General features: G+C 70.5%; 49 protein-coding genes and 1 pseudogene (1 of these 50 running past the window's edge). 17 read left to right on the top strand and 33 right to left on the bottom strand.

The window, feature by feature from the left end:
• Positions 1-18: the 5' portion of an aldo/keto reductase gene (locus OKJ99_RS28160; RefSeq protein ID WP_326020524.1), read on the bottom strand. The gene continues 963 nt to the left of window position 1, outside the view; 18 of the gene's 981 nt are visible here — the first part of the coding sequence; its start codon is at positions 16-18; its stop codon lies beyond the left edge, outside the window.
• A gap of 220 nt (positions 19-238) precedes the next feature.
• On the opposite strand from OKJ99_RS28160, the gene OKJ99_RS28155 reads away from it, so the two are divergent.
• From OKJ99_RS28155 to OKJ99_RS28140, 4 genes and pseudogenes are all read left to right on the top strand, one after another.
• Positions 239-1,489, top strand: coding sequence for a four-carbon acid sugar kinase family protein (locus OKJ99_RS28155; RefSeq protein ID WP_326020522.1), 1,251 nt, complete (start codon positions 239-241; stop codon positions 1,487-1,489).
• Between the two features lie 99 nt (positions 1,490-1,588).
• Positions 1,589-2,608, top strand: coding sequence for a 4-hydroxythreonine-4-phosphate dehydrogenase PdxA (pdxA, locus tag OKJ99_RS28150; protein WP_326020520.1), 1,020 nt, complete (start codon positions 1,589-1,591; stop codon positions 2,606-2,608).
• 103 nt (positions 2,609-2,711) lie between these two features.
• Positions 2,712-3,518 carry a DeoR/GlpR family DNA-binding transcription regulator gene (locus tag OKJ99_RS28145; protein WP_326020518.1) on the top strand — a complete coding sequence of 269 codons (807 nt, stop codon included), beginning with the start codon at positions 2,712-2,714 and terminating at the stop codon, positions 3,516-3,518.
• A gap of 227 nt (positions 3,519-3,745) precedes the next feature.
• Positions 3,746-4,855 (top strand): annotated as a pseudogene (locus OKJ99_RS28140) (pectate lyase family protein); the annotation flags it as partial.
• A 91-nt stretch (positions 4,856-4,946) separates the two neighbouring features.
• Here OKJ99_RS28140 and OKJ99_RS28135 read toward each other — a convergent pair.
• From OKJ99_RS28135 to OKJ99_RS28125, 3 genes are all read right to left on the bottom strand, one after another.
• Positions 4,947-5,432, bottom strand: a complete 486-nt coding sequence (locus OKJ99_RS28135) for a lamin tail domain-containing protein (protein WP_326020516.1) — start codon at positions 5,430-5,432, stop codon at positions 4,947-4,949.
• Between the two features lie 104 nt (positions 5,433-5,536).
• A complete protein-coding gene (locus tag OKJ99_RS28130) occupies positions 5,537-7,126 on the bottom strand; it encodes an AbgT family transporter (protein WP_326020515.1) in 1,590 nt (529 codons plus the stop codon).
• Positions 7,123-8,364, bottom strand: coding sequence for a metal-dependent hydrolase family protein (locus tag OKJ99_RS28125; RefSeq protein ID WP_326020513.1), 1,242 nt, complete (start codon positions 8,362-8,364; stop codon positions 7,123-7,125). The genes OKJ99_RS28130 and OKJ99_RS28125 overlap by 4 nt, the downstream gene beginning before the upstream one ends.
• A gap of 90 nt (positions 8,365-8,454) precedes the next feature.
• Between OKJ99_RS28125 and OKJ99_RS28120 the strand changes: the two genes are divergently transcribed.
• Positions 8,455-9,519, top strand: coding sequence for an Lrp/AsnC family transcriptional regulator (locus tag OKJ99_RS28120; RefSeq protein ID WP_326020511.1), 1,065 nt, complete (start codon positions 8,455-8,457; stop codon positions 9,517-9,519).
• Between the two features lie 201 nt (positions 9,520-9,720).
• Here the strand turns inward: OKJ99_RS28120 and OKJ99_RS28115 are convergent, their stop codons facing one another.
• The 20 genes from OKJ99_RS28115 to OKJ99_RS28020 form a co-directional block, all read right to left on the bottom strand.
• Positions 9,721-11,193: an MFS transporter gene (locus tag OKJ99_RS28115; protein WP_326020509.1), complete on the bottom strand. Its 1,473-nt coding sequence runs from the start codon at positions 11,191-11,193 to the stop codon at positions 9,721-9,723.
• A 198-nt stretch (positions 11,194-11,391) separates the two neighbouring features.
• Entirely contained in the window at positions 11,392-12,705 is a 1,314-nt protein-coding gene (locus OKJ99_RS28110) for an amidohydrolase/deacetylase family metallohydrolase (RefSeq protein ID WP_326020508.1), read from the bottom strand.
• Positions 12,706-12,788: 83 nt separating this feature from the next.
• The gene (locus tag OKJ99_RS28105) at positions 12,789-13,280 is read right to left on the bottom strand and encodes a RidA family protein (RefSeq protein ID WP_326020507.1); all 492 of its coding nucleotides are present in this window, start codon (positions 13,278-13,280) and stop codon (positions 12,789-12,791) included.
• 40 nt (positions 13,281-13,320) lie between these two features.
• Entirely contained in the window at positions 13,321-14,931 is a 1,611-nt protein-coding gene (locus OKJ99_RS28100) for an aminotransferase class V-fold PLP-dependent enzyme (RefSeq protein ID WP_326020505.1), read from the bottom strand.
• 66 nt (positions 14,932-14,997) lie between these two features.
• Positions 14,998-16,011: a LysR family transcriptional regulator gene (locus tag OKJ99_RS28095; protein ID WP_326020503.1), complete on the bottom strand. Its 1,014-nt coding sequence runs from the start codon at positions 16,009-16,011 to the stop codon at positions 14,998-15,000.
• A gap of 119 nt (positions 16,012-16,130) precedes the next feature.
• Positions 16,131-16,421: a hypothetical protein gene (locus tag OKJ99_RS28090; RefSeq protein WP_326020501.1), complete on the bottom strand. Its 291-nt coding sequence runs from the start codon at positions 16,419-16,421 to the stop codon at positions 16,131-16,133.
• Between the two features lie 37 nt (positions 16,422-16,458).
• Entirely contained in the window at positions 16,459-17,262 is an 804-nt protein-coding gene (locus OKJ99_RS28085; RefSeq protein WP_326020499.1) for an ABC transporter ATP-binding protein, read from the bottom strand.
• Between the two features lie 19 nt (positions 17,263-17,281).
• Entirely contained in the window at positions 17,282-18,103 is an 822-nt protein-coding gene (locus OKJ99_RS28080) for an ABC transporter permease (protein WP_326020497.1), read from the bottom strand.
• Positions 18,103-18,960 (bottom strand): ABC transporter permease, encoded by an 858-nt coding sequence (locus OKJ99_RS28075; RefSeq protein WP_326020495.1) that lies wholly within the window; start codon positions 18,958-18,960, stop codon positions 18,103-18,105. Before OKJ99_RS28075 ends, OKJ99_RS28080 begins: the two co-directional genes overlap by 1 nt.
• A complete protein-coding gene (locus OKJ99_RS28070; protein WP_326020494.1) occupies positions 18,957-20,018 on the bottom strand; it encodes an ABC transporter substrate-binding protein in 1,062 nt (353 codons plus the stop codon). Before OKJ99_RS28070 ends, OKJ99_RS28075 begins: the two co-directional genes overlap by 4 nt.
• A gap of 96 nt (positions 20,019-20,114) precedes the next feature.
• Positions 20,115-21,089 carry a sugar kinase gene (locus tag OKJ99_RS28065; RefSeq protein WP_326020492.1) on the bottom strand — a complete coding sequence of 325 codons (975 nt, stop codon included), beginning with the start codon at positions 21,087-21,089 and terminating at the stop codon, positions 20,115-20,117.
• A gap of 6 nt (positions 21,090-21,095) precedes the next feature.
• Complete coding sequence (locus OKJ99_RS28060; RefSeq protein ID WP_326020491.1) at positions 21,096-21,749, bottom strand: RraA family protein; 654 nt, start codon at positions 21,747-21,749, stop codon at positions 21,096-21,098.
• A 69-nt stretch (positions 21,750-21,818) separates the two neighbouring features.
• Positions 21,819-22,802 (bottom strand): LysR family transcriptional regulator, encoded by a 984-nt coding sequence (locus OKJ99_RS28055; protein ID WP_326020490.1) that lies wholly within the window; start codon positions 22,800-22,802, stop codon positions 21,819-21,821.
• Positions 22,803-22,898: 96 nt separating this feature from the next.
• Positions 22,899-23,402 carry a 2,4'-dihydroxyacetophenone dioxygenase family protein gene (locus OKJ99_RS28050; RefSeq protein ID WP_326020489.1) on the bottom strand — a complete coding sequence of 168 codons (504 nt, stop codon included), beginning with the start codon at positions 23,400-23,402 and terminating at the stop codon, positions 22,899-22,901.
• A 44-nt stretch (positions 23,403-23,446) separates the two neighbouring features.
• Complete coding sequence (locus OKJ99_RS28045) at positions 23,447-24,175, bottom strand: SDR family NAD(P)-dependent oxidoreductase (protein WP_326020488.1); 729 nt, start codon at positions 24,173-24,175, stop codon at positions 23,447-23,449.
• Between the two features lie 168 nt (positions 24,176-24,343).
• Complete coding sequence (dgoD, locus tag OKJ99_RS28040) at positions 24,344-25,492, bottom strand: galactonate dehydratase (protein ID WP_326020486.1); 1,149 nt, start codon at positions 25,490-25,492, stop codon at positions 24,344-24,346.
• A 12-nt stretch (positions 25,493-25,504) separates the two neighbouring features.
• The gene (locus tag OKJ99_RS28035; protein ID WP_407700780.1) at positions 25,505-26,395 is read right to left on the bottom strand and encodes a carbohydrate ABC transporter permease; all 891 of its coding nucleotides are present in this window, start codon (positions 26,393-26,395) and stop codon (positions 25,505-25,507) included.
• Positions 26,392-27,378 (bottom strand): carbohydrate ABC transporter permease, encoded by a 987-nt coding sequence (locus OKJ99_RS28030; RefSeq protein ID WP_326020484.1) that lies wholly within the window; start codon positions 27,376-27,378, stop codon positions 26,392-26,394. Before OKJ99_RS28030 ends, OKJ99_RS28035 begins: the two co-directional genes overlap by 4 nt.
• Positions 27,375-28,706 carry an ABC transporter substrate-binding protein gene (locus OKJ99_RS28025; RefSeq protein WP_326020482.1) on the bottom strand — a complete coding sequence of 444 codons (1,332 nt, stop codon included), beginning with the start codon at positions 28,704-28,706 and terminating at the stop codon, positions 27,375-27,377. Before OKJ99_RS28025 ends, OKJ99_RS28030 begins: the two co-directional genes overlap by 4 nt.
• A gap of 75 nt (positions 28,707-28,781) precedes the next feature.
• On the bottom strand, positions 28,782-30,773 hold the full coding sequence (locus OKJ99_RS28020; RefSeq protein WP_326020481.1) for a beta-galactosidase: 1,992 nt from the start codon (positions 30,771-30,773) through the stop codon (positions 28,782-28,784).
• A gap of 170 nt (positions 30,774-30,943) precedes the next feature.
• Here OKJ99_RS28020 and OKJ99_RS28015 point away from each other — a divergent pair, with 170 nt between their 5' ends.
• Both OKJ99_RS28015 and OKJ99_RS28010 read left to right on the top strand, forming a co-directional pair.
• On the top strand, positions 30,944-31,720 hold the full coding sequence (locus OKJ99_RS28015) for an SDR family NAD(P)-dependent oxidoreductase (protein WP_326020479.1): 777 nt from the start codon (positions 30,944-30,946) through the stop codon (positions 31,718-31,720).
• An 82-nt stretch (positions 31,721-31,802) separates the two neighbouring features.
• Positions 31,803-32,531, top strand: coding sequence for a FadR/GntR family transcriptional regulator (locus OKJ99_RS28010; RefSeq protein ID WP_326020477.1), 729 nt, complete (start codon positions 31,803-31,805; stop codon positions 32,529-32,531).
• Between the two features lie 120 nt (positions 32,532-32,651).
• Here OKJ99_RS28010 and kdgD read toward each other — a convergent pair whose 3' ends face one another.
• Together kdgD and OKJ99_RS28000 are read right to left on the bottom strand one after the other, a co-directional pair.
• On the bottom strand, positions 32,652-33,569 hold the full coding sequence (gene kdgD, locus OKJ99_RS28005) for a 5-dehydro-4-deoxyglucarate dehydratase (RefSeq protein ID WP_326020475.1): 918 nt from the start codon (positions 33,567-33,569) through the stop codon (positions 32,652-32,654).
• A 233-nt stretch (positions 33,570-33,802) separates the two neighbouring features.
• Complete coding sequence (locus OKJ99_RS28000) at positions 33,803-34,972, bottom strand: L-talarate/galactarate dehydratase (protein WP_326020473.1); 1,170 nt, start codon at positions 34,970-34,972, stop codon at positions 33,803-33,805.
• A 118-nt stretch (positions 34,973-35,090) separates the two neighbouring features.
• Between OKJ99_RS28000 and OKJ99_RS27995 the strand changes: the two genes are divergently transcribed.
• Both OKJ99_RS27995 and OKJ99_RS27990 read left to right on the top strand, forming a co-directional pair.
• Positions 35,091-35,966 (top strand): LysR substrate-binding domain-containing protein, encoded by an 876-nt coding sequence (locus tag OKJ99_RS27995; RefSeq protein ID WP_326020472.1) that lies wholly within the window; start codon positions 35,091-35,093, stop codon positions 35,964-35,966.
• A 151-nt stretch (positions 35,967-36,117) separates the two neighbouring features.
• Complete coding sequence (locus OKJ99_RS27990; RefSeq protein WP_326020470.1) at positions 36,118-36,540, top strand: PPOX class F420-dependent oxidoreductase; 423 nt, start codon at positions 36,118-36,120, stop codon at positions 36,538-36,540.
• 18 nt (positions 36,541-36,558) lie between these two features.
• On the opposite strand, the gene OKJ99_RS27985 is transcribed toward OKJ99_RS27990, so the two are convergent.
• Complete coding sequence (locus OKJ99_RS27985; RefSeq protein ID WP_326020468.1) at positions 36,559-37,614, bottom strand: lipoate--protein ligase family protein; 1,056 nt, start codon at positions 37,612-37,614, stop codon at positions 36,559-36,561.
• Positions 37,615-37,743: 129 nt separating this feature from the next.
• Here OKJ99_RS27985 and OKJ99_RS27980 point away from each other — a divergent pair, with 129 nt between their 5' ends.
• Both OKJ99_RS27980 and OKJ99_RS27975 read left to right on the top strand, forming a co-directional pair.
• Entirely contained in the window at positions 37,744-38,550 is an 807-nt protein-coding gene (locus tag OKJ99_RS27980; RefSeq protein WP_326020466.1) for an SDR family NAD(P)-dependent oxidoreductase, read from the top strand.
• 119 nt (positions 38,551-38,669) lie between these two features.
• Positions 38,670-41,804 carry a glycoside hydrolase family 2 TIM barrel-domain containing protein gene (locus OKJ99_RS27975; RefSeq protein ID WP_326020465.1) on the top strand — a complete coding sequence of 1,045 codons (3,135 nt, stop codon included), beginning with the start codon at positions 38,670-38,672 and terminating at the stop codon, positions 41,802-41,804.
• Between the two features lie 50 nt (positions 41,805-41,854).
• Here OKJ99_RS27975 and OKJ99_RS27970 read toward each other — a convergent pair whose 3' ends face one another.
• The 5 genes from OKJ99_RS27970 to OKJ99_RS27950 are packed head-to-tail and all read right to left on the bottom strand — an operon-like array spanning position 41,855 to position 48,114.
• A complete protein-coding gene (locus tag OKJ99_RS27970) occupies positions 41,855-43,864 on the bottom strand; it encodes a beta-galactosidase (protein ID WP_326020464.1) in 2,010 nt (669 codons plus the stop codon).
• Complete coding sequence (locus OKJ99_RS27965) at positions 43,861-44,568, bottom strand: hypothetical protein (RefSeq protein WP_326020463.1); 708 nt, start codon at positions 44,566-44,568, stop codon at positions 43,861-43,863. Before OKJ99_RS27965 ends, OKJ99_RS27970 begins: the two co-directional genes overlap by 4 nt.
• Positions 44,565-46,220: an ABC transporter substrate-binding protein gene (locus tag OKJ99_RS27960; protein WP_326020462.1), complete on the bottom strand. Its 1,656-nt coding sequence runs from the start codon at positions 46,218-46,220 to the stop codon at positions 44,565-44,567. Before OKJ99_RS27960 ends, OKJ99_RS27965 begins: the two co-directional genes overlap by 4 nt.
• Positions 46,221-46,255: 35 nt before the next feature.
• Positions 46,256-47,137, bottom strand: coding sequence for a carbohydrate ABC transporter permease (locus OKJ99_RS27955; protein ID WP_326020460.1), 882 nt, complete (start codon positions 47,135-47,137; stop codon positions 46,256-46,258).
• On the bottom strand, positions 47,131-48,114 hold the full coding sequence (locus OKJ99_RS27950) for an ABC transporter permease (RefSeq protein WP_407700779.1): 984 nt from the start codon (positions 48,112-48,114) through the stop codon (positions 47,131-47,133). The genes OKJ99_RS27955 and OKJ99_RS27950 overlap by 7 nt, the downstream gene beginning before the upstream one ends.
• Positions 48,115-48,399: 285 nt before the next feature.
• Between OKJ99_RS27950 and OKJ99_RS27945 the strand changes: the two genes are divergently transcribed.
• The 6 genes from OKJ99_RS27945 to OKJ99_RS27920 all read left to right on the top strand — a co-directional run bounded on the left by OKJ99_RS27945 (position 48,400) and on the right by OKJ99_RS27920 (position 56,062).
• On the top strand, positions 48,400-49,398 hold the full coding sequence (locus OKJ99_RS27945; RefSeq protein ID WP_326020456.1) for a LacI family DNA-binding transcriptional regulator: 999 nt from the start codon (positions 48,400-48,402) through the stop codon (positions 49,396-49,398).
• 127 nt (positions 49,399-49,525) lie between these two features.
• The gene (locus tag OKJ99_RS27940; RefSeq protein ID WP_326020454.1) at positions 49,526-50,827 is read left to right on the top strand and encodes an extracellular solute-binding protein; all 1,302 of its coding nucleotides are present in this window, start codon (positions 49,526-49,528) and stop codon (positions 50,825-50,827) included.
• Positions 50,828-51,823 carry a carbohydrate ABC transporter permease gene (locus tag OKJ99_RS27935; RefSeq protein WP_326020452.1) on the top strand — a complete coding sequence of 332 codons (996 nt, stop codon included), beginning with the start codon at positions 50,828-50,830 and terminating at the stop codon, positions 51,821-51,823.
• The gene (locus OKJ99_RS27930) at positions 51,820-52,659 is read left to right on the top strand and encodes a carbohydrate ABC transporter permease (RefSeq protein WP_326020450.1); all 840 of its coding nucleotides are present in this window, start codon (positions 51,820-51,822) and stop codon (positions 52,657-52,659) included. Before OKJ99_RS27935 ends, OKJ99_RS27930 begins: the two co-directional genes overlap by 4 nt.
• 55 nt (positions 52,660-52,714) lie before the next feature.
• Entirely contained in the window at positions 52,715-54,952 is a 2,238-nt protein-coding gene (locus tag OKJ99_RS27925; RefSeq protein ID WP_326020448.1) for a glycoside hydrolase family 3 N-terminal domain-containing protein, read from the top strand.
• 45 nt (positions 54,953-54,997) lie between these two features.
• Positions 54,998-56,062, top strand: a complete 1,065-nt coding sequence (locus OKJ99_RS27920; protein WP_326020446.1) for an endo-1,4-beta-xylanase — start codon at positions 54,998-55,000, stop codon at positions 56,060-56,062.
• Between the two features lie 4 nt (positions 56,063-56,066).
• Here the strand turns inward: OKJ99_RS27920 and OKJ99_RS27915 are convergent.
• A partial coding sequence (locus tag OKJ99_RS27915; RefSeq protein ID WP_326020444.1) for a DEAD/DEAH box helicase occupies positions 56,067-57,671 on the bottom strand: 1,605 nt, incomplete at its 5' end.

Here is a 57,671-nt window from a genome sequence, read left to right as displayed (position 1 = left end):
TTGGATGCCGGGGGTCACGGTGGGGTCCTTCCGGGGACGTGCCGCGCGGAGGGCGGGCGGCGTCGGGGTGGGCACGGGGGAGAGGCGGCGGGCCGACCGGCCACAGAGGGGCGTCGGACAGGGGAACGCTCGCATGGCTGCGCGTTGTGCGCAAGAGGTCTCGCGCAGATCGCGCAACCTGTGTCATGATCCGAGCGGGGCCACCCAACGTCGGGCGTTCCCAAGGAGGTTCGATCCTGTGACTTCGTCGCACCCGCTTCCCGCCGTGTTCGCCCTCGCGGACGACCTGTCCGGTGCGGCCGAGGCCGCCCGTGCGCTCGGCGGCCCGGTGCGCCTGTCCCTCGCCGCGCCGACCGGCGGTGCCGCGGCACCCGCGCACGACCTCGTCGTGGACCTGAACACGCGGCATCTGCCGCCTGCCGATGCGGCAGATGCCGTGCGTTCGGCCCTGGGCTCCGCCGGTTCCGGCCACTCCGATGGCTCCGGTGCCAGTGGCGCGTACGGACTGCTCTACAAGAAGATCGACTCGCAGCTGCGCGGCAACGTCGCCGTCGAGGCCCTCGCGTACGCCGAGGGCGCGGAAGCGCTCGTCATCGCCCCCGCGCTGCCCGCCGCCCGGCGCACCGTGACGGGTGGTGTCGTGCACGTGGACGGGGTGCCGCTGCACGAAACGAACGGCTGGCGCGCGGAACGCGCAGCGCCGCCGCGATCGGTGGCGGAGGCGTTCCCGGGGCTACTGGTGAGGACGATCCCCTTGGCGGTCGTCCGCTCCGAACTCCCGTGCCTGGAAGCCGAATTGAAGAGCGTGGCGGCGTCCGGCGCCCACCCCGCCCCTGACGCCGATACCGACGCCGATCTCGACGCCATCGTGGCGGCCACCCTGCGCCTGGGCCCCGGCTTCCGGCTGCTCGGCAGCGGCGGCCTCGCGGGAGCGCTCGGCCGGGCGCTCGCGCGGCCCACCGTGCCCGCGCCCGTACCGCCACCCGCGCGCGATGCGGCGGCCCCGCTGCTCGTGGTGGCGGGGACGGCGGAGCCGGGGGTGGCACGGCAGATCGCGCACCTCACGGCGCTGGGCATGTGTCATCTCCCCCTCGATCCGGTCGAGTTGATGGCGGGCGCGGTGGAGGCGCGGGCGGACGCCGCTTCGGCGGACACCGTCCTGTCCATCGACGGCTCGGCGGGGCTGCACCCCGGCGGCGGGCGCGCACTCAGCGCGGCCCTCGCCGCACTCGCCACCACCTGGCCGGGCCGCCCCGACCTCGTCCTCACCGGCGGCGAGACAGCACGCGCCACCCTGGACGCCCTGGACATACGGGAGTTGGACCCGGTCGACGAGATCCACCACGGCGCCGTCCACTCCCGCACCCCCGACGGCCGCAGCGTCGTGACCCGCCCCGGCAGCTACGGCGCCGAGGACTCGCTCCTGCGCATCGCGACGGCCCTGAGACCGCACCTGGCGACGCCCGCCCCCGCCCGGCCGATGAGCTGATCCCGCCCGAGTCCCGAGTCCCGAGTCCCGAGTCCCGGGCCCCCGCCCCCGTACCCCTTTCCAGCTTCCAGGATTTTCAGGATCTTCTAGGAGTCACCCATGAGCCCCGATCTGCCCCAACTCCCGCTCATCGCCGTCACGATGGGGGACGGCGCGGGCGTAGGACCCGAGGTCGTCGTCGCCGCGCTGCTCGACGAGGCGGTCCTCGGCCGCTGCCGCCCGGTCGTCATCGGCGACGCGGCGCGGCTGCGCGAGGCGGCCCGCATCCTGGACCTGGAGTGCGAGGTGGCCGCGGTCGACCACCCACGGGACGCGGTCTTCACGCCCGGCCGCGTGAACGTCGTCGACCTCGCGCTGCTCCCCGCCGACCTGCCCTGGGGCGAACTCTCCGAGATCGCGGGCAACGCGGCGTACGAATACGTGAAGCGGGCCGCCGAACTCGCCATGGCGGGCGACGTCCAGGGCATCTGCACGGCCCCGCTCAACAAGGGCGCCCTGCACGCCGCCGGACACATCTACCCGGGACACACCGAACTCCTGGCCCACCTCACCGGCACCGAAGAGGTGTCGATGATGCTGTCCACGGAGAAGGTCAAGGTCATCCATGTGACGACACACATCGGCCTCATCGACGCGGTCAACCGCATCGAGCCGGGCCTCGTCGAGCGCACCGTGCGCCGCGGCCACGAGGCGATGGTCCGCGCCGGCACCCCGCACCCCGTCATCGGTGTCTGCGGCATCAACCCGCACGCGGGCGAGAACGGCCTGTTCGGCTACGGCGAGGAGGCCGAGAAGATCGAACCGGCCCTGGAGAAGCTGAAGGCCGCGGGCGTGGACGCGCGGGGGCCGCTCCCGGCCGACACCGCCTTCTTCCTCGCCTCGCGCGGCGATTACGACCTCATCGTCGCGATGTACCACGACCAGGGCCACGGCCCCGTCAAGGTCCTCGGCATCGAGGCGGGCGTGAACCTGACCGTGGGCCTGCCCGTGATCCGCACGTCCGTCGACCACGGCACCGCGTTCGACATCGCGGGAACCGGGAAGGCGGAGGCCGGTAGCATGGTCGAGGCCCTTCGCCAGGCGGCCGAGATGGCCACGGCGCCCGCCCCGGCGGTCTGATCCCGCCCGCCCCAGCGGCTTGAACCGCCTACCGTCCCGGCGGCCCGAACCGCCGTTCCCCGCACCGCCGTTGACCGCCGCCGCACCGTAGAGGACCGACCAGATGCCGTCACCGAGCTCCCAGCCGCCCGTCTCCCAGGCGCAGGGCTCCCGCGCCCGCCGGGACCGCATCGTCGACCTGGCCACCACCACGGGACTCGCGAGCGTCGAGGAACTCTCCCGGCTCTTCGAGGTCACTCCGTCCACCATCCGCCGCGACCTCGCCCGCCTCACCGCGGAGGGCCGGCTCGCCCGCACGTACGGCGGCGCGATGGCGCTGTCCGCACACCCCGAGGCGTCGCTGCGGCAGCGTACGGGGGAGGCGTACGACGAGAAGCGCGCCATCGCGCAGTGGGCGGCGCGCGCGGTGGAGCCGGGCGAGACACTGCTCCTCGACGCCGGTACGACGGTCGGCGCGCTCGCCCATGAGCTGCGCGCCATCAAGGAGTTGACCATCGCGACGACGGGCCTGACCGCGCTGCACGCGCTCGCCGACGCGGAGGGTGTGCACGTCGAGTGCCTGGGTGGCACGCTGCGTCCGCTCAGTCAGGGCTTCGTGGGTCCGCTCACCGAGGCCGCCCTGGAACGCATGTCGTTCGACCGGGTCTTCCTCGGCGCCGACGGTGTCACGGTCGAGAAGGGCATCTGCGAGGCGGACCTGCGTCAGACCCGCCTCAAGGAACTCATGGCCCGCCGGGCCGACCACGTCTACGTCCTCGCCCACGGCGGCAAGCTGGGCCGCGCCCCGTTCCACGCGTGGGCGACGCTGAAGGAGGGCTGGACCCTGGTGACCGACGCGTCGGCGCCGGCGGAGCAGGTCAGGGCGTTCGAGGCGCGCGGGGTGCGGGTGGAGGTCGCGGGAAGCGGGTGACCGCACCGGCGGCCAAGTGCCGCCGGTCCGCGGGGAGTTGGGTCACAAGGGGCGCGTGAGGCCTTGCCATCGAATCCCGCGGCGCCCTATTGTCCCGCGCAGAAAGCGCTTTCCCCGTCTCTCTCCGCCGGGCACCACACCGGCTGCACCGGCATGCCCAGAGCACCTGAGTCAGTGCGCTGCATTGCACTGCACTGCACCGCACTCACCGGAAGGGAACCACGACGATGAAGTTACCCAGACCCGTCGCGCTCCGCCTCACCGCCGCGATCGGCGCGCTCGCCCTCGCGGGAGCCGCCGCGACGACGCTGTCGACCACCGAGGCGTCGGCCGCCGTGACCGGCACCGCCACCGGCTACGCCACGCAGAACGGCGGCACCACCGGAGGCGCGGGCGGAGCGACCGTACGGGCCACCACCGGCACCCAGATCCACGCGGCCCTGTGCAACCGCGCGAGCGACAGCACCCCGATCACCATCGAGGTCGAGGGCACGATCAACCACGGAAACACCAGCAAGGTGTCGGGCGACAGCTGCAACACGGCCGCCGGTGTCATCGAGCTCAAGCAGATCAGCAACGTCACACTCGTGGGTGTCGGCAACGGCGCGGTATTCGACCAACTCGGCATCCACATCCGCGAGTCCAGCAACATCATCATCCAGAACGTGACGGTCCGGAACGTCAAGAAGTCCGGCTCGCCCACCTCCAACGGCGGCGACGCCATCGGCATGGAGAGCGACGTCCGCAACGTCTGGGTGGACCACGCGAGCCTGCTCGCCTCGGGCGGCGAGTCGGAGGGCTACGACGGCCTCTTCGACATGAAGGACAACACCCAGTACGTCACCCTCTCGTACAGCACGCTGCGCAACTCGGGCCGAGGCGGCCTCATCGGCTCCAGCGAGACGGAGCTCTCCAACAGCTTCATCACGTTCCACCACAACCTGTACGAGAACATCGACTCCCGCGCACCCCTGCTGCGCGGCGGCACGGCGCACATGTACAACAACTACTACGTGAGCCTCAACGAGTCGGGCATCAACTCCCGCGCCTGGGCGAAGGCCAAGGTCGACAACAACTACTTCAAGAACTCGAAGGACGTCCTCGGCACCTTCTACACGACGGCCGCCGGGTACTGGCAGGTCAGCGGAAACACCTTCGACAACGTGACGTGGTCGGACGCCGAGAGCGACTACAAGCCGGCCGGGCCGAACCCGGTGTCGAACACCACGGTCTCGATCCCGTACACGTACAAGCTCGACACCGCGTCCTGCGTGCCGGGCGTCGTGGGTGAGACGGCGGGTGCCAACAAGGGCATGAAGGTGTCGGACGGCAGCTGCTGAGTTCGAGGCGTACGCGCAGTGCACGGACGGCGCCCCGCCCACCGGTCTCCATGCCGGTGGGCGGGGCGCCGGGGCCCGATGGCGACGGTCAGCCGTGGAACGCGATGTAGCCGTTGCCGTCCCGATCGTTCGCCGACTTGGTGTACTTGTGGACGTCGGAGCGGGCGCCGGACGGCTTGTACAGGTAGATCGTGTCCCCGGTGTTGTTCCATATGAAATTGCAGTTGTCGCGGTAGACGACGTTGTGCGCGTCGGAGTCGCTGCCGTTGCCGCCGCGCAGCTTGACGTAGTCGCCGGGCTGGAGGGAGTGGCTCGCGGTGAACCTGAAGCGGTTCCCCGTGGCGTCCTTCACGACGTACCCCTTGAGGTTGACCGTCGCGGTGCGCGAGTAGTTCTTGATGGTCAGGTACTCGTCCTTGGTGTTGCCGCCCGAGCAGCGGTTGGAGTCCCGGCCGGGAGCGTCGTACTGAACGCCCCTGATCTTCAGGGCCGAGGAGTACTCGGTGGCCTGTGCGGGAGTCACGGTCGCGGCGAGTGCGGCGACGGCTGCGGGCAGGGCGAAGCGGTAGCGCATGAGGTTCCCCCCTCAATTGTTCTGGTGGAGCCCCGCGAGCATATGACATGTGAATGCGTAGTGACATGCATGTGTGCAAAATGTGTACAGGTTGGGGTGTGTCGTCAGGGTGTACTGATCGAAGCCCCGGGCCCCAGGGGTATGTCGAAGCCGTAGAAGATGCCGAGCACCGCCAGCCATGCCACGAGGAACGGCACCACGAAGACCGACAACCGCGAGAGCAGGGAGCCGAGTTGGGCCTCCGGCTCGTAGCGCTTGAGGACCGTCAGGAGCAGGAAGACGTAGGGATTCAGCGGCGTGATCATCTGGGTGGCCGAGTCGCCGATGCGGAACGCCGCCTGGGTGACCGCCGGTTCCATGTGGAGCAGCATGAAGGCCGGTACGAAGACCGGGGCCACCAGGGACCACAGCGCCGAGCCCGACGTGATGAACAGGTTCAGGACGCAGACCAGCAGGACGAAGGCCACCAGGCCCAAGTAGCCCGTCAGGCCCACCGATTCGAGCAGCGCCGCGCCCTTCACCGCGAGCAGCGTGCCGAGGTTCGTCCAGTCGAAGACGCCGATGACCTGTGCGATGACCAGGATGAGCACGATGTACGCGGACATGCCCGTGATCGCGTCGGCCATCATGCGCGGCACGTCCTCGAAGCGCGTGACCGCCTTGACCGTACGGCCGTAGACCGCGCCGGCCAGGAGGAACGCCACGAACAGGAGCGGGACGATGCCGTCCAGGACGGGGGAGGGGACCAGCGCCCCGCCCTCGCCGCGCAGCGGGGAGCCGGGCAGCAGCCAGCAGGTGATGACCACGGCGGCGTAGGCGAGGACCGCGAGTCCCGCGCGGAGCATGCCCCGGCGCTGGAGGGCGGTGACCTCCGTGGTGACTTCACCGGTGGTGGCTTCTCCCGTGGTGGCTTCGCCGGCCGCCTGGGCGCCGTCCGCGGTCGGCCACGGCAGTCGCGGCTCCAGGACCCGCGAGATGAGGAAGCCGCCGATGAGGGCGAGGACGACGCTCGCCGACGCCGTGTAGAAGTAGTTGATCAGGATGTGCGTCGGGGCGTCCGCGCCCTGCGGGAGGACCTGCGCTGCCTGGTGGGTGATGCCCGTGTAGAGGGCGTCGAGGGCGCCGATCGTGAAGCCCGCCGCGTACCCCGCGCACACGCAGGCGAAGCCGCCGATCAGGCCCGCGACCGGATTGCGGCCCGCGTTCTTGAACACCAGCGCGGCCAGCGGCGGGATCACCAGGATCGCCACGTCGCTCATCAGGTGGGCCTGCGCCGCCACGAAGGCGACCAGGTACGGCAGGAGCCACCGAGGGGCACGCGAGATCGAGGCGCGCACCACCGTCTCCAGGAGGCCGGTGCGCTCGGCCACGCCCACCGCCGCCATCATCAGCAGCACCGTGCCGAGCGACGGGAAGCCCGTGAAGTTGGGGATGAAGTTCTCCAGGAGCCAGACCACGCCGTCCCCGGTGAACACCCCCTGCACCGCGACCGTCTTGTCCTCGCCGGGGATCTTCACCGTCGCGCCGGCCGCCGCGAGTGCGGTGGACGCGGCGCCGACGATGACGAACAGACCGAGGAAGAGGAGGACCGGGTGGGGGAGTTTGTTGCCCACCCGCTCGATGCCGGACATGGCCTTGTCGATGAACCCCCGTCTGGTGGGGGCCTGTTCGGGGGCCGGTGCCTGTGTCGTCATGTCCCAAGACCGTTCTTGCGGAGTGTGCCGCCCTGCGCGACGAGCACGACGTTCGCCGGGTCGGCGAGCAGCGCGATGTCGGCGAGCGGGTCGCCCTCGCACAGCACCAGGTCGGCCCGCTTGCCCGGCTCCAGTGTGCCGATCTCGGTGTCCAGGCCGAGGAGTTCGGCGGCGGAGCGGGTGCCCGTGGTGATCGCCTGAAGCGGTGTCATGCCGAGGGCCACGAGGTGGGTGAGCTCGCGCAGGTTGCGGCCGTGCGGGACCATCGCCGCGTCCGTGCCCATGGCGATCTTCACGCCCTCGGCGATCGCCGCGGAGATGTTCTCCTTGGTGATGCCGGACCAGCGGATCTTCTTCTCGTAGTGGTACGGCTCCATGGTGGCCTTGTCGATGCCGTCGAAGACCGTGGAGAGCGTCGGGACGACGAACGTGCCCCGCTCGCCCGCGAGTTCACGGGCCTGCGCCGACATGCCGTAGCCGTGCTCGACGCTGGTGACACCGCCGCGGATCGCGTTGAGGATGCCCGCGGTGCCCTGCGCGTGCGCGGCGACCGGGCGGCCGCCGTGCCGGGCCAGCTCCTCGACGACCGTACGGATCTCGTCCTCGGTCAGGCCCTCGTCGTCGGGGTGGTCGTAGGGGCTCGACATGCCGCCCGTGGCACACACCTTGATGACATCGGCGCCCGAGCGCAGCAGCTTGCGCACCGCGAGCCGCACCTCGTCCGGGGTGTCGGCGATCTCGCCCATCCCGGAGCTCGGGTCGAAGCCGCACTCGGTGGCGAAGTCGGCGTGGCCGCCGGTGTGGCTGAGGATGCGGACCGCCGTGTGGATGCGCGGTCCTGTGGTCAGGCCCTGCTCGACGGCCGTGCGGTAGCCCGCCGGCAGCCCGCCCAGGTCGCGCACGGTGGTGACACCCGCGTCCAGGGTCGCGCGCAGCCGCTCGGCGGTGCGGAAGGTCTCGACCGTGGTGTCCTGCTCGTAGCGGCGCACCATCTGGCGCGCGGACTCGACACCGAGGTGGACGTGGGTGTCGATGAAGCCGGGGAGGAGTGTGCGGCCTCCGGCGTCGATGGTGCGTACGCCGGGTTGGGCGTCCGGCGCCGTCGCCGCCGGTCCCGCGTGGGTGATGAGGCCCTCGGCGTCGACGACGAGTGTGGCGTTCTCGACGGGCGCGGCGCCGGTGCCGTCGATCAGGCGGGCGTTGGTGATACGGAGCGAGGAAGGCTGTTGGGAACTCATGAGCGAACACTGTCGGATTCGGCGATGACGAACACGTAAAATCGCAGGAACCTGACCTAGCCCAACGATCTGTGCAGGATTTCGGCCACCGTGAACACGCAGCATTCAGAACCTTCTGTGGTCGACCGCGCCCGGATCGACGAGCTCGATCTCGCGCTCGTGCACGCCCTCCAGGTCAACACCCGCGCCCCCTGGACGCTCATCGGCGAGGCCCTCGACATCGACCCCGTCACCGCCGCCCGGCGCTGGGAGCGGCTCGCGCGCAGCGGTGCCGCCTGGGTCGACGGGTATCTCGCGCTCGACCGCGACGAGGGATCGGTGTACGCGCAGGTCGAGATAGACACCGGCGGGCATCTGCCAGAGGAGGCGCTGACCTCGCTCGCCGCGGACTCCCGGATGCTCAGCCTCAAGCAGACGTCCGGCGGGCGCGATCTGCTGGCCATCGTGGGCGCCTCGTCGTTCGACGACCTCGCCCGGTACACCGGGGAGCGGATCTCCCGGCTGCCCGGTGTGCGCGGCACCCGGATCCATGTCATCACGGCGGTGCCCTTCGAGGGCGCGCAGTGGCGGCTGCGGAGCCTCACGCCGAGCCAGCGCGCGGTGCTGCGGCCCGAGTCCCCCAGGAACACAGCCGTCGAGAGCCCCGTCCCCGACGAGCCGATACGTCCCATCGACCGGCGCATCGCGCACGCGCTCGGCACGGACGGGCGGATGCCGTTGTCCGGCCTGGCCCGTGCCACCGGGGCGAGCACCGCCACGGTCCGGCGCAGGCTGCGGGTGCTGACCGCGGGCGGGCGGCTCTCGCTGCGGTGCACGCTGGCCCGGCCGCTGACGGAATTCCCCGTGTCGGCCGTCTACTTCGGGTCCGTGCCCGCCGAGAACCTGGACCCCGCCGTGCAGGCCCTGCGCACACTTCCCGGCCTACGGATGTGCAGCATCACCGCGGGCACCCACAACCTCATCCTGGACATCTGGCTGCGCACGCTCGCCGAGGTGCACACCACGGAGGCCCTCCTCAACCGGCGCCTCGCCGACCTCGGCCTGCGCATCACGGAACGCGCGGTGGTGCTGCGCACGCTGAAGCACGCCGGCCGACTGCTCGACCGGCGCGGCCACAGCGTGGGCGCGGTACCCCTCAGATCGACGGGCGACTGATCAGGTCGACGGGTGACTGATCAGGTCGACCGGAGACTGAGAGCCGGTGTCTGACCCCCCGTCTGCGCCCCGACGCCCGGCACGCACCCTCGCCGCACGGCGCCACAGGACAGGTAGCTCCGCTACATGACCTGTGGCGCCGCACGCCGAGGCCACGCACCGACCGCCGCTGCGCCCGCCCTTCGGGCGGACGACGGGGGGTCAGACACCGGCTCTGAGCTCCCGCTCCTCCGCGTCCGCGTCGAAGCCCACCGGCTCCCAGCGCTTCACGAGCAGCGCGATCAGGCCGAGGACGGGCGCGCCGAGGATCACCCAGTACACCCCCGTGCCGAGGCCGGTGCTGAGGATCGGGAAGAAGAACAGCGTGAGCGTCGAACCGAGGCGCAGTACCGCCTGGTTGAAGCCGATGCTGACGCCGCGCATCGACGTGGGGAAGCCCAGCGAGGCGTAGCTCATGATGTGTGCGCCGGGGCCGAAGCCCTGGGCGAACATGAACGCCCCGAGCATCAGGATGCCCGCCGTCACGAAGGCCGTGCCCGACGGCTGACCGATGAGCGCCAGCACGGTGATCGCCACCAGCTGGATCGCGAAGCCGAGCGACATCATCGGCCAGGCGCCCTTCGTCGACGCCCAGCGGATGCCGAGCAGTCCGCCGGTCAGGGCGAAGACGAGGTTCAGGGTGAAGGACGACGCGATGGTGGTCAGCGGGCCCTGCGTCATGAGCGTGGCGATGATGATCGGCAGCCCGAACGCGACGGCGTTGTAGCCGAAGGTCTCCGCGACGCCGACCACCACGGACTGGATGGTGCGGGTGCGGTACGGGCCCTTGAACAGGCGCGCGTAGGACGCGAGTCCGGGGCGCCGCGGGCGCTCCGTCTTCCCCTCGACGTCATCGGGGACGTAGGCCTCGACACCGTACGACTGCCGCAGGATGCCGGCCGCGCCCTCCAGGTCGCCCTGGTCGGCGGCCCAGGTCGGGGACTCGTTCATATAGCGGCGGCGCAGCAGCAGGACCACGAGCGCGGGGATCGCGCCGAAGCCGACGGTGAAGCGCCACAGCCAGCCCAGGTGGGCGTCGGGCAGCAGGAAGTACAGCGCCATGATGACCAGGTAGCAGCCGCTGGTCGCCGCGTACCAGGCGGGCGACCAGGCGGCCGTGCGCGAGCCCTTGCTGCCCTTGCCGCGCAGCCGGGAGAACTCGGCGAGGAACGCGATGGCGACCGGGATGTCCATGCCGACGCCGATGCCCATCACGAAACGGGCGCCGATCAGCGTCCACGCGTCCTGGGCCACGGCACACACCAACGCGGTGACGACGAAGAACAGCATGTTGGCCATGAAGACCCGGTAGCGGCCTATTCGGTCCACGAGCCAGCCGCCGACGAGCGCGCCGATCAGCGAGCCGACACTGATCGAGGCGGTGACGACGCCGGCCATCGTGGGGCTGAGGCCGAACTGCTTCGTGATGTCCGGCAGCCCGTACGCGAGCGAGCTGAGGTCGTACGCGTCCAGGAAGATGCCGCCGAGCGCGATGATCACGATCATCCGGGCGTGCTTGCCGCTCGCCGTGCCGGAGTTGACGAGATCGGAGACGTCGGCCGCGGACCGGATCGGCACGGGGCCGGACGCCGCCTCCGCCGGCGTGGGTGAGGGCAGGGAGGAAGTGGTGCTCACGGGGGCCTTCCGGGGTGCTGGTGTGCTGGCGCTGGTTGCTGCGGGTGGTGTGCTGCGGGTGGTGTGTTCCGCAGAATCGTATGCAGCCACCGGAAGGGGTTCGTCCATTTGTCCGCATGCTGGTCACAGCGGTGAACAGGGCCCCGGCCGACGACCGGGACCCTGTGCATCACATGTGTCCGTACATGTGTCCGCCGCTCAGTGCTCGTGTTCCCCGGTGTCCGGCTTGGCGCCCGGTGTCCACTTCTTCGCGGACTTCCCGTTCAGGTCCCACACCACCTTGCCGTCGCGGACGGTCAGCTGAGTGGTGAGCTTGCGGCTGCCGTCGATCCGGTAGCCGAAGCTGTCGACGTAGCCGAACTTCCCCTTGTCGAGGGAGAACATCGCCAGGTCGGCCGGGGCGCCGACCGAGAGATTGCCCAGGTCGGCGCGGCCGACGGCCTTCGCGGGCTTCCAGGTGGAGGCCTCGACCACGTCCTTCAGCGGCATGCCGAGCGTGAGGAACTTGCCCATGATGTTCGGCATGTCCTTCATGCCGGCGTTCATGCTGGTGATGTGCAGGTCGGTGGAGATGGTGTCGGGCGCGAAGCCCTCCTTCATCGCCTCGACCGCCACGTCCCAGCTGAAGCTGCCGCCGCCGTGCCCGACGTCGAACAGCACACCGCGCTCCCGGCCCTTGTGCAGGCCCGAATTGAGCTTGCCACTGTCGAGCAGCTCGTTGCGCAGGCCCGAGTACACATGCGAGTAGATGTCACCGGGGCGCAGCTTCTCGCCGAGGAGCTGCTCGATCGGCCGCTCGGGGTGGTTGGCGCCGAAGTCGACCATGACGGGGAGGTCCGCCTTGTCGCCCGCCTCGACCGCGTTGTCGACGGCGGCCCAGTCCTTGCCCTCGTAGTGCGCGGTCTTGATGCCGACGACGGTGTCCGGGTGCTCGGCGGCCTTCTCGGCCGCGGGCCCCGGCTTCATGTCGCTGACGTCCTGCTCGACCTTGGCGCCGCCCATGCCCTTGCCGACGATGTTCAGGAAGGCGAGGACCCGGGTCTGGGACCGGTCGATGATGTTCTTCTTGAACAGCTCGAAGTTGGCCGCTCCCGAGGAGCCCGCGTCCACCGCGGTGGTGACACCGGAGCGGAACGTGAAGCCGTCGGGCGACACCCCGTTCTTGCCGTTCGCGTAGTCGTCCTCGGGGCCGGGGAACAGGTGGGCGTGCAGGTCGATCAGGCCGGGTGTGAGGTACGCACCGGCCGCGTCGACGGTCTGCTTCGCGGCGGAGGAGTCGATGTCCTTCGCCACCTTCGCGATCTTCCCGCCGTTGACCGCGACGTCGCGGACCGCGTCCACGTGGTTCTTCGGGTCGATGACATGGCCGCGCTCGATCACCAGGTCGTAGGCCTCGGCCTGCGATGTCGCGGCCGCTGTCGAAGGCGCCAGAGCGCTCGCCGTCGCCGCGCCGAGCACCAGCGTCAGGGCCGCCGGGACCGCCAGCCAGTGGGCCCGCTGTCTTATGTGCATGAGGACTCCCTCGTCGTTCGGTCCGGTGGGACGACTCGGACCGGTGATCGGTCCGGTGGGATGACTCGGACCGGTGGGATGACTCAGATGACGGCGATGCAGTCGATCTCGACCAGCGAGTCGCCCGGGATGCCGGCCGCCGCCGCGATCGTCGTGCGCACGCCCGGTTCCGGGCCCCAGCGGCCGAGGAAGACCTCGTTCATCCCGTCGTAGTCGTCGAGGGTGTTCAGATAGACGTTGATCTTGAGGACCTTCTTCATCGAGGAGCCCACGGACTCCAGATAGCGCTCCACCTCGTTCAGCACGTGGTCGGTGTGGGCGCGGATGTCACCCTCGAAGTGGGCGCCGATACCGGAGATGAAGACCATCGAGCCGTACGTGACGATGGGGCTGAACAGGGGGTTCTCCGGCGGCTCCGCGCCGTCCGGGTAGTGCACCTCCTTGCGCGGCTTGTCCGGCTTGCCGTGCTGGGTGTCGGCCGCCGAGGCGGTGCCCGCGCCCGCCACGGCCGGTACGGCGGCGATGGCCGCCACTGCGGGGGCCCTACGGATGAAGTCACGTCGGTTCGAGGTCACGCGTCCTCCGATGAAGGTGAGAATGGTGAGGGGATGGGGCTCAGGACGTGCGGGTCGCCTTCCAGCTGCCCTTGAGGTACTCGCCCAGATCGACGCGGCCGCTCATCTCGTCGCCGGAGAGCTTCCCCGTGAAGGCGTACGAGAGGGAGTCGCCGTGCTCCTCCCCGTACGAGCTGCGCACCGTCACCTCGTCGGCGCTGACGGATCCCGTGGCGGCGCGCGAGACGAAGTCGCCGCGGTGGGTGCCGGTGAGCTTCGCGCCGTCCTGCTTCAGCGTCAGCCCGTGCTCGCTGGAGGAACCGGCCGCGTAGGTGATCTCCAGGGACCAGGTGCCGCTCGCGTCGACGGAGGGCGGCTTCGGCTTCGCGGGGGCCGGGGGCGGGTTCTTGAGCCGCCTGACGATGTGGTCGGCGATGGTCTTCTCGTCGCCGGGCTCCAGCATGTACGGGGTGACGGCCAGGCCCGACTGCCCCGGATTCTTTCCGCTCGCCGGGTTGATGGCGATGCGCGGCTCGCCCTCCCACAGGGCGTCCACGATCGTCTGGCCGACGACGCCGCGCTTCTCGGCGTCCCAGTACAGGTTGAGCGTGGGTGTGCGGTTGGACAGGCCCTCCGGCTGGACGAGTTCGGAGGTGACACCCGGCACCGCGGCGGAGACCCGCTTGGCGATGGTCTTCAGCCACGAGGTCCACTTCGCGTACTCGGCCTTGTGGTCGCGGCGCACCCACATCTCGACGGCCGCGAGCATGCCCATGGCCTCTTCCTTGCCGACCTTGAAGCCGCGGGCGTAGCCGTGGTGCGGCGCGCTGTGCACCCAGGCCGCGCGCACCAGGTCCTCGCGGCCGAGCAGCATGCCCGCCGACTGCGGTCCGCGCAGCGCCTTGCCGCCGCTGTACGCGACGAGGTCGGCTCCGCGCTCCAGATGGACGTTGGGGATGGTGAGGACCTCCGCTGCGGCGTCGACCAGGACCGGCACGTCCTCGGCGTGGGCGAGCTCGGCGATGGTCTTCAGGTCCAGCTCGCTCTCGTCGACGCGGGGCATCGCGAAGACGTAGACGAGCGCGGTCTGCGGGCCGAGCGCCGCCTTCATCTCCTCGCGTGTGTCGACCTCGACGACCTTCAGGCCGACGGCGCTGATCGCGGCCTCGTACACGTTCCGGGAGTGCTTGGGGATGACCGCCTCGGTCTTGGTGAAGCCGCGCAGGTCCGGGATCTGGATGTGCAGGTCCGGGTTGCCGCCCGCCGTGCAGGCCGCGGACGCGTGCGTCAGGGCCGCCGAACAGCCGGAGCTGACCATGCCGAACCCGGCTCCGGTCAGCTCGCCGAGCCGTCTGCCCACGCCGTCGGCCAGCTCGTCCAGCTGCACGTACTGCCGGGAGGCCGCGTCGATGGCCTCACGCACCTCCGGCAGGATCAGCGAACCGCTCAGGACGGTGTAGGTGCCCCGGCCGTTGATGAGGGGGCGGACGCCGATCCGCTCGTAGCCACCCTTCTTCGCGGCGGCGGCGGCGTTGGCGGTGGCATCGGCGGTGCCGGTGGACCTGCCGGCGGCCATCGCCTCCCCGGGGAGCAGCGCGCCGAGCGTGAGCGCCCCGCCGGCCGCTGCGCTCCGGCCGAGCATGGTGCGACGTGTGACTGGGTCAGTACGCATCCGAACCCTCAACTTCCGCCTCGTTGACCGGTGTTGAACACACGCTAGGAACGCCGTCGTCCGGCGTTAAGCGCGTCGTGCTGATGCGGGTATTCGCAAGTTGGATGAACCGGTGGATGAACCGGTGGACGAACCCTGCGGGGTGTCTCCCGTCAGGTCCCGGGTGCCAGGTGGCGCCTCCGATGCCTCGATCTCGCGCAGCAGGGTGCGCGCGGGCGGGGTCAGGGTCCGGGTGGTGGACCAGTGCACCGCGACCCGGCGTCCGCAGGGCACGTCGAGCCTGCGCGCGACGACGCCCGAGGTGTCTGCGGTGGCGACGGCGAGGAGGTTGGTGACACCGATGCCGAGGCCGCTGCGGACCAGCGAGATGAGGGTCTGCGGCTGGTTGGTGGCCTGGACGGCGTTGGGTTCGAGGCCGCGTTCGCTGAAGGCCCGGTACGTCTCGAAGCCCATCGCCTCGGACGAGCCGAGCCGGCCGATGGTGATCAGGGGGTGTGCGGCCACCGCGGCGAGCGGCAGTGGCTCCGGCAGCTCCGCCAGCAGGTGGTCGGGCCGGTGGACCGCGATCAGGCCCTCCCACCACAGCGGCCGCGACTCCACCGAAGGGCCCGGCGGAGGTGCCATCGGGCGCAGGCAGATGTCCACCTCGCCGCTCGCGAGCGCCGCGTCGAGCTCCAGGGTGGAGCGCTCGACCAGGACCACTTTGATGGCGGGACGGGTACGCGCCATGCGTTCGAGGAGCTGTGGCACGAACGCCACGCTGGCGCTCGGGTAGCTGCCCAGCGTCACCACGCCCCGCGCGGCGCCGCGGTACCCGGCCATCGCGGCCTCGGCCCCGGCGAGCCGGCGCAGGATGGCCCGCGCGTGCTCGGCGAGGACGGCGCCCGCGTCGGTGGGTGTCACCGGGCGCCGGTCGCGGTCGAACAGCGGCACCCCCGCCTCCCGTTCGAGGGCGGCGACATGCATGCTCACGCGCGGCTGGGAGCGGTGGGTCAGCTCGGCCGCCGCACTGAAGCTGCCGGTGTCCACGACGCCGAGGAAGGAGACGAGCCATTCGAGACGCAGATCGGAACGGAGCATGCCTCTCGTCTACCGTCGCCCGCGCACCGCGGACCAGAAGGGACCGGCTTTCAGAGGAGGGCCGATACGGTTTCCGAATACCGTGCCGAACCGTGAACCCGGCTGTCCGGCACGCGTGTTCAGCGCGGCGCCCCCGGTGGCGCCTCGATGTGCTCGATCCAGTACTCGCGGGTCAGCGCGTCGACCCCGGCCGGCGCCACCCCGCGCAGATGCACCACATGGCCGTCCGTGCCGGCGATGCGCCCGTGCTTCTGCAGTTGCAGGATGTGGTAGCGCTCGGGCTTGAAGCCGAGCTCGACGTCGACCGCGAACCGCCCCCGGGGATCGTGGAGTTCACCGACTCCGGGGGCGACCTTTCCGCCTGCCTGCACGGTCAGCCACACCTGGTAGACGAGTACGAGGAGCACCACCACCGCGATCTTGCGCAGCGTAGGACTCTTCGCGGTTCTACGAAGAAGCGACGACCTCGGCGGCACCGTCCTCATCCCCTTCCCCTGCCAGCAGTGCGTTGACCCGCTCCACGGTGGCCCGGAACTCCGGCAGTGCCACGGCGGTGTCCCAGCGCCGTGGCCGGGGCAGCGGCACGTCGACGATCTCCCTGACCCGGCTGGGGCGCCGCGAGAGCACGACGACGCGGTCGGAGAGGAACACCGCCTCGTCGACGTCGTGGGTGACGAAGAAGACCGTGGGGCGGCGGCTCTCGAAGATGCCGGTGAGGTCCTCTTGCAGCTTGCGTCGGGTCTGCGCGTCGATGGACGCGAACGGCTCGTCCATGAGCATCACCGCCGGTTCGTTGGCGAGCACGCGGGCCACGCCGAGCCGCTGCTGCATGCCGCCGGACAGCTCGTGCGGGTAGCGGTGCTCGAAGCCGCCGAGGCCGACCAGGTCGAGGAACTCCCGTGCGCGGGCGGCCCGTTCGGGCTTCGGGACGCCCCGCATGCGCGGGCCGAAGGCGACGTTGCCGAGCACCGTCTTCCACGGGAAGAGGGCATGGCTCTGGAACACCACGCCCCGGTCGGGGCCAGGGCCGTGCACGGGCGCGCCGTCCACGGAGACCGTGCCGCCGCTCGCCTCGACGAACCCGGCGACGATGTTCAGGACGGTGGTCTTGCCGCAGCCGCTCGGCCCGAGGACCGACACGAACTCGCCCTTCCGGACGCCGAAGGAGACCTCGTCGATGGCCGTGACCTCCTCGCCGCTGTAGTCGTCCGCGTACGCCTTGCGCAGTGCCTTGATCTCCAGAGCGGTCATGAGTCGATCTCCCACCAGCTCATCCGTCGGCCTCCAACCTGCGTACCATTCCCCAGCGTTCGACGGTCGCCCGCTCGAACGGGGCCAGAATCAGCGCGTCGAGCGCGTACCAGAGCGAGCCGAGGACGACCATGCCGAGGAAGACCTGGCTGATGTCGCCGACCCGGCGCGCGTCGAACATCATGTAGCCGATCCCGCTGGTGCCGACGATGATCTCGGCGGCCACCAGGGCCCGCCAGCCGTAGCCGAGCCCGGTGCGGATGCCGCCCGCCACCGACGGGAGCGAGCCCGGCACGATCACCTCGACGAACACCCGCCACCGCCCGGCGCCCAGGCTGCGCGCCGCCCGCACCAGCTCGCGCGGCACCTGCTCGACGCCCGCGACGACGCTGAGCATCAGCGGGAAGACGATGGTGTAGACGATCACGAAGGTGACGGCGGTCAGGCTGAAGCCGAACCAGACGATGACGATCGGCAGCCACGCGATGTCCGCGATCGCCTGGAAGAACAGCAGGATCGGCCAGCAGAACCGGCGCAGCCGGCCGATCATCGCGACCGCGAAGCCCAGCGGCAGGCCGATGAGCAGCCCGAACCCGACGCCGTACGCGAGACGGGTCAGGGAGTCGGAGAGATAGCCCGGCAGGATCCCCTTCTCCAGGAGGCCGCCGAGCGTCGTGAGCACGGCGGTGGGCCCCGCGAAGAAGGACCGGGGGAACACCTCGAACGCGGCGAGCAGCCACCACAGGACGACGACCGGTACGAACGGGCCGAGCGTGCGGACGGTGCCGCTGCGCAGCAGGCGTCGCCACACGGGCATGGGTGCCGTGGACAGTGCGGCCATCAGCGGTTCACCCCCGTCATGCCCCAGCGCTCCACCGTGCGCCGCTCAAGGGGCGCGAGCAGCAGCCGGTCCATCAGCAGCCACAGCACCCCGATGATCACCATCGAGGCGATGATGACGTCGGTGCGGAAGTACTTCTGCGCCTGGAACAGCGCGTAGCCGAGGCCCGCGCTGCCCGCGATGATCTCGGCGGCCACGAGCCCGCGCCAGCCGTAACCGAGGCCCACGCGCAGCCCGGTGACGATGCTCGGCAGGGCGCCCGGCAGCAGGATCTCCCAGAACATCCGCATCCGGCCCGTCCCCAACGAGCGTGCGGCGCGCAGCAGTTGAAGGGGGATCTGGCGCACGCCCAGCATCGCGTTGTACGTCAGCGCGAAGAACATCGCGTTCCACACGATGAAGATCACCGCACGGTCGCCGTAGCCGAACCACAGCGTCGCCACCGGGATCCACGCGATGCCCGCGAGCGCCACCGAGAACCGCAGCAGCGGCGCGAAGAACGCGGACAGCGCGCGGCTCGACCCGAGGGCGATGCCGAAGGGGAGCGCGGTCACCAGCGCCAGCACGATCCCGAGGCCCATCCGCCGCAGGCTCGCGCCCAGATGCCGGGCCAGGTCACCGCTCGCCGTCATGTCACCGAGCGCCCTGAACACGTCGCTCACCTGCGGGAACACCCGCATCGGTGTGCCCGTGACGGACACCGCCACCGCCCACGCGAGAACGAGCGCGGCGAGCGGTCCGAGGAACCAGAGCGCGCGGCCGAGGCGGGAACCGCGTCGCTTGCGGGGCTTTCGGGCGTGGCGCGGAACGACGGCCGCCGGGCGCGGGGGAGCCGCCTTCGTCGTCGGCGGGGTCACGACGGGCAGGCCTTCGTGGCGCTCGCCCGGTCGAAGCGGTAACCGCCCTCGACGGCCGCCGACTTGGGCACGTCGGGCAGGTCACGGAAGAGCTTCGGGTTCGCCGCCATCACCTTGAGGATCGGCTTCGGGTCGAAGTACTTGTCGACGTCGAAGCCGGCCTTGACGGCGCCCTGCTTGGCGAGCAGCCGGGCCTGGGTGTCGAGGGCGAGGTAGTTGCAGGCGGAGAAGCGCGGGTCGAGCTGCTTCACGTTGTGCTTCATCGCCTCCACGGCCACCGACTTCTTCGTGCCCGGCAGCCACCTGGTCGCGGAGTCCGCCGCGTCCTCGGGGTTCTCGCGCATCCACTGATCGGTACGCGCCCGCGCCGTCAGGAAGCGCTCGACGACCTCCGGGTGCTTCTTCGCGTACGAGGGTGTGGTGACGATGTAGCCGATGAACGGGATGTGGCCGCCGCCCCGCAGCACCTCCTTGGCGCCGTCGACCTGGTCGACGATCGTGATGGGGAACGGGTCCCAGACGATGGCGGCGTCGATGCCGCCGGTCTTGAGGGCGACCGCCATGTCCGGCGGCTCGGTGTTCACGATCTTGACGTCGCTGGTCTTCAGACCGGCCTCGCGCAACAGGCCGAGCAGATACAGGTGGTTGATGGAGCCCTCGGAGACGCCGATCTTCTTGCCGCGCAGCGTCGTGAGGTCCTTGCCGTCCACGCCGGACTTGGCGGCCGCGACCACGGCCATCGTCTCGTCGATGCTCTTCTGGCTGGACGAGCCGGTGTAGTTGCCGACCAGGGAGAGGTCGATGCCCTTCTGCGCGGCGGCGATCGCGGGCGTGCCGACCTGGATGAAGTCGACCTCGCCCGCTTGCAGCGCGTTGAGCGCGTCGACGCCGGTCGGGTACGGCTGGGCCAGCTTCACGTTGAGGTCCTGCTCGTCGAAGTACCCGGCCTCCACCCCCGACGGCAGGCCTATCTGGTCGACGGCGGACACATATCCCGCTCTGACGCGGGTCGGCGCCGCCGCGCCCGCGCCGGACGCACCCTCTACGGCATCGTCCACGGTGGAACCGTCGGAACACCCCGCGAGCAGCAGGATTCCCGAGCATGCCGCCACGGCGACACGGCGTTTGGCGCGAACCATTGGCTTCTCAACTCCTCATCGGACCGGTGTACTTGCTGACGGTGGTGGCCGGTCGGCGCCGTGGCCGTGGCGCGCGGCGTCGACGTCCTCGCGGCGCGGGATCGGGGTGACGGCGCCGGGCCCCGTCGTGGTCAGCGCCGCCGCGACCGCCGCGTACCGGGCGGCCTCCGGCGGAGTGGCCCCGGCCAGGAGGTGTGCCGCGAAGGCGCCGTCGAAGGTGTCACCGGCGCCGGTGGTGTCGACCGGGTCGACCGGGTGCGGCGGGATGCGGGTGACCGTCCCGTCGTGCGCGAGGAGCGCCCCCCGGTCACCCATCTTCAGGACGACGATCGAGGGGCCGCGCCGCACGAACTCCGCGAGGACGTCGTCCGGGGCGTGCAGCCCGGTGAGCAGCCGCCCCTCGGCGAGGTTGGGCAGCGCGATGTCGCACAGCTCGATGCTGCGCAGCACCACCGCGCGGGCCCGTTCGGCGGGCCACAGCGCGGGCCGGATGTTGGGGTCGTAGCTGACCAACGTGCCGTTGTCCCGGGCCAGTCGCATCGCGTGGAAGGCGGCGTCGCAGGCGGACGTGGAGATCGCCTGGGTGATGCCGCTCAGATGCAGGAGACGGGCCCGCGCGATGGCTTCCGCCGGCATGTCGGCCGGTGCGAGCCGGCTGGCGGGGGACCGCGCCCGGTAGTACGTGAAGGAACTCTCGGTCGGCGTACGGGCGATGAAGTAGATCCCGGTCCGCCCGTCCGGTTCGCGGATCACGTGGTCGGTCGCGACGCCCTCCCGCTCCCACAGCCGCAGGAACGCGGCGCCGAAGTCATCGTCGCCGATGCGGGTGATGTACCCGGTGTCGGCGCCGGAACGGCGGGCGGCCACACAGAAGTTGGAGGTGTCACCGCCGTGCCCGACGGTGAAGGAGGCGCCCGCGCCGACCGGCCCCGGGGCGTCCGTGGACGTGTTGAACTCAAGCAGCGGCTCTCCGGCCGCGAGGATGTCCACGCCGCCTCAGATCCGGTGGTACTTCTCGAGCCCGCCCCGTAGCGAGCCCGATTCCAGGATCAGGGCGGTCTGTTCGCGCTCCCGCCGCTCGATCTCCTGCGCCGCTTCCAGTACTTGGGGTACGCGGTCGGCGGGCACGCACACCACGCCGTCGCTGTCCGCGACGATCAGGTCGCCCGGGCACACCCGCGTACCGCCCATCTCCACCGGCTCGTTGAGACTGACCGTGCGGTAGCGGCCGACGGTGGTGGCCGGCACGCCGCCGTGCGCGTAGACGGGGAACTGCGGGTAGTCGCGGCGGATCTCCTCGATGTCGCGCACGCCCGCGTCGAGGACCGCGCCCGCGACGCCGTTGGCGACGGCGCCCGCGCTCATCAGGCCGCCCCACACCGCGACGTCGGCGCCGCCCGCCGCGATGCAGACGACGCTGCCCGGCGGCGACTCGTCGATGGCCCGCAGCGCGTGCTCCGGCGGGGCGGGCTCGGGGGAGGGGACCTCCAGGACGGTGACGGCCGGGCCGACGAGCTTGCCGGGCAGGACCTGGCGGATGGTGCCGGAGAGGTAGCCGCGCGCTCCGAACTGCTCGACCGCGTCGGCGACCGACGCCGTGGCGATCGGGCGGAACGCCTCGATGGTCTCGGAAGAGAAGGAGTTGGCCATGCGGGATGTGCTCCTGTCCATGTCGGCGAATTCGACTGGGGGCAACCGTAGGAGCGCACTGATGGGCCGTCAGCGTTCGCTCGCGAATGCGGCTATTCGACTAGCGGATGGCGCGCGCCCGGCCGAGGCGGTCCACGGCCAGGTGGGCCCCGGCAGCCGGTCGAGACACTCCCGCACCGCCGCGACCGCGGGCGACTCCTCGCCGGTCCGCCACCAGGTGGCGACGGCCCGCTCGCAGCCGGCGTCCCGGATCGGGACCAGGGCGACGCCCTCGGTGTCGGCGGTCGTCATGGCCAGCGCGTTGGTGACACCGACACCGAGCCCGTGCCGGACCAGGGAGATCAACGTCTGCGGCTGGTTGGTGCGTTCGCTGATCACCGGCCGCAGGCCGAGGTTGGCGAAGGCGAGGTTGGTCTCGTACTGGCGGCTGTGCCCGTCGTCGCTCTCCCCGATGCTGATCACTGGCTGGGTCACCGTCTGCGCGAGCGCCACCTCGGCCGCGCCGGCCAGCGGGTGGTCGGCGCGGAAGACCGCGACGAGCGGCTCGCGCCACAGCACGCGGTTGGCCACCCGGTCCGAGCTGACCAGCGGGTGCAGCGGTCTGACGGCCAGATCGACGCCCCCGTCGACGAGTTGCTCGCCCAGCTCAAGGCTCGGGCCCTCGTGCAGGACGAGCCGCACCCGCGGATACGCGGCGCGCAGGGCCCGCACCGCCCGTGGGTACAGATAGGCGGCGACGCTCGGGTAGCAGCCCAGCCGGACCGTCCCGCACACCGCCCCCTCGGCGCTCTGAGCCATCAGGTCGAGCCGCCGCAGGATCTCCTCCGCGTGCGGAAGCAGCCCCCGCCCCTCCGGGGTGAGCGTCGCGGGCTGCACGGAACGGTCCACGAGCCGCCGCCCCACGAGGCGTTCCAGCGCGGCGACGTGGCTGCTCACCCGCGGCTGGGAGCGGTAGAGCGTCTTGGCGGCGGCCGAGAAGCTGCCGTGCCGGGCGACCGCCACGAAGCTGGCGATCCAGTCGATGCGGTAGTGGTGCACGCTTCCGAGGTCCATGACGTCTCCAGTCACCGAGATCGACCGGAACGCTACCCTCGGTGAACCGTCAAAAGAATGGTGCGTGATCACCCCATCCGCCGTCCTTCCTGGACATCAGCGGATGAACTGCTCCACGTACTCCGCGCCGAGCCCCACCTTCGCGTAGTGCTCGCGGCACATCTCGATCTTCGTGAAGGTGTCCTCGTAGCCGGTCTGGACGCCGTCCTCGTCGACGTAGGCCATCGCGCCGGTGATGTTGAAGAAGGTGATCATCTCGGTGCAGTCCTCGGGCACGGCGAGCGTGTGGATCTCGCCGGGCGGCTCGTAGACGAAGTGGCCCGCCTCGGCGACCCATTCGTGCTCGTAGTAGTGCCACTTGCCCTTGATGACATAGCCGAAGACGACCCCCGGGTGCCGGTGCCTCGACACGATGCCGGCGGCGGTCACCTTCAGCAGGTTGCACCACTGCCCGGTCACGGTGTTGAACATCAGCGGCCGGAACCACACGTTCGGCGCCTGCGGCACCCACACCCGTTCGTCCTCGGGCAGCGCCGCCACGGCGATCTCCGGTGGCACGACGGAGGAGACGGGAATGACCGGGCCTCGGCTCTGTGACATGGCGTTACGTTCCTTTCCTGGTAAGGGAGTTGGCGGGCGGCGGGTCACGCGGCGAGATAACCGCCGTCCACCGCGAGCACGGCCCCCGTGATGAACCCGGCGTCAGGTCCCGCGAGGAACGCGACGGCCCCCGCGATCTCCGCGGGCGTGCCCCAACGTCCCATCGGGGTGCGGTCGATGATGCGGCGGCTGTTCTCCGGGTCCTCCTGCAGCGACTGGGTGAGCGGGGTGCGGATCCAGCCGGGCGCCACCGCGTTGACCCGGATTCCCTGGTCCGCCCAGGCCACGGCGAGGGACTTCGTCAGCTGCATCACCCCGCCCTTGCTGGAGCTGTACGCGGGCACCTTGGGGCCGCCGAAGTAGCTCAGCATGGAGGCGACGTTGACGATGCAGCCGCCGGTGTCGGCGAGCGCCTTGCGGGCCGCGACGCAACTGCGCATCGTGCCGGTGAGATTGACGCTGACGACGTCGGCGAAGACATCCGGTTCGTACTCCCGGCCGCGGGCGATCACCCCGGCCGCGTTGACCAGCACGTCGAGCCCGCCGAGCCCGTCAAGGAACGCGCCCAGCGCGTCCGCCCGTGTGACGTCGAGCTCCACGGCCCGTACGCCGGTGGGGAGTTCACCGGCGCACCGGTCCGCGTCGAGGCCCGCGGCGACGACCTCGTCCCCGTCGGCGGCGAAGCGCCGAGCGATCGCGGCACCGATGCCGCTGGTCCCACCCGTGACCACCACGGTCCGCCCGCCGGGCCCCGCCGCCTCGTCCTGGTGCACGTGTGCCCCCTTCTGTGTCCGGCTCGGAAGCGATCGCGAACGCGATCGTTCCGAGTCGACCACAGGGGGTGTTCAGGCGTCAGTTCTCATACGCGTGCGGAATGAGGGCCATTCGGATGCGAGGCCTCACCGGCGCGGAAGTGTCACCATTCCGAGGCCGCGCAGGTGTCACCATTCCGCGAACGACCCGTCCCCGTGCCGCCACACCGGGTTGTGCCAGCTCGCCGCCGAGCCGTCCGCCGCGCGGACCGCCTTCTCGTCGATCCGCACACCGAGCCCCGGCAGGGTGGGGCGGGCGAAGTGGCCCGCGTGGAAGCGGAAGACCTCGGGGTCCGCCACGTAGTCGAGGAGTTCGGAGCCGTTGTTGTAGTGGATGCCGATGGACTGTTCCTGGATGAGGAAGTTCGGGGTGCAGAAGGCCAGTTGGAGGCTCGCAGCCAGAGCGATCGGGCCGAGCGGGCAGTGCGGGGCGACCAGCGCGTCGAAGGTCTCGGCGAGCGAGGCGATGCGCCGCGACTCCGAGATGCCGCCCGCGTGCGAGAGGTCCGGCTGCACGACCGCCACCCCCGATCGCAGGGCCGGGAGCACCTCCGTACGGGAGTAGAGCCGCTCACCCGTCGCGACCGGCGTCGTCGTCGACTCCACCACCCGGCCGATGCGGTGCGTGTACTCGGGCAGGACCGGCTCCTCGACGAACATCGGACCGTACGGTTCGAGCGCCGCCGCCGCGCGGACCGCGCCCGCCACCGTGAACCGGCCGTGGAAGTCGACCGCGAAGTCCCCCTCGGGGCCCAGGACTTCGCGGGCCACCGAGGCGCGGGCCGCTATGCCGTCGAGTTCGGCGACGGTCGGCAGTCGGTTCGTGCGGCCCGCACCGTTCATCTTGACCGCCGTGAAGCCGGCCGCCGCCTGCTCGGCGATCTGGTCGCGCAGCTCGGCCGGTTCGTCGCCGCCCACCCAGCAGTAGGCGCGCACCCGCTCGCGTACGGGTCCGCCCAGGAGCTGGTGCACGGGTGCGTCGTACGCCTGGCCCGCGATGTCCCACAGCGCCTGGTCGAGGCCCGCGACGGCGCTGGAGAGGACCGGGCCGCCCCGGTAGAACGAGCCCTTGGTCATCAACTGCCAGTGGTCCTCGACGCGCAGTGGGTCCGCGCCGATCAGGAACTGGTCGGCGAGTTCGTGGACGGCCGTGCGGACGGTGTCGGCGCGGCCCTCCACCACCGGCTCGCCCCAGCCGACGAGACCGTCGTCCGTCTCGATCCGGCACATCAGCCAGCGGGGCGGGACGGCGAAGGTCTCGAATCGGGTGATCTTCAAGCCTTGTGCTCCTTACTCCTTGACGCTTCCCTCGGTCAGACCGGTGCGCCAGAAGCGCTGGAGGACGAGCATCGCGACGGCGAGCGGGATGACGGAGACGAAGGCGCCGCCGATGGTGTACTGCGTCAGCTCCGGGACCCGGTCGGCGGTCGTCTGCCAGGTGACCAGGCCGAGCGTGATCGGGTATTTGCGGTCGTCGGAAAGCATCACCAACGGCAAGAAGTAGTTGTTCCAGATGTGCACGAACTGGAAGAGGAAGACGGTCACGAGGGCCGGCGTCATGATGCGCAGGACCAGCGTCGCGAAGATGCGCTCCTCGCCGGCGCCGTCCACCCGCGCGGCCTCAAGGACGGAGTCGGGGACCGACGCCTCGGCGTAGATGCGGCAGAGGTAGACGCCGAAGGGGCTGACGATGCTGGGGATCAGAACTGCCCAGTACGTGTCCGTCAGATGCAGCTTGGTGAAGAGGAGGTACAGGGGGAGCGCGAGGGCCGTCGACGGGAGCAGCACGCCCGCCAGGACGAACTTGAACACCGCCTCGCGGCCCCGGAAACGGTACTTGGCGAGCGCGAAGCCGGCCGCCGCCGAGAACAGCGTGGCGAGTACCGCGCCCACCCCGGCGTACAGCAGGGAGTTCAGCGTCCACTGGAGGTAGATGTGGTGGTCGTACGAGAACACGTTGCCGAGGTTGTGCAACAGCTGTGGGTTGTCGAACCAGAAGCCGAACGAGCCGTAGAGGCTGTCATTGTTCTTCGTCGCGGCGACGATCAACCAGTACACCGGAACCAGGAAGTAGATCGCGGCGATGGTGAGGACCGCGACGAGCAGGATGCGGCCCGGTGTGATGCGGCGCGGGGGGTCGGCCGGTGTGACAGCGGGTTTCCTGGGGTCGGCGACGCTCACCGTTCGCTCCTTTGCTTGCGGGTGACGAGGCTGAGGAAGCCGAAGGACAGGACCATCGCGACCACCGCGAGGATCACCGATTTGGCCGCCGCTACATAGATGTTGGCGTTGAGGAAGGCGTCGAAGTACGCGCTGAGATTGGGTGTGTAGTCGGTGGTGACCGCCGGGGCGATCTTCCTCAGGACCAGCGGCTCGCCGAACAGCTGCATCGTGCCGATGATCGAGAACACGCAGGTGAGGATGAGGGCCGGGCGCACCAGCGGGATCTTGATGCGCAGGGCGATCTGCCAGGGGCCCGCGCCGTCGATCCTGGCCGCCTCGTACAACTCGCCGGGAATCGACTTGAGTTGGGCGACGATGATCAGCATGTTGTAGCCGGCGAACTCCCAGATCGCGATGTTCACGATGGACCACAGCACGTTGTCGTAGCCGAGGAAGTCCGGCTGGAAGCCGAGGTCGCCGAGGAGCTCGGTGATCGGGCTGATGCCGGGGACGTAGAGGAAGCCCCACAGGATCGTCGCGATCACGCCGGGGATCCCGTACGGGAGGAAGTACGTGGCCCGCATCAGGCCCGCCCAGCGGTCGGAGATCTGGTCGAGCAGCAGCGCGAGGCCGAGCGCGAGCAGCAGCATCACCGGGACCTGCACGATCCCGAAGAGCAGCACCCGGCCGAATCCCTCGATGAAGACGTCCTGTTGGAGTGCGAAGGCGTAGTTGTCGAGGCCGCCGAAGACGACCTTCGGCGCGCCGAGCCCGAGCGGGCCCGAGCGTTCGACTGTCAGCAGGCTCTGGTAGATCGCGTAGAACACCGGGATGATCATCGCGAACAGATAGACCGCGAGGAACGGGCCGAGGAACAGCCACGCCTTGCGGTCGGGTCGGGCGCGGCGGGTGCGCCGGCGGCCGGTGGCCTTCGGGGCCGCGTCCGGTCGCGCGGAGTCGCCGGCACCGGGCCGCGCGGACTTCACGGATGATGTCGTCATCGTGCGCTCCTCGCCTTCAGACCCTTGGCCTTGAGGTCGTCGACGAACTTGTCCTCGGCGTCCCTGAGTGCGTCCGCGAACGTGCCGCTTCCCCCGAGGGTCAGGCCGATGTTGTCCTGGATGTGGGCGAAGGACGGTGTGGTGGTCGGCGCGTACCGCCAGGAGGTGTCGACGTTGCGGTCGGAGAGCTGGAAGACCTCGTTGTAGCGCTGGCCACCGAAGAACGGGTCCGGTTTGCCGAGCGGCGTTTCGGCCAGGTCGATCTTGGCCGCGGGCCAGCCGTACCCGGCCGCGACGAGCAGCTTCAGGCTGTCTGGATCGGTGTTCAGCCAGTGTGCGAACTTCAGTGCCTCGACGGGGTGTTGGCTGCCCTGAAGGATGGCGGTGGAGGAGCCGCCCCAGTTGGCGGAGGCGTGGGCGCCCGCCTCCCACTGCGGCAGTTCGGCCACGGCCCATTTGCCTTTGGTGCGCGGGGCGTTGCCGCGGATCAGCGCGTCGTACCACTGGGCGGCCGGCCAGGTCGCCAGCTGCCCGCTCTGCAGCCCCTTGAAGAAGGCGCTCTGCGAGTCCTGCGTGGGAAGGGCGAGGCCGTCGCGGACCAGGCCGTCCCAGTAGTCGGCGACCTCGAGCGACTCCGGGGACGTCAGGTCGACGATCCAGGTGTCGCCCTCCGTGCGCACCCAGTGGGCGCCACGCTGCCAGGCGAAGGAGGCGAACCACTGGGCGTTGGCCGGCGGAAAGGCCGTCATGTACGAGCCGTGCTTCTTGACCTGCTTGGCGGCGCGCCGGTACTCGTCCCAGGTCCGCGGGACGTCGATGTCCCACTTCTTCAGGAGGTCCTTGCGGTAGAAGAGGCCCATGGGGCCCGAGGCCTGCGGGATCGCGTACGTCTTGCCCGCGAAGACGCCCTGCTTCCACTGCCAGTCGACGTACCTGTCCTTGAGCTTGTCTGCCCCGAAGTCACTCAGGTTCGTCAGGCCGCCGTCGAGCATGAACTCGGGGAGCGCGTAGTACTCGACCTGGGCCAGGTCGGCCGGATTGCCGGCCTTCAGGGACGAGTGCATCTTCTGGTAGCCGCCCGTGGTGCCGCCGGGCAGCAACTGCACCACGACCTGGATGTCCGGGTTGCGTTTGTTCCACAGCGCCACCGCCTTTTGCAGCGGCACCCACGTCCAGAATCTGAGAGTGACCTTCTGGCCCGGCTTGCGGCCGTGGTCCTTCGACATACGCGAGGAGCCGGCGGATTCGCCGCAAGCCGCTAGGGCGGGGAGCGCGGCTGTGGCGGTGGCCCATGTGAGGACCTTTCGCCGGGTGGGTGTTTGGGGCATCTGACCTCCTTGTCAGAGTGCGCGGTGCGGTCTCACGGCGTTGCGGTCTCGGGGCGCTGCCCCGGACCCCGCTGCTCAATCGCCGCAGGGGCTTGGAACAAGTACAGCGACGCCGTAGGCCGGCAGTGTGATGTGGGTGGTGGGGGCCGAGTCCGCTGTGAGGCGGTTGCGCATCGGTGTCGGGAGGGAGACCTGCGTCTCGGTCTCGTCGTGGTTGAGGAGGAACAGGAAATGGCCGCCCTCGCCCTCGCGCACGGTGGCCTGCACCTGCGCGGGCAGGTTCGGGAGGACGGGGGCCACGCCGGCCTCCGTGCGCGCACGATCCAACAGGGCCCGGAGGGCTGTTGGTTCGAGGCGGGTGCCCAGGTACCAGGCGGTGCCTTCGCCGTACGTGTGGCGGGTGACGGCGGGGCGGCCCGCGAGTTCGCCGTCCTCGAAGACGGCGACCGCTTCGGCGCCCTCCAGGTCGACGGCCTCGGACCACAGGTCGGCGCGTCCGGTCAACTCGCCGCCAATGGTGAGGTGTTGGCCCTCGTCGAGTGGCCAGAACTCCTCCGTACGGATGCCGAGCAGGCGCCGCAAGTGGGCCGGGTAGCCGCCGAGTTCGACGCGGTCGCACGCGTCGACGATGCCGGAGAAGAAGGACACGACGAGGTGTCCGCCGCCCTCGACGTAGTCCGCGAGCCGCTCGGCGTTCTCCTGGCTGAGCAGGTACAGGTTCGGCACGACGACGAGCTTGTACGAGGAGAGGTCGCGGTCCGGCGGGACGACGTCGCACGGCACGCCCGCGTCGAGCAGGGCGCGGTGGTGCGCGAGGTTGATCTCGGCCTGGTTCAGCGCCGTGGAGGGATGCGAGTCCAGCTCAAGGGCCCACCAGCTGTTCCAGTCGGTGAGGAGCGCGGCGTCGGCGGTCGAGCGGGTCCCTGCGATCTCCGGAACCGATGCCAACTCCCTTCCCAGGTCGGAGACTTCGCGGAAGATGCGGGTGTCGGTTCCGGCGTGCGGCACCATCGCCGAGTGGTACTTCTCGGCGCCGCCGCGCGACTGGCGCCACTGGAAGTAGAGGACCGCGTCGGCTCCCTGCGCGACGGCCTGCCAGCTCCACAGGCGCATCCGGCCGGGCTGCTTCGGGCTGTTGCGCGGGCGCCAGTTGACCGCGCTGGGCGCCTGCTCCAGGAGCAGCCACGGCTGGCCGCCGCGCGCCGAGCGCATCAGGTCGAAGTTGTACGCGGCGGTGCGGTGCGGAGCGTCCTCGTACGGGTCCTGGTAGTAATCCAGCGCCATCACATCCATGTGCTCGGACCAGGCGAAGGCGTCGACCGGCTTGTGGTTCGGCATCAGGTTCGTGGTGATCGGCACGTCCGGCGTGACGCGGCGCAGGACGGCCTGCTCGGCGAGGTAGCACTGGCGCAGCGCGTCGTCGCTGAAGCGCCAGTAGTCCAGCTGCTGGGCCGGGTTGGCGAAGGTGGGGGCGAGGCGCGGTGGCAGGACCTCGTCGAAGTCGTCGTAGCCCTGCGACCAGAAGGCGGTCGACCAGGCCTCGTTGAGCGCGTCCACGGAACGGTAGCGCTCGCGCAGCCAGCGGCGGAAGTCGGCGGCGGACACGTCGCAGTGGCACTGGCGGGTGTGGCAGCCGTACTCGTTGCCGATGTGCCAGGTGTCCAGGGCCGGGTGGCCGGCGTAGCGGGTCGCGAGCCGCTCGACGAGGCGGGTGGCGTGCTCCCGGTAGACCGGGCTGGAGGGGCAGTAGTGCTGGCGGCCGCCGGGCCACTTGCGTCGGCCGTCCTCGGTCTCCGGGAGGACCTCCGGGTGCAGGCGCGAGAGCCATGGCGGCGGCGACGCGGTCATGGTGGCCAGGCAGACCCGGATCCCCGCGTCGGCGAGGTTGTCCATGACGCGGTCGAACCAGCCGAAGTCGTATGCGCCGGGCCGGGGTTCGACCTTGGCCCAGGAGAAGATCCCGGCCGTGACCATGGTGACCCCGGCCTCCTTCATCAGCCGGGTGTCCTCGGCCCAGACCTCCTCGGGCCACTGCTCGGGGTTGTAGTCGGCGCCGAAGTGGAGCATCGCACCTCACTCGATCCGTTGCGGCCGCTGGTTCCGCGCGGTCTGTTCAATCCATTAATTAGGAATTAACGTGGCGGAATATATGAGCGAGGGTGGAGGGGGTCAACCCCCTTGACCTCACCAACAGTTGACGATCACGCTCCCGGGACACCGGAACCAGGAGGCAGCCCATGAAGGACCCGCGCGCCACCGACCGCTTCGCCGGGCGCACCGCCATCGTGACCGGCGCCGCCGCGGGCATCGGCGCCGCCACCGCGCGTCGGCTCGCGGCGGAGGGCGCCGCCGTGGTGCTCGTCGACATCGACGAGCGGCACGGCCCCGAGGTCGCCAAGGAGATCGAGGAGGACGGCGGCCGCGCCGCGTTCGTGCCCGCCGACGTCGCGCGCGAGGAGGCCTGGCGGGAGGCGCTGACCGCCGCGCACGCCTTCGGCCCCGTCGGGATCCTGGTCAGCAACGCCGTGAAGATCGAGGTCGCCCCGGCGCACGAGACCTCACCCGAGTCCTGGAACCGCCAGCTGTCCATCGGCCTCACCGCCGCCTTTCTCGGCGTACGGACCTGCCTGGACGACCTGCGCGCACAGGAGGGCCCGGTCGGCTCCGTCGTTCTCGTGTCCTCCGTCCACGCCCGGCACGGCATCCCCGGCCACCCGGCGTACGCGGCGGCCAAGGGCGGCCTGCTCTCGCTGAGCGGCCAACTCGCCGTGGAATACGGCCCGTCGGTGCGGGTCAACACGGTTCTGCCGGGGCCGATCCTGACCGGGGTGTGGGACCGGGTCCCGGAGGAGGAGCGGGCGGCGAGCGTCGCCGAGACCGCGGCCCGCCGCTTCGGCAGCCCCGACGAGGTGGCGTCCGCGATCGCGTTCCTCGCGTCGCCCGAGGCCTCGTACGTGACCGGAACGAGCCTGGTGGTAGACGGCGGGTGGAGCGTGATGAAGTCCTCCGCGTGAACCCCGGTCGTACACGGGGTGAACTCCCGCCGCCCCAGCGATACTTGGCGGGCAGAGACTTCGAGAGAACAGCAGGTAGGACATGGCGGGGTATGCGCGCCGCGGGGTGCACGGGCAGACCGTGGAGACCATCGCCCACCGGGTGCTGAGCGGCCGGATCGGGGAGGGGGCGACCCTCGACCTCGGCGCGCTCCAGGACGAACTCGGCGTCAGCCTCACCGCGTTGCGGGAGTCCCTGAAGGTGCTCGCCGCGAAGGGCATGGTCGACGCCCGACAGAAGCGCGGCACCTTCGTGCGGCCCCGCGCGGACTGGCACCTGCTGGACGCGGACGTGCTGCGCTGGCAGTTCGAGTCGCTGGACGGGGGCCCCGCGGCGGGCGCGGGCAATCCGCTGCTCGGCGACCTCGACGAGGTGCGCGGCATCGTCGAGCCGGCCGCGGTGCGGCTCGCCGCCCGCCGCCGCACACAGGACGACCTGGCCGCGCTCGACGCGGCGCTGGAGGTGATGGGGCAGGACGGCGAGGACGGCGCGGCCCACGCGGTCGAGGCGGACCTCGCCTTCCACGGCGCCCTGCTGAGGGCCTCCCACAACGAACTGCTGCAACGCATGGACCTGGTGATCGCCGCGGGCCTCGGCTACCGCGACCGCCTCGTCCACGGCACGGGCCGTCACCCCAAGGACCCGGTCCCCAGCCACCGCGCCGTCCTGGACGCGGTCCGCGCGCAGGATCCGGACGGGGCGGAGTCTGCGATGCGGATGCTGCTTGACCAGGCGGCGCGGGATCTTGGGCGGATCCGTAAGGGGCGGTAGCCCTCGCCGCACGTCACGGGGCTCTGCCCCGGACCCCGCTGCTCAATCGCCGCAGGGGCTTGAGATGGCTGCTCAATCGTCGCGGGGGCTTGAGATGGCTGCTCGATCGTCGCGGGGGCTTTATGCGGCTGCGCCGATCAGTGCGCTCAGTTCGGAGAGTTCCGCCTCGGAGAGGTCGGTGAGCGGCGGCCGGACCGGTCCGGCCGGATGGCCTGTCGCGGTCATGCCCGCCTTGACGATGCTGACCGCGTACCCGGCCTTGCGGTTGCGGAGCTCCGTGTACGGGAGCACGAAGTCGCGCAGGTGCTTGAAGACGGTGGCGTGGTCCCGGCCGCGTACGGCGGCGTAGAAGTCGAGGGCGAACTCGGGAAGGAAGTTGAAGATCGCCGACGAGTAGGTGGTGACGCCGAGTTCGAGGTACGGCAGGGCGTACATCTCCGCCGTGGGCAGGCCGCCTACGTAGGTGAAGCGGTCGCCGATGCGGGTGTAGATGCGGGTCATGGCGTCGATGTCGCCGACGCCGTCCTTGTAGCCGATCAGGTTCGGGCAGGACTCGGCGACGCGGGCCAGGGTGTCCGCGCTGTACTGGGCGTTGGCCCGGCCGTAGGCGATGACGCCGAGATCCGTGGCCCTGCAGACCGCCTCGACGTGCTCGGCGAGACCGTCCTGCGAGGCTTCTGTCAGGTACGGCGGGAAGAGCAACAGGCCGTCGGCGCCCGCGCGTTCGGCCGCCTGCGCGTACTCGATGGCCGTCCGCGTGCCGTACCCGGCCGGGGCGAGGATCGGGGTGCCCGCGGGCGCCGCCTGCACGGCCGCGGTCACCACCTGGTCCGTCTCGGCGGCGGTCAGCGAGAAGAACTCGCCGGTGCCGCCCGCGGCGAACAGTCCGCCGACCTCGTACTCCGACAGACGCTCGATGTTGGCGCGGTAGGCCTGCTCGTCGAACGCGAGGTCCTCGGCCCTGAAGTGGGTGACCGGGAAGGAGAGCAGGCCCGAGCCGATGCGGGCGGCGAGCTCTGACGGGGTGAAGGACGACATGGGTGTTCTGCTCCTGCTGAACGCTGGGGGACGGTGAAGGGGAGGTGTGAGTACGACATTACGAGGCGTCACTCATGCGCGTCCAACACTGTTTTTGCATCCAGCGATACCCCCTGGGTATGAAGCCTTCCGGCGTCGACAAGGGTGTGTGCTCAGAAAAGTGTCGCAGTTATACGTATAACTGCGACACTTTTCTGAGCACACACCCCGTCAGGGCGCGGGGGAGCGGCGGGTTACGGGCGCGCGCCCACCTCGTGCTTCGCGACCGTCCAGGCGCGGGCCTGCTCGGTCAGGGTGATGCCGAGGCCCGGCCGGGAGGAGAGGTGCATCCGGCCGTCGCGGGTTTCGAGCCGCTCGTTGAACAGCGGCTCCAGCCAGTCGAAGTGCTCCACCCACGGCTCGATCGGGTAGGCGGCGGCGAGGTGGAGGTGGATCTCCATCGCGAAGTGCGGGGCCAGCTGCAGGTTGTGGTGCTCGGCGAGGGTGGCCAGCTTGAGGAACTGGGTGATGCCGCCGATGCGCGGGGCGTCGGGCTGGATGATGTCGCAGGCGTTCGCCTTGATGAGCTCGACGTGCTCGGCGACGGACGCGAGCATCTCGCCGGTGGCGATGGAGGTGTCGAGCGAGGCGGCGAGCGCGGCGTGGCCCTGCGCGTCGTAGGCGTCGAGCGGCTCCTCGATCCAGACGAGGTTGAACTCCTCCATGGCCCGGCCCATGCGCTGCGCGGTCGGCCGGTCCCACTGCTGGTTGGCGTCGACCATCAACGGGACGTCGTCGCCGACGTGTTCGCGTACGGCGGTGAGGCGGGCGAGGTCGGCCTTGCGGTCCGGGTTGCCGACCTTGATCTTGATGCCGCCGATGCCGCTGGCCAGGGAGGCGGTGGCGTTGTCGAGGACCTGGTCGGTCGGCGTGTGCAGGAAGCCGCCGGAGGTGTTGTAGGTCTGCACGGAGTCGCGGTGGGCGCCGAGCAGCTTGGCGAGCGGAAGACCGGCCCGCTTGGCCTTGAGGTCCCACAGGGCGATGTCGATCGCGGCGATGGCCTGCGTGGCGACACCGCTGCGGCCGACGGATGCGCCGGCCCACACCAGCTTCGTCCACAGGCGGCCGATGTCGCTGGGGTCCTCGCCGATCAGGTTGTCGGCGATCTCCTTGGCGTGCGCGAACTGGGCGGGGCCGCCCGCGCGCTTGGAGTAGCCGAAGCCGATGCCGGAGTGGCCCTCGGTGGTCTCTATCTCCGCGAACAGGAAGGCGACCTCGGTCATCGGCTTCTGCCGGCCGGTGAGCACCTTGGCGTCGCTGATCGGCGTCGCGAGGGGCAGCGTGACGGAGGAGAGCCTGATCCAGGCGATGGTGTCGAGGGTCGCCTCGCCCTGACGGGAGGCGGCTGAGCTGACGGTGGACATGCTGGTCACCACTGCGAGTCCCTGGGGGTGTGAGCCGTTGGTTCCTGTTGACGCTAAGGTCGGCGATTAATCCACGTCAAACATAGTTTTTGGATGATCCAATACCTGGAGGGCATCGTTGTTCACGCTTGCGCAGCTGTCGAGCTTCGTGGCCGTCGCGGAGGAACTGCACTTCACGCGGGCCGCCGAGCGGCTGCGGATGACACAGCCCCCGCTCAGCCGGCAGATCCAGCTCCTTGAGCACGAGTTGGACGTGCAGCTCCTCGACCGCACCAACCGCACCGTCCGGCTCACCCCGGCGGGCCGCGCCTTCCTCAACGAGGCGCGCACGATCCTGCGGCAGGCCGAGGCCGCCACGCTCGCCGCCCGGCAGGTGTCCACGGGCGAGGCCGGGGCGATCGCCGTCGGCTTCACCGCCGCGAGCGCCTACTCCGCGCTCGGCCCGCTGCTCGACGTCGCCCGGACCTCCATGCCCGGCACGGAGATCGTGCTCCGCGAGAAGGTGACCCGCGACCAGCTGGAGGCCCTCACCGAGGGCTCCCTCGACCTCGGCATGATCCGCCCCTCCAGCACGGGCCCCGACCTGGAGACCCGGTCGACCACCCGGGAGGGGCTGCTCGCCGCGGTGCCGAGCGCGCACCCGCTCGCCGTGGGTGAAGGGCCGCTGCCGATGGGCGAGTTCGACGGCCAGGACGTGCTCATGTACTCGCCGATCGAGGCCCGCTACTTCCACGAACTGCTGGTCAGCATCTTCCGTGAGGCCCGTGTGCGGCCCCGCTTCACGCAGTACCTCAGCCAGGTGCACAGTCTGCTCGCCATGGTCCACGCCGGCTGGGGCATCGCCTTCGTCCCCGAGTCGGCCGCGCAGATGCGGTTTCCCGGCATCGCGTTCCGGCCTCTGGAACTCTCCGACGCGACGCCGGTCGAGCTGCACCTGGTCTGGCGCAAGGCCAATGACAATCCGGCGTTGCATGCGCTTCTGCGGTTGCTGTAGACCGGGTTCGTTGCGGTCGACCGTCCTCTCCGCCACGGGGCTCCGCCCCGGGCCCCGCGCCTCAAACGCCGGCGGGGCTTGAATGGCACAGCCGGTGGGGCTTGATGTGACTAAGGTCGACCGCGTACCCCTCGACGTATCAGGAGGAACCGTGTCCAAGCCCCCGTTGTCCGCCGAAGCCGTCGCCATGCTTGAGCGGGCCAACCCGGCCACCGTCGCCACGCTCCGCTCGGACGGCTCGCCCGTGTCCGCGGCGACCTGGTACCTCTGGGAGGACGGCCGGGTGCTGCTCAACATGGACGAGGGGCGGGTCCGTCTCGGGCACCTGCGCCGCGACCCGCGGCTCACCCTCACCGTCCTCGACAAGGACAGCTGGTACACCCACATCACCCTCATCGGCCGGGTCGTCGAGATCCGCGAGGACAAGGGGCTCGCCGACATCGACCGGATCTCGACCCACTACGCGGGCGGCCCCTACCCGGAGCGGGAGCGGACCCGGTTCACGGCGGTCATGGAGATCGACCGCTGGCACGGCTGGGGCGAGTTCCGCGACAGCGACCAGGCGACGGTGTAACCCGGGGCCGACCAGGGGCTACGGCACCCGCGCCGTCCACTCGTCCGTGCCGAACTTGGTGCGTACGAGGTCCTGGGCGCGGGCCAGTTCCTCGTCGGTCACCTGGCCCTCGGTCAGCCCGTACCGGTTCCGGAACGAGTCGATCATGCGGGAGATGACCTCCTCGCGGGGCAGTCCGGTCTGGCGGCGCAGCGGGTCGACGCGCTTCTTGGCGCTCTTCGTGCCCTTGTCGGACAGCTTCTCCTTGCCGATGCGCAGCACGTCGACCATCTTGTCGGCGTCGATGTCGTACGACATCGTCACGTGGTGCAGCACCGCGCCCCGCCCGGCCGCGACCCGCTTCTGCGCGGCGCCCGCGACCTTGCCGACGTCCGTGGCGATGTCGTTGAGCGGCTGGTACCAGGCCTTGATGCCCATGTCGGCGAGGGCGCCGAGCACCCAGTCGTCGAGGTAGGCGTAGGAGTCCTGGAAGGACAGGCCGGAGACGAGGGACTCGGGGACGGCGAGCGAGTACGTGATGGTGGACTTCGGCTCCGCGAACATGGCGCCGCCACCCGAGATCCGCCGTACGACGGTGACACCGTGCCGCTCGACGCCCTCCGGGTCGACCTCGTTGCGCAGGGACTGGAAGCTGCCGATGATCACCGCGGGCCGGTCCCACTCCCACACGCGCAGCGTCGGGGGCCGGAGCCCGAGTGCGACCTGCTCCACCATCACCTCGTCGAGCGCCATGTGCAGCACGGGGGACTGGGGCGCGTCGTGGACGAGCTGCCAGTCGTAGTCCCGCCAGTCCGTGGCCTGGGCGAGCGCGCGGCGCACCGCCGTGGCGACGCCCTCCGTGGTGAGGCCGAGCATGACCGTGCCGGAGGGCAGCGCCGCGTCGATCCGGGCGGTGAGGGTGGCGGTGTCGGCGTCGGCCGGGGCGCCTTCGAGCGCGGCGTTGATCGCGAGGAGCGCGTCGTCGGGTTCGAGGAAGAAGTCGCCCGCCACCCGGACCTGGCGCAGCGCGCCGTCCGCCACGTCCACGTCGACGACGACGAGCTTGCCGCCGGGGATCTTGTACTCGCCGTGCACGGTGTGCCGCCTTCCACCAGGTTGTCCGTCCTCGCGGACAACGCTAACCGGTGTCCGGACATTCCGGGCCGCACGACGGGCGGCCCCCGGTATTGACACTTCGTCAGATCTCCCGCATCGTCCCCCGGCATGACCGAGCCCCTGGACGACACCCCCGTCCCCGACTACGCCGCCCTGCACCGCGTCGACGGCCGCGCCTTCGTCCTGCTCGGCGCGGGCAACGGCATCGGGCGGCAGACCGCCCACGCGCTCACCTCGGCGGGCGCGCGCGTCCTGTGCGTGGACGTCGACAGCGAGCGGGCCGAGGCGGTCGCGGCGCAGACCGGCGGCGTCCCGTACGTGGCGGACGTGACGCGGCGGCAGGACATGCGGGAGCTCTTCGACCATGCGGGACGGGAGTTGGGACCGGTCCGCGGCGTCGTCGACATCGTCGGCATGGCCCGCTACGAGGCCCTGGACGCGCTCGACGACGACGCGTGGCAGTGGCACTTCGACCTGGTCCTGCGGCACGCCTGGCTCGCCGTTCAGTACGGGGGAGCGGCGGTGGCGGCGGCGGGCGGCGGGTCGTTGGTCTTCGTGGCGTCGGTCTCCGGCCTCACGGCGGCCCCGCTGCACGGCGCGTACGGAGCCGCCAAGGCGGGCCTGATGTCCCTGGTGCGCACGGCCGCCGTCGAGTACGGGCCGCGCGGGGTGCGGGTCAACGCGGTGGCGCCCGGCGTCGTGTGGACGCCGCGCGTCGCGGGCCTGCTCGGTGAGGAGGGCCGCGCCGTCAACGCGGCGAACGCCCCGCTCGGCCGCGTCGCCCAGCCCGCCGACATCGCCGCCGCCCTCCTCTTCCTGGCCTCGCCGCTCTCCTCGTACGTGACCGGCCAGACGCTCGTCGTGGACGGCGGCACCGGGGTCAAGTTCCCGTACCCGACGATCGGCGACACGTGAGGCGCGCCGCCAACCAACTTGTTCTGTAAGGCCCTTGACTAATCCCCACACGAAGCCACAAGAATCTGTTGACTCACGTTCGCTTGTGGCGAGTCATGTTGGCTTCGAGGGGATTCCGCATGTCTGCTAGCCGTAGATCCGTCAGTCGTAGGTCCGTCCTGGCCGCGAGCGCGGCCGCGCCCGTCGTGGGGGCGCTCGTCGCGCCCCCGGCCCGCGCCGCCGAGGGCCGCGCGGGGAGCGTCGGCCGCCGCACCGTGGAGCTCGCCGACGGCTGGCGCTTCGCGCTGGTCAGCCCGGACGGCATCACCGACCCCACCGGCGCGTACGCCGACGCCGAGCGGCCCGGCTACGACGACGCGAAGTGGCGGAAGGTCGCGGTCCCGCACGACTGGTCCATCGAGCGGACACCCACCACCGAGCACAACACGACGAGCGGCACGGGCTTCCTGCCCGGCGGACTCGGCTGGTACCGCAAGACGTTCACGGTGCCGAAGGCGTACGCGGGCAAGCGGGTCTCCGTCGAGTTCGACGGTGTCTACATGGACGCCAACGTCTACGTGAACGGCGAACTCGTCACCCACCACCCCTACGGCTACACCGGGTTCGCCCACGACATCACCGACCTGCTGCACATCGACGGCGCCACCCCCAATCTCCTCGCCGTCGAGGTCCGCAACCGCCTGCCCAGCAGCCGCTGGTACTCCGGCAGCGGCATCTACCGCAGGGCCCGCCTCGTCGTCACCGAACCGGTGCACGTCCAGCGCTGGGGCACATTCGTCACCACGCCCGACCTCGCGGACACCCTGAAGAAGGGCTACGCCACCGTCGACGTGCGCACCACCGTCGCCAACGCCTCGGGCACCGCCCGCGACGTGACGGTCCTCTCCACGGTCCGCGACGCCAAGGGGCGCCGCGTGGCACGCACCGAGTCGACCCTCGCGGGAGTCGACAAGGACGGCAAGACCGACCGTGTCCAACTCCGGCTCACCGAACCGGAGTTGTGGTCCATCGAGGCTCCGGGGAACCGCTACACGCTCGTCACCGACCTGCGCGTCGACGGCCGCACCGTCGACACCTACCGCACCCGCTTCGGCCTGCGGCACGCCACCTTCGACCCCGACGAAGGCCTCTCGCTCAACGGTACGCACACGAAGATCAAGGGCGTGGACCTGCACCACGACCTCGGCGCGCTCGGCGCCGCCGTGCAACCCGACGCCGTCCGACGCCAGTTGACCATCATGAAGTCCATGGGCGTCAACGCCCTGCGCACCTCGCACAACCCGCCCGCGCCCGAGGTCATCGAGGCCTGCGAGGACCTCGGCCTGATCATGCTCGTCGAGGCCTTCGACTGCTGGCGCACCGGCAAGAACACCTACGACTACGGCCGCTTCTTCGACGAGCACTCCGACGCCGACATCGCCGAGATGGTGCGCGCCGCCCGCAACTCCCCGGCCGTCCTCATGTGGTCCATCGGCAACGAGATCCCCGACTCCACCCGCACCGAGGGCATCGCCATGGCGGAGCGCCTCATCGCCGACGTCAAGGAACTCGACGGCACCCGGCCGGTCGTCATCGGCTCCGACAAGTACCGCTCGCTGCCCGCCGTGGGCTCACCCGCCGACAAGATCGTCGCGGGGCTCGACGGCCTCGGCCTCAACTACAACACCGCGGCGTCCGTCGACGCGCTGCACAAGCGCTACCCGCACCTGTTCCTCTTCGAGTCCGAGTCCTCCTCCGAGACATCGAGCCGCGGCACGTACCAGGAGCCGCAACACCTCAACACGGGCGAGAACCACACACCCGGCAAGCGCGCCACCTCCTCCTACGACAACAACCTCGCCTCCTGGACCATGAGCGGCGAGTACGGCCTGAAGAAGGACCGCGACCGGCGCTTCTTCGCCGGCGAGTTCCTGTGGTCGGGCATCGACTACATCGGCGAACCCACCCCGTACGACGTGTTCCCGGTGAAGGCGTCGTTCTTCGGCGCGGTCGACACGGCCGGCTTCCCGAAGGACATGTACCACCTCTTCCGCAGCCAGTGGGTCGACGAGCCGATGGTGCATCTGCTGCCCATGGACTGGACGACGTACGAAGACGGCGCGGAGGTGGAGGTGTGGGCGTACGCGAACGTCGCCGAGGTCGAGCTGTACCTCAACGGCCGTTCCCTGGGCGTGCGTTCCTTCGACCAGAAGAAGACCGTCGACGGCCGCCCGTACCTGGAGACCACGGAGGCCACCCACGACGACAAGACCGTCACGTCCGGCCCCTATCCCGGCAGCTACACCTCGCCGAACGGCAGCGCGGGCAAGCTGCACCTGACGTGGAAGGTGCCCTTCGCGGCCGGTGAGCTGAAGGCCGTCGCGCGGCGCGGCGGCAAGACGGTGGCGACGGACGTGCTGCGTACGGCGGGGGCCCCGCACGCCGTACGCCTGACGGCGGACCGGAAGTCGCTCGCGGCGGACGGGCGGGCCCTCGCGTTCGTCACGGCGGAGGTCGTCGACGCGAAGGGCACCGTCGTCCCCGACGCCGCCCGGCTGCTCGAATTCACCGTCAAGGGCGGCCACTTGGCGGGCGTCGACAACGGCCAGCAGGAGTCCGCCGAGCGCTACCAGGCCAGTACCCGCACCACGTTCCACGGGCTCGCGCTCGCGATCGTGCGCGCCGGCACCGAACCCGGCGGTCTCACCGTCACCGCGCGCGCGGACGGGCTGCGGCAGGGCACGACGACGCTGCGCGTCACGGGCCCGGCGGGGGAGCCGGTCACCCCGGCCGAGCCCTTCGCCCCCGACCCGGGTCCGGGTGCCCCCAAGTACCCGCACGCCGACGCCAGTTACTCGGGTGCCACGAAGACCCTCCCCGCCGCGATGCTCGACGGCGACCCGGCCACCCAGTGGTCCAACGCGTTCGACAAGGCCGCCACCGCCCTGCTGCCCGCCTTCAACGGGGCACGCCCCGAGGACTGGGTGTCGGTGACATGGGCGGAGGAACGGCAGGTGGGCCGCGTCGAGGCCTCCTTCACGGTCGACGCCACCCACTCCCTGCCCGCCGCGATCGAGGTGGCGGTCGGGGACGGCGACACGTACACGGTCGTGGACGACGCCGACATCGCCTGGGCCGAGGCCTCCGGCGAGCCCACCGTCATCACCTTCGACGCGGCACGCGGACGCTCGCTGCGCCTGAGACTGACCAGCCGCGCGCCCGGCAAGGTCACCGGGGCCTTCGGCATCAGCGCCCTGGACGTGGCGCAGTCGTGACACCCCCGCACGGCACCGATGAGCCGCTCCCCGCGTAGGAGGCGTGGGCGTCACCCGGCGTGGAGCACGGCCACGCCCAGCGGGCCGAGCGTGAACGCCTCGCCCTTCGCGTGGCGTGTGCCGGTGAGAAGGTCGGTGGCGGTGGCGTGCGCCGTCAACTCCACTGCCGCGCGGCCATGGTTGAGGACGAACTCCACGCGCGTGCCGTCCGGCGCGACGCGCGTCGCCGACTCCACGTCGCGGTGGTCCGCGTAGGGGCCGATCAGGTCGTGGCGGGCGAGCACGGCACGCACCACCCGGTCCGTACCGGCGGCGTCCAGGTGCGTGGCGACGTACCAGGCCTCCCCGTCGCCGAAGCGGTTGCGGGTGACGGCGGGGGTGCCCGCGTAGAAGTCCGCCGTGTAGCGGGCCACGGGCTCGGCGCCCCGCGGGAGCACGAGCTCGAAGACCAGGCTCCCCTCGCCGCCCCCGTCGAGCGGGTTCGTGACCCCGGCCGGACGCGCGTCCCACTCGTCGACGCGTACCCCCATGAGGCGCCCCAGCGGGCCCGGCGCGTCGGTGGGGAACGCGCGGTCGTGCTCGTCGCAGCGCCCCGAGAGGAAGGTGGTCAGGACCGTGCCGCCGCGCTCCGCCACCGCCTCCAGGCGTGCGGCCAGACCGCCCTTCACCAGATGCAGGGCGGGAGCCAGCACCACGTCGTACGCCGACAGGTCCGCCGTCACCGGGACGACGTCCACGTCCGCGCCCGCCGCCCTTGCCGCACCGTAGTAGCCGTGCACGACGTCGAGGTACTTCACGAGCCGTGACGGGCCGTCCGAGATCTCCAGCGACCACCAGCTGTCCCAGTCGAAGAGCAGCGCGGTGCGGGCCGGTGTGCTCGCGCCGACCGTGACAGGACCGAGTGCCCGCAACTCGGCTCCCAGCGCGGCGACTTCACCGAATACGCGGGTGTCGTCGCGGCCCGCGTGTCCGATCACCGCACCGAAGAACTTCTCGCACGCCCCGCGCGAGGCCCGCATCTGGAAGTAGAGCGCCGCGTCCGCGCCGTGCGCCACCGCCTGCCACGTCGCGAGCCGCAACTCGCCGGGCCGGCGCAACGGATTGACGTCGCGGCACGCCGTCGCGCCGGGCGCCTGCTCCATCAGCCAGAACGGGGCGCCGTCCTTCAGACCGCGCATGAGGTCGTGGCCGAGCGCCGCCACCGTCGGCGGGGCGTCCAGCGGCGGATAGCTGTCCCAGGACGCGAAGTCGAGGTGCGGCGCCCACCGGTGGTAGTCCAACGGGCGGTAGGCGCCCATGAAGTTGGTGGTGACCGGGGTGGCCGGGTCGTGCGCGCGGACCGCCTCCTTCTCCGCCACGAAGCAGCCGAGCAGTGCGTCCGTCATGAAGCGCAGGTAGTCGAGTGTGATGCCCTGGAAGGCGGTGTGGTCGGGCCCGCGCCAGTGTTCGGTGAGCGCGTTCGGCGGCTCGATCTGCGACCAGTCCGTGAAGCGGTGCGACCAGAACGTCGTGCACCAGGCGTCGTTCAGCGCGTCGAGGCTGTCGTGTCGCTCGCGCAGCCAGGCGCGGAACGCCTCCGCGCACCGCTCGCAGTAACAGGCGCCTCCGTACTCGTTGTTGATGTGCCAGGCCAGCAGGGCAGGGTGGTGCGCGTAGCGCTCGGCCAGACGCGAGGCGAGCGCGGTCGACAGGCGCCGGTAGAGCTGTGAGCTCGGGCAGAAGTTGTGGCGCTGGCCGTACGCGTGCCGGCGGCCCTCGAAGTCGGTGCGGTTGACCTCCGGGTGGGCTTTCGCCAGCCAGGGCGGAACGGCCGCCGTGCCGGTGGCGAGGACGATACGGCGACCGTCGGCCGCCGCCCGGTCCAGGACGGCGTCGAGCACCGTGAAGTCGTAGGTGTCCGGGGCGGGTTGGGTCAGGGACCAGCTGAAGACGCCGACGGTCAGCGTGTCGATCCCGGCCCGCGTGAAGAGCCGGTGGTCCTCGTCCCACACCTCCTGCGGCCACTGCTCGGGGTTGTAGTCACCGCCGTAGAGGATCTTGTCAGTGTGTGTGGGCCTCATGCCGTGAACTCCTCCCGGGTCTCGGCGATCACCGAGCGAAATCCGTGCAGCAGGGACAGCAGCAGGGGAGCGGCGAGCAGGGCCGCCAGCGCCTCGGTGCCGAGCAGCGTCAGGCCCCCGGCGAGGACCAGCAACGAGGCGGTGGCGAGCGAGGCCTTCGGCCGGTGCAGCAGGAAGTACGCGGCGAGCCGGGCGACGTCCTGGGAGCGGAACGCGAACAGCGAGCCGAGCACGAGCGCGTGCCCGCCCCACAGCAGCGACACCGCGCCGATCACCACGAGCAGCCCCGCCCACCAGTTGGGCACCCCGGCCGCCGGGAAGTGGGTCAGCGAGAAGCCGATCACGGTCAGCCAGGCGAGGAGTGGCACCCACAGCCGCAGGACGGCCCCCGCGTTCAGTCGCCATCCGCGCCAGTACGTGCGGGCGGGCCGCAGCTCCGTGAGTTCCCGGCCGCGCCGGTGCAGCGCGTACAGGGCGGCGGACAGGGCGGGCCCGAGCGGCACCAGGCACAGGGCGAGCAGCGGCAGGTTCGAGGGGGCCGTACCGAGCAGGAACACCCCGGCCAGGCCGGGCGAGGCCGCCGCCAGGAGCATCGCCTCCACGGTGAGCAGCGTGTGGACGAGCGCCGCGGCGCGCGAGAGGGGGCCTGCGCCGAAGCCGTCGCGCGCCACGGCGGCGGCCCCTCGCCCGGCCACTGCCGTCACCCGTTCTCCTTCTCGAAGCGGTCGGCGGCCTTGTTGTGCAGGTCGACGAGTTGTTGCAGGTTCTTCGCCTTCAACTCCGTCAGGAAGTCGTCCCACTGCGCCATGGGACGCTTGCTGAGCACGAACTTGAGCGTGTTCTGGATCGTGTGGTCCTTGAGCGGGGTGTCCCAGAGCGTGGCCTGTTCCTGTTCGGCGGAGCGCAGCGGGTGCGCGGGGCCGATCGGCAGCTCCTGCCGCTGCGCCATCCCGTCCTGGAACTTCTTCTCGTCGGCGCTGAAGTTCGAGGAGACGAGCTCCCAGCTGCCGCCGTAGGTGAAGACCCCGTTGAAGAAGCCGAAGTCCTTCTGGAGGTCCTTCGGCGCGTCCGGGTCGGAGCCCATGAGCGTGATGCCGTCCTTGAGCTTGTACGTGCCGCCGGACTTCGTGAACGTGACGCCTTCGACGCCCCACTTGCAGAGCTCCTGGCCGTCGTCCGAGTACCAGAGCCAGTCGACGAACTGCATCATCGCGACGAAGGTGTCCGCATCGAGCGCCTTGCTGGAGACCATCACGCCGTTCTCCAGGCGGGAGCCGCTGTTCACCACGGGTCCCGCCGGGCCGAGCGGCACGGGCACCATCTCGATCTTCGCGCCCTTGACCTGCTTCTTCAGGTTGTAGCGGTAGTTCTGCACCAGCTCCTGCGGGTTGGCGCTGATGACGTACGACTTCTCGGCGAGCAGCTTCTGCACGGCCTGGTCGTCCTGCTGCGTGAAGGCCTCCGGGTCGAGCAGCTTCTCCGCGACCAGCTTGCGCAGATACTCGACCATGCCCCGGTAGCCGTCCTGCGAGGCGGTCGAGACGAACTTCTTCGCCTTGCCGTCGTAACTGATGTTGTCGTACGACCAGCCGGCCCGCACTCCGTACGCCTGGCCGAGGTACTGGAACAACGCGCCGCACGGGAAGGGGGTGTTGGTGCTCCAGCGGTCCGTCATCGGGTACTTGGAGGGGTACTCGTCCTTGAGCGCCTTCAGGACGTCGTACACCTCGTCCCAGGTGGTCGGCAGGGAGAGGCCGTGTTTGTCGAGGACGTCCGTGCGCAGGGACAGCGAGTAGCCGGACCTGACCCTCTCGTGCAGGCCCGGCAGCAGGTAGTACTTGCCGTCGGACTGGCGGATGGAGTCGATCTCCGGCTCAAGGCCCCACTTCTTCACCTTGGCCCGGAAGTTGGGCATCAGGTCGACGTAGTCGCTGACCGGGAGGATCGCGCCGGACGAGACGAACGCGACCTCGGAGGGGTGGTACGTCTTCGGGATCAGGAACGGCGCGTCCCCCGAGCCGATCAGTACGCCGCGCTTCTTCTCGTAGTCCGCGAGCGGCACGTCGACGGGCTTGAGGGTGACTCTCGTGCGCTTGGTGAGCTCCTTCCAGAACAGCCAGCCGTCCTTGGTCGGATAGACCGGGTTGTTGTTGTGCAGCATCGAGAAGGAGAGCGCCTCTGTGGCCCTGAACTGTTGGCCGGCTTTGTACTCCTTCATGGCGCCGTCCTGCTTCTTCGCCAGGTCCTTGCTGTCCGTGCCGTCGTCGCCGCTGCCGCAGGACGTGAGCGTCGCGAGGCCGACGAAGCCGGCGGCGGCGAGCAGCTGGCGCCGTGAGAGCTGACCGCGGTTCTTCACTTGAACTCCCGTGAGAAGTGGGTGAGATGGAGCGGTCAGCCCTTGACCGCGCCGAGCATGACGCCCTTGACGAAGTAGCGCTGGACGAACGGGTACACGCAGAGGATCGGCAGCGCGGTGAGCACGATGGTCACCGACTGGATGTTGGCGCCGACCTGGCTGAGCTGCTCCGTGGCGGCTCCGGCGTTCGAGCCACCCGTGGCGCCCAGGATCATGTTGCGCAGATACACGGTGACCGGCATCAGGTCCGCCCGGTCCAGGTACAGGAACGCGCTGAACCACGAGTTCCAGAACGACACCGAGTAGAAGAGCACCATCGTCGCCACCACCGCCTTCGACAGCGGCAGCACGATGCGCAGCAGAATCCCGTACGTGCTCAGGCCGTCGATCTGCGCGGCCTCCTCCAGGTCGCTCGGCAGGCTCTCGAAGAACGCCTTCATCACGAGCAGGTTGAAGACACTGATCGCGTTGGGCAGGGCGATCGCCCAGATGCTGTTCTTCAGGCCGAGGCTGGTGATCAGGACGTAGTTCGGGATGAGACCGCCGGTGAAGAACATGGTGAACACGGCGATGCCGATGAGCGCGGTGCGGCCGCGCAGCTGCCGCTTGGACAGGACGTAGGCGTAGCAGGTGGTGAGCACCATGGCGACGGCCGTCGACACCACCGTGTACAGGACGGTGTTGCCGTAGTTGCGCCAGAACATCGAGTCCTGGAAGACCAGCTTGTACGTGGTCAGGTTGACCCCGCGCGGCCACAGCGTGACCTCGCCCGCGCGGATCTGCCGCTCGCCGCTGAAGGAGCGGGCGATGATGTTGACGAACGGGTACAGGGTCACGGCGACGACGAGGGTGAGGACGACGGCGTTCGCGCGCCGGAAGACGCGGTCGCCCCTCGTGGGGCGGTCGGCGCTCACCACAGGCTGGTCCCCACCGTGCGGCGCGACAGCTGGTTCGACGTGGTGATCAGGACGAGCCCGATGACCGCCTCGAACAGGCCGATCGCGGCGGCGTAGCTGAAGCTGCTCGACTCGACACCGGTCCGGTAGACGTACGTGGAGATCACGTCGGAGGTCTGGTACGTCAGCGGGTTGTAGAGGAGCAGGACCTTCTCGAAGCCGACCGCCATGAACGTGCCGATGTTGAGGATCAGGAGAGTGATCATGGTGGGGCGGATGCCCGGCAGGGTGACGTGCCAGGTCTGCCGCCAGCGGTTCGCGCCGTCGATCCGGGCCGCCTCGTACAGGTCCTCGTCGATCGTGGTGAGCGCGGCGAGATAGAGGATCGTGCCCCAGCCCGCCGTCTGCCAGATCTCCGAGCCCACGTAGAGCGTGCGGAACCACTCGGGTTCCTGGATGAAGCGGATCGGGTCGTGGCCCAGCAGGCCCAACAGATGGTTGATCGGCCCGTCGGTCGCGAGCATCTGCATCGTGATGCCGGCGACGATCACGATCGACAGGAAGTGCGGCAGATACGAGACCGACTGCACGAACCGCTTCAGCGCGTTGCGCCGCACCTCGTTGAGGAGCAGCGCGAGCACGATCGGAACCGGGAAGCAGAAGACGAGCGTCAGACCGCCCAGCCACAGCGTGTTCCGGAAGACCTGCCAGAACGTCGGGTCGGTGAGGAACATCTCGACGTAGCGGAGCCCCGCCCACTCCTCGCCGAGGATCGACCCGCCCGGCTCGAACCGGCGGAACGCGATCACGTTGCCGAGCATCGGGAGATAGCGGAACACCAGGAAGAACGCGATCGGCAGCACCGCGAGCGAGTACAACTGCCAGTCCCTGCGCAGCGCTTGGCGCCAGGTGCGGCGTCCCGACGGGGGCTTGCCTGGGCGCGGGCCGTGACCAGGTGGGTCGGGGGAGGCGCCGGTGCCGGGCGGAGCGCCCGTCATCGTGGAGGAACTCATTCAGGGCCTTTCGGTGCGCGGCTCAGCGGGGGCAGGGGAAAGGCATGACCGAGAAGTTTCGTGAATCTTCCGGTAACGTCGCCGCAACCTAGAGCCGCTCGTGCGACCTGTCAATGGGGCTTGACCGGCGCGAGGTCGGCGGCATGTCCTACGGTTCCCGGAGGGCATCCGGAGATCTTTCGGAAGCGTGTGTCGACGGAGGTGGGGAACGTGGCCGGGGATGGCGCTCAACGCAAGGCAGCCACGCGGGGCCCTGAGGGGCCGGCCAAGGTGACGATCACCGAGATCGCGCGGGAGGCGGGGGTGTCCGTGCCGACCGTCTCGCGGGTCGTCAACGGGCGCTCCGACGTCTCGCCCGGCACCCGGGCCCGCGTCGAGGACCTGCTGCACCGATACGGGTACCAGCGGCGGGCGCCCGCGCCCGGTGACCGGGCGGCCCTGCTCGACCTGGTCTTCAACGACCTGGACAGCCCGTGGGCCGTGGAGATCATCCGGGGAGTGGAGGAGGCCGCACACGAGGCCGGGGTGGGGACGGTCGTCTCCGCGATCCACGACCGGGCGGGCGACGCGCGGGAGTGGATGACCAACCTGCGGGCCCGTGCGTCGGACGGTGTGATCCTCGTGACCTCGGTGCTCGAACCGGGGCTCCGGGACGAACTGCGGCGGCTGCGCGTGCCGTTGGTGGTGATCGACCCGGCGGGCGCCCCCGTCACGGACGCGCCGACCGTCGGCGCCACCAACTGGGCGGGCGGGATGGCCGCCACCGAGCATCTGCTGGAGCTCGGGCACCGGCGCATCGGCTTCATCCAGGGGCCGCCGCGGCTGCTGTGTTCCCGGGCCCGGCTCGACGGCTACCGTGCCGCGCTCGACGTCGCGGGTGTGCCGGTCGAGGGCGAGCTGATCGTGCCCGGCGACTTCTACCACGCGTCAGGGTTCGCCGGCTGTCAGTGGCTGCTCGATCTCGACGAGCCGCCCACGGCGATCTTCGCCTCCAGCGATCAGATGGCGCTCGGCGCGATCGAGGCGCTGCGGCGGCGCGGGCTGCGCGTGCCCGAAGACCTGAGTGTCGTCGGCTTCGACGACCTTCCGGAAGTGCGCTGGTCGGCGCCGCCGCTCACCACGGTGCGCCAACCCCTGTCCGACATGGGGAAGTTGGCGGCCCGCACCGCGCTCGACCTGGCGCGTTCCGTGGAACCCGCGGCTCCACGCGTCGATCTCGCGACGGAGCTCGTGGTGCGGGCCAGCACGGCCGCGCCGCGGAGCGTGTAACTCCGCTACAGCACCCCTGGGGGTGTCAACGGCCTTTTTTGTTAAGGGCGTTGACACCCCTCTCTTGTGTCCGTAACTTCCGTGGCCATCTACCGATAGTTTTCGGATCTCTTCCGGAAGGTGCGCCATGTCGTCCTCCGCTCTACCCCGACGCCGCTTCCTCGGTATGGCCACCGTGGCCGGCCTCGGCACCGTCGTGCTCACGTCCTGCGGTGACTCGGACTCCGACTCGGGCGGCAAGGACGGCTCGGGCCGCACCGTCGTCGAGTGGTGGCACATCAGCACGACCGAACCGGCCAAGAGCCGGTGGAATGCGCAGGCGAAGGCCTTCGAGGCGAAGAACAAGGACGTACGCATCAAGGTCGTCTCCCTCGAGAACGACGCGTACAAGGCGAAGATCACCGCCCTGACCAGCTCCGGCAAGCTGCCGGACGTCTACCACACCTGGGGCGGCGGGGTCCTCAAGCAGCAGATCGACGCCGGGCTCGTCGAGGACCTCACGGACTCCGTGAAGTCCTGGATCGGCGACCTCGTCCCCGCCTCCCGCGATGCCTACGAGTTCGACGGGAAGACGTACGGCATCCCGAACGACATCGGCGCCGTCGGCTTCTGGTACAACAAGGCGCTCTTCAAGAAGGCCAAGATCGACGCGCCGCCCACCACGTGGGCCGACTTCCTCGACACCGTGCGCACGCTGAAGGGCGCGGGCATCACCCCGATCTCGCTCGGGGGCAAGGAGAAGTGGCCCGGCATGTACTACTGGGCCTACCTGGCGATGCGGCTCGCGGGCGTCGACGGCATGCAGAAGGCCGCCGACGCCAAGGACTTCACCGGCGCCCCCTTCGTCAAGGCCGGTGAGCACCTCAAGGGGCTCGTCGACCTGAAGCCGTTCCAGAAGGGCTTTCTCGGCGCCCCGTACTCCTCGCCCACCGGGCAGGCCGCCGTCATGGGCACCGGCAAGGCGGCGATGGAGCTGATGGGCCAGTGGGCGCCGCGCGAGCAGGCCGCCTCCGGCAAGGGGCTCGGCGACGACCTCGGCTTCTTCCCGTTCCCCGCCGTCGCGGGCGGCAAGGGCAAGGGCACCGACGTGTTCGGCGGTGGTGGCGGCTACGCGCTGCGCAAGGGCGCCCCCAAGGAGTCCGTCGACTTCCTGAAGTTCTTCGTCAGCCCCGAGTCCCTGCGCAAACTGGTCCCCGGCACCGGCATCATCCCGGTCAACAAGGAGGCCGAGAGCGCCCTGAAGGACCCCAACCTCAAGGCCGTCCTGGACATGCTCAACAACGCCACCGGCTTCCAGCTCTACCTCGACCAGGCCTACCCGCCCGCCGTCGGCCAGGAGGTCAACGACTCGGTGGCGGCCCTCATCGCCGGGTCCAAGTCCCCAGACCAGGTCACCCGCTCCATCACCCAGGTCGCCAAGAGCCAGTAAATGACGACTACTTCGACTCCGGTGGACGAGGCGCGCACGGCGATCGGCAAGGAACCGGGCGGCGCGGGCCAGAACCGGCGGCCGTTCGCGCGCCGCCTGCGGCACTGGCTGACCGCCTTCGTCTTCACCGTCCCCGCCCTCGTCCTGTTCCTCCTCCTCGTCCTCCTGCCGATCCTGTACGCGCTGTACGTCAGCCTGTTCAACTGGGGCGGCTTCGGCTCGCCCGAGGACTTCGTCGGCCTGGACAACTTCGGCAAGCTCCTCGACGACCCGGTGTTCCTCGGCGACCTGTGGCGCGGCGCGCTGCTCGTGCTGTTCTCCGTCGGGGTGCAGCTCCCGTTCGCCCTCGCCATGGCCGTGCTCCTCAACCAGAAGCTGCGCGGCCGGGCCATCTACCGGATGCTGTTCTTCGCCCCGTACGTCCTGTCCGAGGTCATCACCGGCGTCCTCTTCAGCATGATCTTCGCGCCCGGCGACGGGCTCGCGGACAAGGTGCTCGGCGCGATCGGCCTCGACGGGCTCGGCGGCGACTGGTTCGCCGGCCAGAACACCGTCCTGCCGACCCTGTTCCTCGTCATGACGTGGAAGTACTTCGGCTTCCACATGATGCTCTACCTGGCCGGACTCCAGGGCATCCCCGCCGAGTTGGGCGAGGCCGCCCTCATCGACGGCGCCGGGCCCTGGCAGCGCTTTCGGCACATCACGCTGCCGCTGCTCGGACCGACGATCCGGATGAGCGTCTTCCTGTCCGTCATCGGCGCCATCCAACTCTTCGACCTGGTGTGGGTGGTCACCCAGGGCGGCCCCGACCACCACTCCGAGACGATGGCCGTCACCCTCTTCCAGTTCGGCTTCAAGCGCTACCAGGTCGGCTACGCCAGCGCGATCAGCATCGCCATGTTCCTCATCAGCCTCGTCTTCGCCCTCGCCTACCAGCGCTTCGTGCTGCGCCGCGACACCGAAGGAGCCCTCACCACCATGCGAGGTGCCCGATGACCACCCCCGTGCTGCGCCGCCGACTGCGGTCCGTACCCCTGTACGTGACCGTGTGGGTGGTCGGGATCGTGATGGTGACACCCCTGCTGTACGCGCTCGTGTCGGGCTTCAAGTCCACCGACCAGCTCTCCGGCAACGCCTTCGGGCTGCCGTCCCCGTGGGTCACCTCCAACTACACCAAGCTGCTGGCCGACGGCGCGTTCTGGCGGGCCCTCGGGTCCTCGACCCTGATCGCGGTCGCGACGACCGTCCTGACCGTCGCGACGGCCGCGCTCGCCGCCTTCGCGCTCGCCCGATTCGCCTTCCGTGGGCGGGAGTTGCTGTTCACGCTCTTCACGATGGGCCTGATGTTCCCGTTCGCGGTGGCGATCCTGCCCCTGTTCATCCTGCTGCGCACCTTCGGGCTGCTCGACAATCCGTGGGGCGTGATCCTGCCGCAGGCCGCGTTCGGGCTGCCCATGACCATCGTCATCCTGCGCGGCTTCTTCCGGGCCATCCCCGGGGAGCTGGAGGAGGCGGCCACCCTCGACGGCTGCTCGCCCTTCGGGTTCTTCTGGCGGATCCTGCTGCCGATGGCCCGGCCCGCGCTCGGCACGGTCTCGGTGCTCGCCGTCGTCACCAGCTGGAACAACTTCCTGCTGCCCCTGCTCGTGTTCAGCGACTCCACCTGGTGGACGATCCCCGTCGGCGTCCAGCAGTTCCAGGGCCAGTACGGCACCGACATCGCGCGCGTCTTCGCGTACCTGGTCCTCGCCATGGTGCCCGCGCTCGCCTTCTACGCGGTCGCCGAACGGCAGCTGATCGGCGGCATCACCCTGGGCGCGACGAAGGGCTGACGCCCACGGTCCGTGCCGCCAACCCCAGCCCTCCGCACCGCACTTGAGGAGATCCATGGCTCAGCCCTGGCAGGACACCACCCTTCCCGCCCACATACGGGCGGCGGACCTGCTCGCCCGGATGACCGCCGAGGAGAAGACGGCGCAGTTGTCCAGCGTGTGGCTGGGCGCCTCCATCGGCTCCGACTCCGAGGCCGCCGTGGCGCCCGGACAGCACACCTACGCCGCCGAGAGCGCGGACCTCGACGCCCTCCTCCCGTACGGACTCGGCCACCTCACCCGCCCCTTCGGCACGGTCCCCGTCGACCCCACCGAAGGCGCCGCCCGCCTCGCCGCCCTGCAACGCCGCATCCGCGCGGGCAACCGCTTCGGGCTGCCCGCGCTCGCCCACGAGGAGTGCCTGACCGGCTTCGTGGCCTGGCAGGCCACCGTGTTCCCGACGCCGCTCGCCTGGGGCGCCACCTTCGACCCCGCCCTGATCACGGAGATGGCACGGGCGATCGGCGCCTCCATGGGCGCGGTCGGCATCCACCAGGGCCTCGCCCCGGTCCTCGACGTCGTACGCGACCCGCGCTGGGGCCGCACCGAGGAGTCGATCGGCGAGGACCCCTACCTCGTCGGCACCATCGGCACCGCCTACGTGCGCGGGCTCGAAGCCGCCGGGATCGTCGCCACGCTCAAGCACTTCGCCGGCTACTCGGCCTCGCGCGCCGCCCGCAACCACGCGCCCGCCCCGCTCGGGCCGCGCGAGCTGGCGGACGTGATCCTGCCGCCGTTCGAGATGGCGCTGCGCGAGGGCGGCGCCCGCTCCTTGATGGCCGCGTACAACGACATCGACGGCCTGCCCGCCCACGCGCACACAGGACTCCTCACCGGGTTGTTGCGCGAGGAGTGGGGGTTCGGCGGCACGGTGGTCTCCGACTACTTCGGCATCGCGTTCCTGGAGTCCGCCCACCGGGTCGCCGCGTCCGAGGCGGCGGCGGGCGGCATCGCGCTCGCGGCGGGCGTGGACGTCGAACTCCCGGCCGCCCACTGCTTCGCGACGGGCGAGGGCCTCCCGGAGGAACTGCTCGACCGGGCGGCACTGCGCGTCCTCACACAGAAGTGCGAACTGGGGCTGCTCGACCCCGAGGGCGAGCCGGAGTCCTCGGCCGAACCGGTCGACCTGAACCCGCCCCACATGCGGGAGTTGGCGGCCAAGGTGGCGCAGGAGTCCGTGGTCCTCCTCGCCAACGACTCGGGCCTGCTGCCGCTCCCGGAGGCCGGCGGACCGCGCATCGCCCTCGTGGGCCCCCTCGCCGACGAGCAGGCCGCGATGCTCGGCTGCTACACGTTCCCGCGCCACGTCGGCGTCAACCACCCCGAACTGACCACCGGCGTCGACATCCCGACCTTCGCGGAGGCGCTGCGCGCGGAACTGCCGGGCGCCCAGTTCGTGGACGACCCCGCGCACGCCGACGTCTGCCTGGCCGTGGTGGGGGACCGCTCGGGCCTGTTCGGGCGCGGCTCCTCGGGCGAGGGCTGCGACGCGGAAGACCTGGAACTTCCCTACGGACAGGGCGAGTTGCTCGACGAGACGCTCGGCTCCGGGGTGCCGACCGTCATCGTCGTCCTCAGCGGACGCCCCTACGCGCTCGGCCGCTGGGCGGACCGGGCGGCCGCCGTCGTCCAGGCCTTCTTCCCCGGGCAGGAGGGCGGCGCGGCGGTCGCGGGTGTGCTGTCCGGCCGCGTCGAACCGTCCGGCCGCCTCCCCGTCGGGGTGCCGCGCACCCCCGGCGGCCAGCCCGCCGCGTACCTCGCCCCGCCGCTCGGCCGGCACGGCGGCCCCAGCAATATCGACCCCACCGCGCTCTACCCGTTCGGCCACGGCCTCTCGTACACCACATTCGCCTGGGACGAACCGCGGTGCGAGGCGCCCGAGTTCGGCACCGACGGCGAGGTGTCGCTGAAGCTCACCGTGCGCAACACGGGCGAGCGGCCCGGCACCGAGGTCGTCCAGCTCTACCTCCACGACCCGGTCGGCACCGTCGCCCGCCCCGAGGCCCGGCTCGTCGGCTACGCCCGCGTCCCCCTCGACCCCGGCGCCTCGGCCGAGGTCCACGCCACGTTCCCCGCCGACCTCGCCGCGTACACCGGCGCCGACGGCCGCCGCGTCGTCGAACCCGGCGCCCTCGAACTCCGCGTCGCCGCCTCCAGCGAACACGTCCACCACACGGTGCCGCTCACCCTGACGGGGCCGGTGCGCGAGGTGGGCCACGACCGCCGGATGCGGTGCGAGCTGCGCGTCAAGTGACGTACTCAACCATCCGTGAAAACCGACCAGTTGAGGAGATCCGCCATGCGTACGACCCGCGTCAGATCCGTCGCCCTCGCCGCCGCGACGGCCTTACTTCTCGGCGGCCTCGCCGCCGCTCCCGCGGCGACCGCCGACAGCGGCAAGAAGCCCGGCGCCTCCGCGACCCTCCACGACCTCGCCCGGGCCCAGGGCCGCTACTTCGGCTCCGCCGTCGACAACCCCGAGCTCGACGACACCCCGTACGCCGACCTCCTCGGTACCGAGTTCGGCCAGACCACGCCCGGCAACGGCATGAAGTGGTACGCCACCGAACCGCAGCGCGGCGTCTTCGACTTCACCGCGGGCGACGAGATCGTCGACTACGCCCGCGCGAACGGCCTCAAGGTCCGCGGCCACACACTCCTGTGGCACAGCCAGCTGCCGGACTGGCTGACCTCCGGCACCTGGAGCGCCGACGAACTCCGCTCGATCCTCAAGAACCACATCACCACCGAGGTGAAGCACTACCGCGGCAAGGTCTTCGCCTGGGACGTCGCCAACGAGATCATGAACGAGGACGGCACGTACCGGGAGAACATCTTCTACAAGACCCTCGGTCCCGGTTACGTCGCCGACGCCCTGCGCTGGGCCCGTGCCGCCGACCCCAAGGTCAAGCTGTACCTCAACGACTACAACGTCGAGGGGACGGGCGCGAAGTCCGACGCCTACTACACGCTGATCAAGCAGCTCAAGGCCGACCGCGTCCCCATCGACGGCTTCGGCATGCAGGCCCACCTCGCCCTGCAGTACGGCTTCCCCCAGCAGATGCGGCAGAACATCAAGCGCTTCGCCGGCCTCGGCGTCGACGTCGCGATCACCGAGCTCGACATCCGCATGCTCCTCCCCGCCGACGCGACCGAACTGGCCCAACAGGCCGACTGGTACGGGCAGGTGACCGACGCGTGCCTTGCCGTGAAGCGCTGCGTCGGCATCACGCTGTGGGGCTACTCCGACCGGCACTCGTGGATCCCCGCGGTCTTCGACGGCGAGGGCGCGGCCCTGCCCTGGGACGAGAACCTCCAGCACAAGCCGGCCTACGACGCGATCCGCAAGGCCCTGACCGACTGACGGGTCAGCCCTCGGCCGTCACGCCGAGGCGCGCCTGCTCCTCCTCGACGATCCGGCGCGCGATCTCCGCGTCGGACACGTCGACGGCGTCCGGCGTCGCCTCGGCCATCGAGCTGCGCCGGGCGTACGCGTCGAACAGCCGGGACTTGTTGGCGAGTATCTTCACCAGGCGCTCGTCGACGCCGCCGGTGGCCAGGAGGCGGTGCACCCGCACCGATCTGACCTGGCCCATGCGGTGCGCACGCGCCACCGCCTGGTGCTCAAGGGTCGGCTTGATCTGCGGCTCACACAGGATCACCACCGAGGCGGCCTGGATGTTGAGCCCGACGCCACCGGCCTGGATCTGGGACACGAGGACGGCGGGCCCGGCCGTGTCCGCGAACTCATCGACGAGCAGCTGCCTGCGCGCGGGCGGAACGCTGCCGGTGAGCGGGCCGAACACCGGCCCGCCGACACGCGGTTCGGTGTCGAGGGCGCCCTGGACCGCGCCGAGCACGTCGCGGAAGTTGGAGAACACGACGACCTTCAGCCCGGCCTCCGCGGCGTCCCGGACGAGCTCGCGCAGCCGCTCCAGTTTGGCGGACTCCGCCGGGCGCGCGTAGGCCGCCCTGCGCATGGCCATGAAGTTGCCGGACGCGACGGCCTCCCGGTAGGCGGCCTCGTCCGCCGCGCTCAACTCCTCCCACTCGTCGGTGTGCTGGAGGCTGGGCAGCTCGGCCAGTACGTCGTCCTGGTTGCGCCGCAGATAGACGGGGGCGACCGCCGTGCGGAAGGCGACGGACCCGGCGAGGCCGTCCTCCTCGTCGAGCCGGTCCGCGAGCGCGGGATCCAGTACGCGCACGAGGTTGCGGAACTCGGCGACGCGGTTCTCCATCGGGGTGCCGGTCATGAACAGGACCCGCTCGCAGTGCTCCGCCCACTCGGCCACCGCCTGCGAGCGCAGCGTCTCCGGGTTCTTCACCGCGTGCGCCTCGTCGACGACGAGCATCCCCACCTCGCCGCCGCCGGGCGCCGGCAGGGTGCGCAGCGCGTCGTACGTCGTGACGGCGACGCCGCCCCGGCCCTTCCAGTCCGCGAAGGCCTCGGCCCGGTCGGAGCCGTGCACCGGCAGGACGCGCAGCGCGCTACGGGCCTCGATCTCCCGCGTCCAGTTCACGAGGACGCTCGCCGGGCAGACGACCATGAAGTGGCTCTGTCCCTCGGCGGCCAGGTGGGTCAGCGCGGCGATGGCCTGGACCGTCTTGCCGAGCCCCATCTCGTCGCCGAGCAGCGCGCGGCGCCGCGCGAGCGCGAAGCGGGCCCCGAACGCCTGGTAGCCGCGCAGCGACACCCGCAGCCGCGACTCGTCGAGCTGCTGTGTGCGCACCTGTTCGGCGATGTCGGTGGGCAGGAAACCCTCGGCGGCGTCCTTGTCGGGGGTGAGGCCGGAGATCTCGCCGAGCACGCTGTAGTACTCGGCGGAGCGCACCTCGAAGTCGACCCAGGCCGCCACGTCCGTCGCGGGCCCGCGCAGCAGGTCGACCGAGGCCTGTGCGAGCAGCGGCCGGGTGCCCGCCCGCTCGGCCTCCGCGACGAGGGCCCGCCACACTGTGCCCATGCCGCCACGGCC

Source organism: Streptomyces endophyticus (genome assembly GCF_035798155.1).
GTDB lineage: Bacteria > Actinomycetota > Actinomycetes > Streptomycetales > Streptomycetaceae > Streptomyces > Streptomyces endophyticus.
Note: the sequence above shows the minus strand (reverse complement) of the source record. Positions and strands in the feature narration are given on the sequence as shown.

Excerpts from the sequence above, each read along its gene's own strand:
- OKJ99_RS28095 (WP_326020503.1), bottom strand. The coding sequence starts at position 16,011 with ATGCTCCGTTCCGATCTGCGTCTCGAATGGCTCGTCTCCTTCCTCGGC.
- OKJ99_RS27975 (WP_326020465.1), top strand. The coding sequence starts at position 38,670 with ATGTCTGCTAGCCGTAGATCCGTCAGTCGTAGGTCCGTCCTGGCCGCG.
- OKJ99_RS27935 (WP_326020452.1), top strand. The coding sequence starts at position 50,828 with ATGACGACTACTTCGACTCCGGTGGACGAGGCGCGCACGGCGATCGGC.
- OKJ99_RS28025 (WP_326020482.1), bottom strand. The coding sequence starts at position 28,706 with ATGCCCCAAACACCCACCCGGCGAAAGGTCCTCACATGGGCCACCGCC.
- OKJ99_RS27970 (WP_326020464.1), bottom strand. The coding sequence starts at position 43,864 with ATGAGGCCCACACACACTGACAAGATCCTCTACGGCGGTGACTACAAC.
- OKJ99_RS27940 (WP_326020454.1), top strand. The coding sequence starts at position 49,526 with ATGTCGTCCTCCGCTCTACCCCGACGCCGCTTCCTCGGTATGGCCACC.
- OKJ99_RS28050 (WP_326020489.1), bottom strand. The coding sequence starts at position 23,402 with ATGTCACAGAGCCGAGGCCCGGTCATTCCCGTCTCCTCCGTCGTGCCA.
- OKJ99_RS27980 (WP_326020466.1), top strand. The coding sequence starts at position 37,744 with ATGACCGAGCCCCTGGACGACACCCCCGTCCCCGACTACGCCGCCCTG.
- OKJ99_RS28030 (WP_326020484.1), bottom strand. The coding sequence starts at position 27,378 with ATGACGACATCATCCGTGAAGTCCGCGCGGCCCGGTGCCGGCGACTCC.
- OKJ99_RS28000 (WP_326020473.1), bottom strand. The coding sequence starts at position 34,972 with ATGTCCACCGTCAGCTCAGCCGCCTCCCGTCAGGGCGAGGCGACCCTC.
- pdxA (WP_326020520.1), top strand. The coding sequence starts at position 1,589 with ATGAGCCCCGATCTGCCCCAACTCCCGCTCATCGCCGTCACGATGGGG.
- OKJ99_RS28015 (WP_326020479.1), top strand. The coding sequence starts at position 30,944 with ATGAAGGACCCGCGCGCCACCGACCGCTTCGCCGGGCGCACCGCCATC.
- OKJ99_RS27920 (WP_326020446.1), top strand. The coding sequence starts at position 54,998 with ATGCGTACGACCCGCGTCAGATCCGTCGCCCTCGCCGCCGCGACGGCC.
- OKJ99_RS28020 (WP_326020481.1), bottom strand. The coding sequence starts at position 30,773 with ATGCTCCACTTCGGCGCCGACTACAACCCCGAGCAGTGGCCCGAGGAG.
- OKJ99_RS28055 (WP_326020490.1), bottom strand. The coding sequence starts at position 22,802 with ATGGACCTCGGAAGCGTGCACCACTACCGCATCGACTGGATCGCCAGC.
- OKJ99_RS28125 (WP_326020513.1), bottom strand. The coding sequence starts at position 8,364 with ATGAGTTCCCAACAGCCTTCCTCGCTCCGTATCACCAACGCCCGCCTG.
- OKJ99_RS28100 (WP_326020505.1), bottom strand. The coding sequence starts at position 14,931 with ATGCGTACTGACCCAGTCACACGTCGCACCATGCTCGGCCGGAGCGCA.
- OKJ99_RS28145 (WP_326020518.1), top strand. The coding sequence starts at position 2,712 with ATGCCGTCACCGAGCTCCCAGCCGCCCGTCTCCCAGGCGCAGGGCTCC.
- OKJ99_RS28135 (WP_326020516.1), bottom strand. The coding sequence starts at position 5,432 with ATGCGCTACCGCTTCGCCCTGCCCGCAGCCGTCGCCGCACTCGCCGCG.
- OKJ99_RS28130 (WP_326020515.1), bottom strand. The coding sequence starts at position 7,126 with ATGACGACACAGGCACCGGCCCCCGAACAGGCCCCCACCAGACGGGGG.
- OKJ99_RS28060 (WP_326020491.1), bottom strand. The coding sequence starts at position 21,749 with ATGGCCAACTCCTTCTCTTCCGAGACCATCGAGGCGTTCCGCCCGATC.
- OKJ99_RS28080 (WP_326020497.1), bottom strand. The coding sequence starts at position 18,103 with ATGGCCGCACTGTCCACGGCACCCATGCCCGTGTGGCGACGCCTGCTG.
- OKJ99_RS27925 (WP_326020448.1), top strand. The coding sequence starts at position 52,715 with ATGGCTCAGCCCTGGCAGGACACCACCCTTCCCGCCCACATACGGGCG.
- OKJ99_RS27950 (WP_407700779.1), bottom strand. The coding sequence starts at position 48,114 with ATGACGGGCGCTCCGCCCGGCACCGGCGCCTCCCCCGACCCACCTGGT.
- OKJ99_RS28110 (WP_326020508.1), bottom strand. The coding sequence starts at position 12,705 with ATGCACATAAGACAGCGGGCCCACTGGCTGGCGGTCCCGGCGGCCCTG.
- OKJ99_RS28085 (WP_326020499.1), bottom strand. The coding sequence starts at position 17,262 with ATGACCGCTCTGGAGATCAAGGCACTGCGCAAGGCGTACGCGGACGAC.
- kdgD (WP_326020475.1), bottom strand. The coding sequence starts at position 33,569 with ATGTCGTCCTTCACCCCGTCAGAGCTCGCCGCCCGCATCGGCTCGGGC.
- OKJ99_RS28010 (WP_326020477.1), top strand. The coding sequence starts at position 31,803 with ATGGCGGGGTATGCGCGCCGCGGGGTGCACGGGCAGACCGTGGAGACC.
- OKJ99_RS27930 (WP_326020450.1), top strand. The coding sequence starts at position 51,820 with ATGACCACCCCCGTGCTGCGCCGCCGACTGCGGTCCGTACCCCTGTAC.